This is a genomic window from Rheinheimera sp., from assembly GCF_037442345.1.
GTDB lineage: Bacteria > Pseudomonadota > Gammaproteobacteria > Enterobacterales > Alteromonadaceae > Pararheinheimera.
Window position 1 is genome coordinate 1 of sequence record NZ_JBBIQL010000023.1, and the last position, 57,319, is coordinate 57,319.

Below are 57,319 nucleotides of genomic sequence, written 5' to 3' on the forward strand. Positions count from 1 at the left end.
GTGACCGTATATCGTTATGATAAACAGCCACTTACACAGAAAATTTTATAGTCTCTTTTTGACATCTGTCAGATAACCCCGATTTTTTGAATACTTCCTTTGTAAAAAACTCTAAGTCACCTATTAAGCCTTGTTTATGAACAATGACGTGTCTAAGCCGCTCTGCAAGTAATACAGCAAATAAAAGATGGACATCAAAGGCATTTTTTTTTACGTATTCCAGCATGGTGGGATAGATCTTATGAAAATGCTTCAGCTTTAAATGTAAATGTTGATTTTCTTCTCCCGGAAAAACATCTACATAGACAGCGTTTACAAACAATACTGTGTATTTTTGTGGATGGCGGTTAATTCTATTAGTTTTCTTATGGATGTCTTTCTGAATGCGTACTTTTCAGTGTTTCCCGAGAATGGGTTTTGGAAAAAAAACGCGTCAGTACTCATAATGTCTGATGGACCATTTCTTTTTTCGTGTTCTGAAAGCACTTCAAATTCACGTTTGAAAGAACTATGAATCACCCTCTGCATAAGATTCAAATCCGCAAATGACTCGCAAAAAACTGTGTAATGTTTACTCACCAAGTTATTCATCGCAAATCCTTCAGAAATATTAGTTATCTAAGCTCAGGTTTAAGAATTGGCGTTAAGTTGCGCAGAGCATCATAGACTTCTGGGTTTGATGACATTGGGAATGGGCTGCCTTTTTTGATGGCATTAACAGCAGAATCACACAACCGCTGGTCTCCTGAAAGAGGCGTTACGCTTTCAAGATCGCCTGTTGGAGACAGTTGCATATTCACGCTGCATTCGTGACCACGCATTGCATCATCTACAGTCCAGTTTTTCTGAATTTTCGCAACAATCAGCGCTAAGTAGCGTTGTTTTTCGGTAATGTAAGGGCTGGATGTGTCTAAGGGTTGTTTATCCAGTTTCTGGATATGAGCTTTTAGACGTTGGTTTTCTTCCCATAATTCGCGCTCACGCGGAGTCATTGTTACCAATGGAGTAGGCTTTGTAGATTTTTTTTTCGGGGTTTCCCTCACTGTTCTCTTACCGTCAGGGTCTATTTTTTCAATCCGAAGGTATGGTTCTTGTGCCCAAACTGAGGCGCTGATGAAAAGCAGGAAAGTAGTAAGGCGCATCGTCAAAATTCCTTTTTGAAGTCGGGACCATCCTACACTAAAGTTTCACTTTTGGAAAAGAGCGGTTCGGCAGGATGAAGGCTACGCCTTCGGCGGGGCGGTCGCCCCTTGGTGGGTCGCTGCGCTTCCGTGGCCTTTCTGGGCCACAAGCACTGGTTTGGCAGCATCGGGACCCTTTTCCCCAGAGGGGCCCCTTTTCCCGCTGCCACCAAACCGCTTATTTATCAGGCAACGCTCAGTTTCTGTAGCCTGCTCAGGTCTACATTCTGCCTCGCATGCCACAGGTCATAGGCGTCTTGCATTCCCATCCAGACCCGTTCTGAACTGCCCAACACGGCAGAAAGGCGAATAGCCATTTCCGGCGACATATTCGCCTGACCGTTAATTAATCGGGTCAGGGTAGAGGGGTTCACATCCAGTGCCTGTGCCAGTCGGCGGATGCTGATCCCCAAGGCTTCACGCGATTCTTCAATCAGTTCCCCAGGGTGCGGCGGATTAAACATGGTTGCCATCAGTGATAATCCTCATAGTTCACGATATACACATCGCCATCAATCAGTTCGAACGTCAGGCGCCAGTTACCTGTCACCGTGATGGACCATAGGCCCTTGCGGTCTCCTGTCAGCGGGTGCAGGTAAAAGCCGGGCAGGTCCACGTCGTTAATTTCTTTCGCCAAGTCCAGAACCGCAAGGCGGGTGCTGAGTTTCTTAACCTGCTTCGGGTCAATCCCTGCGGTGGACCCCGTTTCAAAAAACTTCTTCAGTCCTTTGTGCTTAAAGCTCTTTATCATTCCAAATTACGCCAGCTGTTAGAGTTGCAACAGTGTTGCGCTATACGCATCATAGCCAAGTGGTGCGTCATACGCAACATTTCGGGTTAGCCTGCATTGGCTTTTTGTTCGGCTTTCTGAGTGATATCATTCAGTAATGATCGGGTTGTCACTCACAATAAAGCTGGAGTAGCCTCATAGGTCAGCGTGCGGAGATGCAGCGTGAAATTTTTACAAGAACAAACTGAAAATCTGGAGTGACAAAAAAGCGTCGAAAGAAATACCAGCGCTTTCGTCTGGACGATTGTCTGAACTGAAACGTCAGCTGACAGACGAACAAGCATTGCTGATAGCCAAGGCATGTAATTTGAACGCGCAATGGGTTCTCCTAAACCTGAATGAAGAACGAAGCAAGCATCCTGAGATCAAATCAGCTTGGGGTAGCCTGGAAAAAAGCTGAGTAGCACCGCACTGGCTATAGCTCTATGTATAGGGTTTGGATTAGGCAGCCTGAGTTGTGCGTGGTCTGGAACAGGAAAAGTGCTACTTTTTAAGGCGTATATTTAATATCGCTTAATTTCCATTATGTTAAATTCATTATGGGAGTATATCTGTTTGGAAGCCGTCTTCAGTCTCCCACCTTCTGTCTGGTTTTTTGCAGCAGCTGTCTGGCGATATCCACTGCGGTGCAGTTCTGGTTCATTGCTTGTTGCTGCAATAACTTATGTGCTGCGGGTTCGGTCAGCTTCTGTTGTTGCATCAGCCAGATTTTGGCACGTTTAAGCAGGTGCTGTTCGTCAGCTTTTGCTTTAACTTCTGCCAGTTCGGCCTGGATTCGGTTGATGTAAGCCGCCTGATCATTCAGCAGTTGATACAAAGATGAATAGCCCGTTTGTTCCAGCCGGCATTGTATTGCTGACGCATCGCCGTACAAACCAGGCATTGAAGGATCGAATAAAATACTGCGGATCTGCGCTTTGTTATGTTGTTGCCTGGCGGTGACCTTCTGCTGATACAAGTCCAGCTGCTGTCTGGCGTCTGCAAGTTTGTGTTGAGCCTGCTGCTGCAATTGGGTGGTTAATTGCACCTGCAGTTGCTGCATGTGGTCCATGCGGTCTGTGGCTAACTGGTACCAGATGTCAGCTATAGCCGGCACAGTGCAGTCGTGACCGGTAAACTGTTTTAACATTCCGCGTAAATGCGCCAAATCCTGGCTTCCCTGTGTGTTTTCCTGAGCTATCCAGCTTTGGGCTAAGGCTGCTGGGGCTGCACTGACAAACTGTTCTGCGGCCTGAAACTGGGCGAGCTCCAGATCGGTCAGCCGTTGGATCAGGTCAACGCTGAAGCTGCCTTTGGCAAAACCAATACTGCCCCAGGCCCGTTCTTGTCCGGCCAGCTCCTTGCATTGCATCAAATGTTGCAGCGCCACCAACAAACGGCAGATGTCAGCGTCACTGGCGATGTCGGCTGCTTCAGACACCAGGGTTTGCCAGGCATGGATCAGTCGACTGAAGGCTTGGGTCGACGCCAGCGCACTGATCTTCTGCTGGCTGATTTGCTGACGCAGTTCGGCTAAATCATCCATGCCCAGCAAGGCCATAGACACGGCGCTGAGCAGACGGCTGCTGTTGTGTGCTTCGGGTTTATGCAAATAATGCTGCTGCAACGCCTGACGCAGCAACTGCTCTTGTTGTGTTACATGGACCAGCTGAGCCTGGCGTTCAGCCCGGAACAGTTCAGAACCTGACGCCAGGTAGACATTACTCATCCCCCGTTCGCGCTGCAGCTGATGCACCAGTTCGCTGACAAAAGTGACCAGCTGACAGTTGGCGGCCAACTGGTGTAATACTTTAATTTCCGCCCGCTTTGCCGCCAGTAAAAATTGAAAGGTGTCTGAACTTATCATGGTGCCCTGCCCTAATCCGTCACAACCTCAAAGCAATGGCCGTTCCAGTTTGTTCAAAACAGTAGCCAAGCCCAACGGTGGCAAAGCGAAGCACCGATGTATAGTTCTGGCCCGGGGCTGTTATTGGGCAATTCTGGTGCAGGTTATGCCCAGTTATGGCTCAAAACCTGGGTTATATCTGAGTTATCCTTCACTTATTTTTTGGTAATTTAGTTAATTATCAATTACCTGTAATCATTGGCCTTAAATTTGCTGCATCAAACAGCGTAAGCAAAACTGAGAACGACATCACAACAAGCTTCAGGACAAAGGCGTCCGAGACCGGCTGGCCACAGCAGGTCCGGGCGCTTTTTTTATGCCCGTAAAACGGCAACTGGGCAAAGGCAACTGCGAGGAACAAACAATGGCTTATTTAATTCCAACTGAATTCGTCACCAAAATGGTCGATTCTGGTGAAAGTAAAATTTATATGTCAACCCGTGACACCCTGATACGCGCTTATATGGCCGGTGCCATTCTGGCGTTGGCGGCGGTCTTTGCGGTGACAGTCGCAGTACAGACCGGCTCATTTTTATTGGGGTCTGTACTCTTCCCTGTTGGGTTTATTATGTTGTACCTGATGGGATTCGACTTGTTGACCGGTGTCTTTATGTTAACGCCCCTGGCCTTGTTGGATCGTCGCCCTGGTGTGACAGTTCAGACAATATTGCGCAACTGGGGCCTGGTGTTTTGTGGCAATTTTGCCGGCGCCCTGACCGTTGCGGCCATGATGGCCTTTGTGCTGACGATGGGCTTTCATACCGAAGCCGGGCCTGTAGGGGAAAAACTGGCGGGCGTCGGTGAAGCCCGTACTTTGGGTTACGCCGAACATGGCACGGCCGGTTGGCTGACCATTTTCTTGCGAGGCATGTTATGCAACTGGATGGTGTCGATGGGCGTGGTTGGCGCCATGGTGTCCACTCATGTCAGCGGCAAGGTCATTGCGATGTGGATGCCTATTATGTTGTTCTTTTTTATGGGTTTTGAACACTCTGTTGTCAATATGTTTTTGTTTCCTTTTGCCATGATGATGGGCGGTGATTTTTCGGTGATGGATTACCTTATCTGGAATGAAATTCCTACCGCATTAGGCAACCTGGTAGGCGGCCTGGCCTTTACCGGGCTGACGCTGTACAGCACGCACTATAAAACGGCACCCAAACGCCACTTAAGCAACCTGCAGACCAGCTCAGGCATGGTGAGTGCCAAATGAGTTTAAAGGTTCGGCTTGGTCAGTATTCAACAGCTGGCCAGAAAGCGCAGAATCAGGACTGTTATGGCGCCTGCATCCCACAAGGCGCCGCCTTGTCAGCCAAAGGCATAGTGCTTGCTGTTGCTGACGGTATCAGCAGTAGTAGTGTCAGTCAGGTGGCGAGCGAAACTGCGGTGCAGAGCTTTTTGCAGGATTACTACTGCACCAGTGACGCCTGGTCTGTCCCCCACAGTGCGTTGCAGGTCGTTCAGGCTTGTCACCACTGGTTGCGTGGTCAAAACCAGAACAGTGCGTTTGCTCACGAACCAGAGAAAGGCTATGTCAGCACCTTTACGGCACTGATCCTGCGACAGGATCAGGCGTTTTGGCTTCATGTAGGCGACAGCCGTCTGTATTTATTCCGTCAGCAGCAACTGCAACAGCTGACCCGCGATCACCGGATTTGGCAGGGCCAGCTGTCTTACCTGAGCCAGGCGCTTGGTATGAATGCAGTGCTGAAACCGGAGCAAAACAGCCTGATGTTACAGCAAGGCGACTTGCTGCTACTGGCCACTGACGGTTTGTTTGACAGGCTGGAACCTCAGGATTTAACCGCGACTTTAAACACAGCCACCGACGATCTGGACAGGCTGGCGGCACAACTGGCGGCGCAGGCACTCGCTGCCGGGACAGATGACAACATTACGCTGCAACTGGTCCGTATTGACCAGTTGCCTTCGCATACGCTGAAGCCCTATCAGCAGCATGATGAGCTGCCCCTTCCCCCCGTGCTCAGTTGCAACGACAGCCTCGATGCCTTACAGGTGGTGCGGGTGTTGCAGCAAAACAGCCGCAGTTTTGTCTATCTGGTGCAGCAGCAAACCACAGGGGCTTTTTACGTGATGAAAGCACCTTCGACTGAACTGGCCGAACAGCCCCAACTGCTGGATAAACTGCTCAGAGAAGAATGGATAGCGCGCCGGGTACAAAGCCAGCATCTGCAAAAAGCTGCGGCATTGCAGCAACCCCGCTCTGCGCTGTACAGCCTGTTTGATTATGTGCCCGGTCAAAGCCTGCGGCAATGGCAGCTTGACCACCCACAGCCCTCTTTGGAGCAGGTGCGACAACTGATAGAGCAACTGGGACGGGCCTTGCAAACTTTGCACAGAGCGGAAATTTTGCATCAGGATGTGCGGCCGGAAAATGTGCTGATTGACCATCAGGGTAATGCGGTATTGATTGATTTTGGGGCAGCCCGCTTAGCCGGGCTGGAAAGTGCTGAGGAAGTTGCCGGCGATATTCCTGGCACTGCGCTTTACACTGCGCCGGAATTTTTTCTTGGTGAAGCCGGTACAGAAAGCTCTGATCTTTATTCACTGGCCGTGCTGAGCTATCACTTATTGTCTGGCAAGTTTCCTTATGGCCCGGCCATGGCACGCTGCAAAACACGCAAAGCCCAGTGCCAGCTGACTTATCAGTCGGTTCGGATTTACCGGCCTGAAGTGCCACTCTGGCTGGACCATACCCTGCGAAAGGCCCTGCAGCCTGTCCCGCAGGAACGTTATCAGCATCTGTCGGAATTTTTGTACGACATTCGTCATCCCAACCCAGACTTTATCAAGCCGGTCAGTCTGATGCAGCAACATCCTCTGGCCTTCTGGCAGGCGTTGTGTGTATTGCAGCTGCTGGTGATCCTGGGTTTAGTGGCTCACTGACGGAACGAATGCTTCTGTCAGGCCAGCCCCGGCCGGTACAGGCGGGGCTGTGTTCTTTTAAAACCTGGCCAGCCATTGCAACCAAAACTTACGGGTATCGGTAAAGAGTTGCTTGGCCTGATAGTCTGCATATTTCAGCAGCAGCTGATGTTCTTTGCTGAGGCTGTAACTCAGTTGCAGGTTCAGTTCAGTGCCATAATCCTGATCCCCTGCGGCGGCCTTGTACTGATGGTAGTGGCTCTGCAGATCGAACAGATGCCACTGATAGCCCAACTTCAGGTAACGGTCTTGCACCCCCAATGCTGGCGTGCTGAGAAACTTATCAGCAAAGCCCTGAAATTTATGCAAAGTTGCCAGCGGTGTGCTGAACGGCACGCTGTTATCCGTGCCAAGCTGTTCCACGCCAACCGCCAACAACCACTGTGAGTACCACAGTGTCCAGTCCAGCGCGTAATAATCAGCGCTGTAATTGGCCGGATTGTCTGTGCTGTCTTGCTGACGGGCGTAACTGGCACTGAACTGGTGTTTACTGCGGGCCGACAGACTTTGGCTGACGCTGTAGTCCAGCACGGCGGTCTGGCTGGACTGTGCCGCTGCATCGGCGATGTCCAGCTGCAACCACATCAGGCCCAGTTTATGGTTGGGTAAGGGGTGATAATCTGCCCGCAGCAGATGCACCCTGGCCGACCAGTCGCCTTGGGGGTGTTTGTTGCCAAAAACCCGGTTGACCTTACTGATATAGCTGTAATCCAGGCTCAGCTCCGCACTCTGCTGCCATTGATAACGCAGCGCATCAAAAGTCTGTTCATTTTGCCGCCAGGCCGAGCCACCGACAAAACGTTCATTGCCAAGGTTGATGCGCTGACGTCCGACTTTCAGTCTGTGGCCCTGTTGCTGAAACTGCAAAAACAACTGGTTCAGATCAGCGCCGTCCGGATCCGCAATAACAGGGTAACGGCTTTTCCCGTTGACACTGTCGTGATAACCGGAATGATCGAGTGCGGCGACATAGTCCACTTCAGCCTGAGCTGACCATCCCTCTGCTAAAGGCTGAGCCAGGCTCAGCCGGGACAATAGGGTGTTGGCGGCAGCATCTTTTTCCAGCCCTTGTTGTTCCACAGTCTCCAGCCGATAGCGAAACTGGTAATTCACTGTGGGATCAGGCAGTGCAGCCTGCAGTGGCGGCACGGCCAGCAGCAGGCAACAGCTTATAGGGTAAAGCTTCGTCATCTCTTGTCCTTTGTTATGGTTAAATTCGTTCAGTACAGGATCTGGCCTGTGATGGCTACAAAGTTACGGTTTGCTGAGTTGCTGATGCACCAGTGCAGAGCTGACCGCCATAGGTAATTTCACCACGTCGCCAATCAAAATCAGAGTTGGCCCCTGCAGTGGCTGGGCCTGCAGTTTTTGCTGAATATCAGCCAGTGTGCCAATCAGCTGTCGCTGTTCTGGCGTGCTGACTTTATCCAGTAAGGCAATGGCCGTGTGTTGAGGCCAGCCGACGGAGCGCAGACCGTTGCACAACAAGGGCAAACGAGTCAGGCCCATATAAACCACCAGGGTCGGGTTTTGGCCGTCAGGCCTGTAGCGATAACCCGCCCAGTCTGGCTGTTGTTCAGGTTCAGCAAATTGAGCAGTAAGGAACTGTACTGAGCTGGCAACGCCGCGCGATGTCAGCGGAATACCACAATAGGCCGAAGCGGCGCAGGCACTGGTGACACCGGGCACTATGGCAAAACTGAGCCCAGCTTGCTCCAGTGCGACGGCTTCTTCCGAGACCCGGCCAAAAATCGACGGGTCGCCGCCTTTTAAACGCAGCACCACGCCCCCCAAACGGCCGTACTCCACCAGCAGCCTGTTGATTTCCGTTTGTTTCAGTGCATGCTGCCCTGCTCTTTTCCCTACATAAATCTGCCGGCAGCGCCTTGGCAACAAGCCAAGCAGTGGTGTCGGGATCAGCGCGTCGTACAGCACCACATCAGCCTGGCGCAACAAACGTTCTGCTTTGACCGTTAACAGCTCCGGGTCGCCTGGCCCGGTACCGATCAGATAAACCCCCTTCGCGGCCTCAGGAATGTCGCAGCGGCTTTGGTCCTGTGCAGCTGAAAAGTCGAAAAGACCGCTCAGACCAGGCCATGGGCGCTGACGTAAGTAACTCAGTAAGTTCATGCTTGACTCCTCAGGCGGCGCTGGCCTGTTGCTCAGTGCAAAGCGGCTCACTGAACACTGATACCATGCCTTGTTCCAGCCCGACGGCATAACAAGGCAGGCGGTATTCGGGTTGCTGCAGGCACTGGCCCGTCGTCAGGTCAAACTGCTGTTTATACAATGGGGAAGCCACCACCAGTTGCGAGCCGATGGAGCCGGGGATCCCCCTGGACATCACGTTGGCACCGCCAATAGGGTCATAATTGCCGACAGCAAACAGCCGCTGTTCGCCCTCAATCAGCAGCAGGAAAATTGCCACTTGTTGACCGGCGACCAGCGCACAGACACCACTGTTTTCTACCAGATCCTCTTTTGTACATACTGGGGTCCAGGCCATGTTCAGTTCTCCTCTGTCAGTTCTAACACCGGAATGTGTTGTTGCCATTGTTGTTTCTCTGCGGCTGTGGCGGGCCGGATTTGCTCGCGTTCCTGCACAAACACAATATTGCCGTCCGCCTCCGGGCTGTTGACAAACTGACGGAAGCGTTTCAGTGCATTAGGGTCTTCCAGCGTGGTTTTCCATTCACAGGCGTAGCTGGTCACCAGGGCACTCATTTGTTGTTCCAGCTCAGCAGCAATGCCCAGGCTGTCATCAATGATCACTTGCTTCAGGTATGCCAGACCGCCGTCAAGTTTTTCCAGCCAGACCGAAGTACGCTGCAAGCGGTCAGCCGTGCGGATATACAGCATCAGAATGCGGTCGATGTAGCGGATCAGGGTGTCGGTATCGAGGTCGGTGGCAAATAAATCAGCATGACGGGGACGCATGCCGCCGTTGCCGCAGACAAAGAGGTTCCAGCCGTTTTCAGTGGCAATCACACCAATGTCTTTGCTTTGCGCTTCCGCGCATTCTCGGGTACAACCCGATACCGCCATTTTGATTTTGTGAGGAGCACGCAGGCCTTTGTAGCGGTTTTCAATGGCAATGGCCTGGCCAACACTGTCCTGCACGCCATAACGGCACCAGGTACTGCCGACGCAGGATTTCACAGTCCGCAGCGATTTGCCGTAGGCATGGCCGGTTTCGAATCCGGCGTCGACCAGCCGCTGCCAGATCTGAGGCAGTTGCTCCAGCCGGGCGCCAAACAGGTCAATACGCTGGCCGCCGGTAATTTTGCAGTACAGGTTAAAGTCCCTGGCCACCTGACCTATCACCAGCAGTTTGTCCGGCGTAATTTCGCCACCGGCAATACGGGGCACCACAGAGTAGCTGCCATCCTTTTGCATATTGGCTAAAAAGGTGTCGTTGGTGTCCTGCAGACCCACATGGGCAGGTTTGAGCACATAGTCATTCCAGCAGGAGGCGAGAATGGAACCAACGGCCGGTTTGCAGATATCACAGCCTAAGCCTTTGCCATACAGGCGCATCAGCTCAGAAAAAGTTTTAATTTGTCCGACTTGTACCAGGTGCAGCAACTCCTGCCGTGAATAAGCAAAGTGTTCGCACAGATGGTTTTTTACCTCAACGCCACGGGCTTTTAATTCATCCTCCACCACAGATTTCAGTAAGGCAGCGCAGCCACCACAACCTGTGCCCGCTTTGGTGCAGTTTTTGATGCTGGCCAAATCACCACAACCTTGCTCCATCGCGGCCAGCACATTGGCTTTGGCGACATTGTGGCAAGAGCAGATAGTGGCGCTGGCCGGCAGCGTCAATTCAGGCAACGCAGTGCCAGCGCTTTGTGGCAAAATCAGCGCTTCGGGTTGTTTCGGCAGCACCATGTCATTTAACACGTACTGCATTAAGGTGTCGTACTGACTGGTGTCGCCCACCAGCACAGCGCCCAATAACTTGTTGCCGTCTGCACTGACCACCAGCTTTTTGTAGTGTTGCTGGCGCGGATCGGTAAATACGTAACTCAAAGCACCGCTGCTGCGGCCATGAGCATCACCTATTGAGCCCACCTCAACGCCGAGCAGTTTCAGTTTGGTGCTCATATCGGCGCCACTAAACGTCTGAGAGCCGCCTGTCAGCTGACTGACCACCACCCGGGCCATCTGGTAACCAGGGGCCACCAGGCCATAGATTTTTTGTTGCCAGACGGCACATTCACCTATTGCGTAAATGGCCGGGTCTGAGGTCTGACACTGATCGTTGACCACAATACCGCCCCGCTCACCGACGCTGAGCTCAGCCTCCCTGGCCAACTGGTCATAGGGTCTGATCCCGGCAGAAAACAGCACCATATCGGTGTCCAGTACCTCTCCGTCGGCAAACTGCAATTGATAACGATGCGTTACACCGGCGGTAATTTGTTGCGTCACTTTATTGCAGTGAACAGTGACACCCAATTGACGGATTTTATCAGCCAGCATGGTGCCACCGGCCAGGTCGAGCTGGACAGCCATCAACTGAGGCGCAAATTCCACTACATGGGTTTCCAGCCCAAGTTTTTTCAGCGCATTGGCCGCTTCCAGCCCCAGCAGGCCACCGCCAATGACCACCCCAACTTTGCTTTGAGCGGCACTGTCGGCAATGGCTGTTAAATCGTCTAAAGTCCGGTACACCAGGCAATGGGCCTGATCCTTACCTGGCACCGGAGGGACAAAGGCATAAGAGCCTGTGGCCAGCACCAGCTTGTCGTAGCTAAAAGATTCGCCGCTCTGGCTGCAGACCTGTTTCGCCCTCCGGTCAATGCGTTCAACCCAGCAGTTAAGCCGGTAATCAACCCCAAGTTGTTGATAATGCTGCTCAGAGGTCAGAGCCAGCGCAGCGGCGCTGCCGCCGTCAAACACACTGGACAGATGCACCCTGTCATAGGCCAGCTGTGCTTCACCACAAAGCACGGTGATCTGAGTTTGTGGTGCCGCGGCTTGCAGCTGTTCGACAAAATGATGGCCAACCATGCCATTACCTACCACCAGAATTTTTTTATGCTGCTTCATCACCCCATCCTCCGCAGCTCTTTTTGGGCGGGTGCTAAAAAGAGCCACAATAAAAAAAGCCCGGCTCTGTGCTGCATGGCTGCAGTCAGAGTCCGGGCTTCGTTGCCGTATCAGACCTTAGGTCCGACGTCTGTTTGTTATGGTGTTAAACACCCTTGAGAAATGGAAAAGCAGATTTAATGCCAACCAATCAAGTTATTGATATCAAATAACTTATTATGATTGTGTTTGAGTGGGCGCTGAAGATAAGGAGTTATTCTGGTGCAATAATGCACCAGAATAACTCGCTGTTGGGTCAGCCGGCCTGGCTGATTTCCTGATAAATGCTGTGCAACGCAGCCAATGGATCTGCTGCTTTGGTGATCGGGCGACCTATCACCATATAGTCGACGCCCGCCGCTATGGCCTGAGCTGGTGTCATCACCCGTTTCTGGTCGTCCTGGCTGGCGCTGGCTGGTCTTATCCCCGGTGTCACCAGACAAAAATTCTGACCAAACTGGTGTTTCAGTAAACTGGATTCCTGGGCAGAACAGACAACGCCATCCAGCCCGGCTTTATGCGTCAGACCGGCCAGTTTCAACACCTGCTGCTCTGGAGTCAGGGCGATACCCAGTTCAGTTAAGTCACTCTGCTCCATACTGGTCAGTACTGTCACCGCTATCAGCAGCGGCTTTTGGGCCCCGTAGGGCTGCAGAATATCCCGTGCCGCTGCCATCATTCTGGTGCCGCCGCTGGCATGCACATTGACCATCCAGACACCCAGATCAGCGGCCGCTTTTACCGCTTTGGCCACAGTGTTCGGAATGTCATGAAATTTCAGATCCAAAAATACGTCAAAACCGCGGTTATGGAGCTCGGTGACAAAAGCCGGACCAAAATGGGTAAACATTTCTTTGCCAACTTTCAGCCGGCACAGTTTGGGGTCCAACTGACTGACTAAATTCAGTGCGGCTTGTTGCTGTTCAAAGTCCAGCGCCACAACGACGGTATTTTTCTGCTGACTCATAACACTCTCTGAAAATTAACGGCCGTCAATGCCAGGCAAAGGCTCAACGGTTTCCCATTGTTTGCATGACGGACAAAGCCAATACGGCTGTTTGGTTTTAAAACCGCAGTTGCGGCAATGGTACAGTACTTTGGTTTCCAGATACGCCTGGACCATTTGTTCGATTTGACCCAGTTGTATGGCCACTTCTCCGCTACTCTGGCGAAGACGCAGCTGAATAAAGCTTTGGAACAAGCGGATATTGGGTTGCTGCTTCAGTTTATCGGTCAGCAATCGCTCAGCCTGCTCCGGCTGCTGTTGCTTCAGGAATAACTCGGCCAGTAATGAAGTGGCCGAAATATTTTTATTTTTCTGACTGAGCTGCTGCAATAACGCCTGCCAGTCCGCTTCATCCGGTTGTGATTGCGCTACCATAGGTAACAGATCCGCGGCCCACTGTGGACGTTGCTGCAGGATACTGAGCAGTAAAGGACGGGCTGCTTCGCCCTGCCCCTGGTTCAGATAACGCCGGGCTGCTTCGTATCGTGGCCTGAGGGCCTGTGGATAGCGCTCAGCCAGTTGCTGAAACTGTTCTGCTCTGGTTTGAGGTTCCTGTTGCCAGGCTTCGCATTGAAAGTTGGCAAGCCCGATACGCAAGGAACGGGAGTCGGTTTGTTCCACCACGGCCCTGAAATCCAGGCCTTTGTGCCATTCATGAGTGGCCAGATACAACTGAAACAGCTGTTTAATCACCGCTTCACGAATGCTGTCCGCCTGGACTAAATCAGCCAATAAAGGTTCGGCTCTGTCGTATAAACCAGCATGGAAATAATCTTTCGCCAGCTCGAAGCGGATCTTCTGCGCCTGAGGTTTAGGCAGCTTTTGCTGGCAGAGTTTTTCATGAATGCGGATGGCTTTGTCCCAGTCACCACGGCGACGGAACAGGGTTGCCAAGGCCAGGTAGGTGTCGACTGTGGCTACTTCGATGTCCAGCAGCTGCAATAACTGCTCTATGGCTTTATCTTCTTGATCGGTCAGCAGAAAGTTAAGGCCGGAGGCGAGGTTTTTACTGACGGAGGCTTTGCCTTTGAGTGCTTTTTGCCGTTCGCTGTTGCTGCCCATAAACCAGCCATAGGCAGCGGCAACGGGCAATAACAGAAATAACCATTCCAGCATAAGGGTCAGCGCTGCTCAGCGGATTTATTTAACCAACGACGGGTTCTGCGTGTAAGTACAAAAAGGGATGAAAATACCAGACCAAGCAGAAAGCCAAGCAGTAAAAACAAAGCTGCGAGTTCACTGACTCTCAGCTCAATTTGTCCAATCACATAATTAAGAATTGTGCTGTGTTGGTTCAAAGACGCTAACATCAGGCCAGCCAGCAACAATACGAGAATGACAATACTAAACAAAATTCTGGTCAAAACTGCGTCAATCCATGTCTGGCTTGAAGATTAATCAGGTGTTTTCTTTTACCCGATCACGTAATTCTTTACCTGGTTTAAAGTGAGGAACGTACTTGCCGTCCAGTTCAACTTTGTCACCGGTTTTTGGGTTGCGACCTACCCGAGGTGCGCGGTAATGCAAGGAAAAGCTGCCAAAGCCACGAATTTCAATACGTTCGTTATTGGCCAAAGACCCTGCCATTTGCTCAAGGATCTCTTTTACAGATGATTCCACATCTTTGATAGGAATATGAGAAAAGTCAGCTGCCAGTTTTTCGATCAATTCTGATTTGGTCATGAACCCTCCAACTGATAAAACGGCCGCCCGGGGATCCGGGCGGCCTGACAAACATTTAATTACTCAGATTTCTGAGCAGCTTTAAATGCTTCTGCCATGGCGTTACCACCGAAACCAGCATCATCTTGCTTGATCGATTCTAACGCTTCTTTCTCTTCAGCTTCGAACTTGGCTTTGATTGACAGGCTGATCACGCGGTTTTTGCGGTCAACACCCATCAGACGAGCCTCAACTTCTTCGCCTGCTTTCAGCACAGTAGTGGCATCTTCGATACGCTCACGAGCGATGTCCGATACGCGGATGTAACCTTCTACACCGCCTTCCAGCTCAACAGTAGCGCCTTTGGCGTCAACTGCAGTTACTTTGCCTTTAACGATAGCACCTTTTTTGTTATCAGCAAGGTAGCCGTTGAACGGATCTTCGTCTAATTGCTTGATACCTAAAGAGATACGCTCGCGCTCTGGGTCAACTTGCAGAACAACCGCGTGCACTTCGTCGCCTTTCTTGAATTCACGAACTGCGTCTTCGCCAGTGGAATTCCAGCTGATGTCTGACAGGTGAACCAGACCATCGATGCCGCCGTCCAGACCGATGAAGATACCGAAGTCAGTGATTGACTTGATCTTACCGGAAACACGGTCACCTTTGTTGAAGCCTTTAGCAAACTCTTCCCATGGATTCGCTTTGCATTGCTTCAGGCCCAGAGAAATACGACGACGTTCTTCGTCGATTTCCAGAACCATAACTTCTACGGTGTCGCCCAGGTTAACGACTTTAGATGGGTGGATGTTTTTGTTTGTCCAGTCCATCTCTGATACGTGTACCAGACCTTCAACGCCTTCTTCGATTTCAACGAAGCAGCCGTAGTCAGTCAGGTTCGTTACACGACCAGTGATTTTCGCACCTTCTGGGTAACGAGAAGCGATAGCGGCCCATGGATCTTCACCCATTTGCTTCAGACCCAGAGAAACACGTTGCTTCTCACGGTCGAATTTCAGTACTTTTACTGGGATCTCGTCGCCAACATTGACGATTTCGCTTGGGTGCTTAACGCGTTTCCAAGCCATGTCAGTGATGTGCAGTAAGCCGTCTACACCACCCAGGTCGACGAAAGCACCGTAGTCAGTCAGGTTCTTCACGATACCTTTGACTTCCATACCTTCTTCCAGGTTTTGCAGCAGGCTGTCACGCTCAGCTGAGCTCTCAGACTCGATCACGGCACGACGTGATACAACCACGTTGTTACGCTTCTGATCCAGTTTGATTACTTTGAATTCCAGTTCTTTGTGTTCCAGGTGCAGTGTGTCGCGTACCGGGCGAACGTCTACTAATGAACCAGGCAGGAATGCACGGATACCGTCTACTTCAACAGTGAAGCCGCCTTTAACCTTACCAGTGATAACACCGATAACAGTGGCTTTTTCTTCACAGGCTTTTTCCAGGCGAACCCATGACTCATGGCGCTTGGCTTTTTCGCGAGACAGCAGAGTTTCACCGAAACCGTCTTCTACTGCGTCCAGAGCTACGTCGATCAGATCACCAACGTTTACTTCGATTTCGCCAGCAGAGTTTTTGAATTGTTCTACCGGGATTGCAGCTTCAGATTTCAGACCAGCGTCAACCAGAACGACGTCTTTTTGTACTGCAACAACAGTACCTTTAACGATGGCACCTGGACGGGTTTCGATAGACTTGAGGCTTTCCTCAAATAATTGTGCAAAATTTTCAGTCATAATCACTTTTTCAGTTAAGTGCTCCACGCACAGTCCTGTGTCATGGGGTTGCTAAGTTCACCAACAACATCCGTGCCGCTGGTTGTCCAAAGTGTCGACTAGGCCTGGTTCAAGCGCTGTTCACAAACGCTCAGTACCTCATCCAACACTTGTTCAATGGTTTTATGCGTTGAATCCAGCATGTAGGCGTCGTCAGCCGGTTTTAATGGTGCGACGGCGCGGTTCATGTCCCGCTCATCACGAGCCTGGATTTCGCTCAAAAGGTCGCCGATGTTAACATCATGGCCCTTTTGTTTCAACTCCAGATAACGCCTGTTGGCGCGCTCTTGCGCGTCGGCTGTTAAATAAATTTTAACTTCTGCCTGTGGGAACACCACAGTGCCCATATCACGTCCATCAGCAACTAAGCCTGGGGCTTCACGAAAGGCGCGTTGACGACGCAATAAAGCTTCACGTACACGAGGTAAAGATGCAATTTGAGAAGCCACAGAACCCACTTCTTCGGTACGGATGGTATGAGTGACGTTTTCACCTTCCAGCGTAATACGGGTGCCACCTGTTTCATCCGGGCTGAACTGCACATCCAAATGAGCGGCAAGCGGTTGCAGCGCTTCTTCGTCTTTGGCATCAATATGATGATGAATGGCAGCCAGAGCTAACACACGATAAATAGCTCCGCTGTCCAGCAAGTGCCAGCCCAGTTTCTGTGCTACTAAACGGCAAATGGTGCCTTTCCCTGAGCCACCTGGGCCGTCTATGGTAATGACCGGCGCTTGTTGCATTCTGCCTCCATCAATTAGTCGAAACAACAAAAAGCGGCGACATTATACAGAAACAGGCAACAAAAAGCGCGGTCTATTCGATGAAAGCGCGTAACCTTTTTAGTTACGCGTTTCTTTTGACTAAAGAGTTAAACACTTCAAAATATTGGGGAAATGTTTTTCTGGTGCAATCCGGGTCTTCAATGGTCACAGGCGTGTTACTCAAAGCCACCAGGGAAAAGCACATGGCCATCCGGTGATCGTTATAGGTAGCGATGCTGGCGTGTTTCAGCGCTGCTGGCGGCACAATGCGGATATAGTCGTGACCTTCTTCCACTTCAGCACCCACTTTACGCAGTTCGGTCGCCATCGCAGCCAGACGATCCGTTTCTTTCACCCGCCAGTTGTATACGTTGCGGATTACCGTGGGACCTTCGGCAAATAAAGCGGTGGTGGCAATGGTCATCGCTGCGTCAGGTATAGCGTTATAATCGCGGTCTATCCCTTTGAGCTGGTTACGGGTTACTGAGATATAATCAAACCCCCATTCCACAGTCGCACCCATAGCTTCTAAGGCGTCGGCGAAGTGAATATCTCCCTGCACCGCATTTTTACCAATGCCCGTCACCTTGATGGTACCGCCTTTAATGGCGGCGGCCGCCAGAAAATAAGAGGCTGATGAAGCATCACCTTCAACCAGAAAATCCCCCGGGCTTTGATACTGCTGATTGCCTTTGACGACAAAACGTTGATAGCTCTGGTTGTCCACAGTCACACCAAAACGCGCCATCAGGGCCAGCGTAATGTCGATATAAGGTTTGGACACCAGCTCGCCAATAATTTCAATGCTGCTGTCACCTTGCAATAATGGTGCAGTCATCAGCACTGCGGTTAAAAACTGGCTGGATACTGACCCGTCGATACGTACGGCCCCACCTTGCAATGCTTTGCCACGAATACGCAAAGGCGGGAAATCTCTTTCGCCAAGGTAGTCAATATCTGCCTGCCACTGCGCTAAGGCATCGACCAAATGGCCTATAGGCCGCTCGTACATACGAGGCTCACCAGTTAAGGTGACATCCACATTGGAGACTGCCAGCGCGGCTGTTAATGGCCGCATCGCAGTGCCTGCATTGCCCAAAAAAAGCTCCAGTGCCGCCGGATGCTGAAATACGCCACCCCGACCCTGCACCTCACAGCAGGTTTTATCGTCCGACAACTGATACTGCACACCCAGAGCCGTTAAAGCCGTCAGCATATGACGGATATCGTCGCTGTCGAGCAAATTGCTGATGCGGGTGGTACCTGAGGCTAAAGCCGCCAGTAGCAAAGCGCGGTTTGAAATGCTCTTGGAGCCAGGTAAATGCACCACACCTTCAACGTTCGCAATGGGTTCTAAGGTTAAAGTTTTCATCAGCCGTTCACCCGTGCAAATTCTTTCATAAAGCTCACCAGCGTCTGTACGCCTTCTAATGGCATAGCGTTGTAAATACTGGCGCGCATACCGCCGACCATGCGGTGGCCTTTTAATGCCAACAGGCCCTGTTGCTCGGCCTCACTGACAAACTGATCGTTTAAGCGCTCATCGGCCAGGAAAAACGGCACATTCATCCAGGATCTGTAGGCTGTTGCGACATCATTACGATAAAAACCACTGTGGTCGATGTACGAATACAGGGTGTCAGCTTTCAGCTTATTGCGCTCGGCCATCGCTGCGACGCCACCCTTACCTTTAAGCCATTGAAACACAAGGCCCGCCAGGTACCAGGCATAGGTAGGTGGCGTGTTAAACATGCTGTCATTTTCGGCGTACAGGCGATAATCCAGCACACAAGGAATAGCGGCATCTCTGGCTGGCAATAAATCGTCGCGTACTAAGGCAATGGTCAGGCCTGAAGGGCCAATGTTCTTCTGGGCGCCGGCATAAATCACGCCATAACGGCTGACATCAATAGGGCGCGATAAAATGGTGGACGATAAGTCGGCGACTAAAGGAGCTTGAGTGGCTGGTAACTCAGTAAACTCAAGGCCATCGACCGTTTCATTCGGACAAAAATGTACAAAACTGGCGTTAGGGTTCAGCTGCCAGTCGGATGGCGCAATCAGCGAGCGCAAATCGGCCGTTTTGGTGTTGATGGTCTGTACCTGCAATTCAGTGAACTTAGCTGCTTCTTCAGCGGCCGCTTTCGACCAGGCACCGGATACGATGTAATCGGCACTTTGACCCGCTTTGGCCAGATTCAGTGGCACAGCGCTAAACTGGCCGCGTCCGCCGCCGTGCATAAAAAGCACCTTGTAATTGGCCGGTACCTGCAATAAATCCCGCAGGTCCTGCTCGGCCTGGGCCGCCACTTTAATAAAGTCTTTGCCCCTGTGACTCATTTCCATAATGGAGCAGCCACGACCATGCCAGTTGACAAATTCGTCCTGAGCTTGCTGCATGACTTCAACAGGCAACATGGCCGGACCGGCACAAAAGTTATAGGTGGTCATTCTTTGCTCCTTCGCAACAACTGAAAATAGATGGCAAAACGTGGACGGCGGCCGCGTATAAAATCGACGTCTGGACGGCTCTTCGAATTGCGCACTACTTTACCTGAAAATAGCCGCTGGTGAAATGCTGAAACTGCAGGTGGTACAAAGAACCTTGGTTTAGTTTCAATGTGCAGAGGACGGGGCTAAAAAAGCCCGGCAAAAACCGGGCTTGAATGTTTACTGACTAAAGCTTTTAGCTTCGGCTACAGCGCTCTGGCACAGTTCGGTGATCTTCCCCCAATCCTGGGTTTTGATCGCTTCGTCCGGGACAATCCAGCTGCCACCGACACAGCGCACGTTGGGCAGTGCCAGGTAATCCTTAAAGTTTTTCTCATTAATACCACCGGTTGGGCAGAATTTAATGTCAGAAAACGGGCCGTGAATAGACTTCAGCGTTTTTACACCACCAGCGGCTTCTGCCGGGAAAAACTTAAAGTGGGTGTAACCCAGTGTGGTGCCTTCCATCAGTTCTGAAATACTGGCGATACCAGGGATCAGCGGGATCACGCTGCTCTTACCGGCCTCCAGCAATTCACGGGTAGAACCAGGGCTTATCGCAAAACGTGCGCCTGCGGCAATCACGTCGGCCAGTTGCCTGGCATTGGTGACAGTGCCGGCTCCCACTATAGCGTCAGGTACTTCTTGCGACAGTAACTTAATGGCTTCCAGCGCGACTGGTGTGCGAAGCGTCACTTCCAGCACCCGGATACCGCCTGCGACCAGTGCTTTGGCCATAGGAACAGCGTCGGCTAAATCTTTAATCACAATCACCGGCACCACTGGGCCTTGTGCGAACAGAACGTCAGGTTGGAGTTGCCAGTTTTCAAATGCCATGATGTGAACTCGCCAAATGTTGTTTTAAGTAGACGGCACAGCCGGTTAAGCCCGGTTGTTCTGCCGTGACGACGAAGGTGGCGATGCCACTGTTAAAGCCCTTGAAGCGACCTTTGGCTTCAAAACGGCTTCTGAATTCGCTGCTTTCGATCAGGCTGAGCAATTTAGGTGTAATGCCCCCCGCGACAAACACACCCCCAAAGGTGCTCAGTGTTAATGCCAGATCGCCTGCCAGGCCACCTAAGGATGCAAAAAACTGCGCTACGACTGCAGTGCAAAGCTGGCAGCTGTTATCCAGCGCTTTACCGGCAATTTGCGCCGCATTCAATGCCTCGACCTGCTGGCCTTTAAAAGCGGCAATGGCCAGATACAAATCTTCCAGGCCAGGGCCAGACAACAAGCGCTCCGGCGACACATGGCCGTATTTTTTGGCCAGGAAGTTCTGGATAAACCACTCTTGTTCGGTTTGTGCGGTAAAGTCGACATGGCCCCCTTCGCCAGGCAAAGGAATAAAGCCCGCTGGTGTTGGGATCAAATGCGCAACGCCCAAGCCGGTGCCTGCGCCCAGCACAGCCATGGGCTTGCCGCTTTGTGTGTTTCCTGAACCAACTTTAACCAGTTCGTTGGAGGTCAATGCCGGCAAACTCATGGCAACTGCGGTAAAATCGTTCAGCACAATAAATTCGGCTAAATCCAGCTGTTGCTTCATTTCTGAAATAGAAAACTGCCAGCTGAAATTGGTCATCTTGACCAGATCGCCGGTGACAGGACAGGCAATTGCAATGGCCACATGGCGAATGGCAGTTACGCCTTGCTGTTCACGGTAAAACTGTAAGGCCTCTGCCAGAGTCGGAAAATCAGCACATGGATAGACTGCAACCTTATCCAGTTGCAGGCTGGACAAATCCACCCGGCTAAAACGGGCATTGGTCCCACCAATATCCGCGACTATGGCAAAAGGGACTTCCATGTTAGCCATGGTACTGCTCCTCGGTATTAAACAAACTACAGGCGCCCTGCTCTGCACCGGTAATTACGGTGCGCAGGCCGCCGAACATCTCACGACCCATACCCCAATGCGCGTCTGTCATATCGCGGGTAGCCACGTCACGTGCAGCCAGTTCTTCGTCGGATACCATCACTTTCAGTACGCCATTGATGCCGTCGACCAACACCATGTCGCCGTCTTTGATGCGGGCAATAGCACCGCCGTCAACAGCTTCAGGTGTGACATGGATAGCGGCTGGTACCTTCCCTGATGCACCAGACATACGACCATCGGTGACCAAAGCGACATGGTAGCCACGGTCTTGCAACACCCCAAGAGGCGGAGTCAGTTTATGCAGCTCTGGCATACCACAGGCCTTCGGTCCCTGGAAGCGCACAACCACCACACAATCTTTATTCAGTTCGCCAGCTTTGAAGGCACGGTCCAGTTCATGCTGACTGGAAAAAACCACGGCTGGCGCCTGCACCACTTCGGTACCAGACCGCAGTGCAGAGGTTTTGATCACGCCACGGCCAATATTGCCGGACAGCACTGTAACACCACCTGTAGGTTTAAACGGCTGACCAACGGTACTCAGCACAGTGTCGTCACCCGATTCTTTCGGGCCATCGACCCACACCAGTTTGCCGTTTTCCAGCACTGGAGTTTGGGTGTAACGGCGCAGGCCAAAACCGGCCACAGTATGTACATCTTCATGCAGCAGGCCTGCATCCAGTAATTCTCGGATCAGATAAGCCATACCACCCGCCTGTTGGAAGTGGTTAATGTCTGCCTGGCCGTTCGGGTAAATACGGGCAATCAGCGGTGTCACATTGGATAAGTCGTTAAAATCGTCCCAGTTCACAATAAAGCCAGCGGAACGGGCCATCGCAATCAAATGCATGGTGTGGTTGGTGGAACCGCCAGTAGCCAATAGACCAACAATACCGTTCACCACAGCTTTGACATCAACAATTTGTGAGATTGGCGTGTATTCGGTGCCTAAATCAGTCAGACGTGTCACCTGACGGGCTGCGGCTTTGGTCAGTTCATCACGCAACGGTGTATTTGGATTGACGAATGACGAGCCTGGCAAATGCAGGCCCATAATTTCCACCACCAACTGGTTGGAGTTGGCTGTGCCATAGAAAGTACAGGTACCGGCACTGTGATACGAGGCGGATTCTGAATCCAGCAATTCTTCTTTGCCAACCTTCCCTTCCGCATACAACTGACGCACCCGGGCTTTTTCTTTATTTGGAATGCCGGAAGGCATTGGGCCTGCTGGCACAAATACAAAAGGCAGATGACCAAAACTCAGGGCGGCCATCATCAAACCCGGCACAATTTTGTCACAGATACCGAGCATCATGGCGCCATCGAACATATTGTGCGACAAACCAACCGCAGCAGACATGGCAATAATATCGCGGCTGAGCAGACTCAGTTCCATCCCAGGCTGACCTTGAGTCACACCGTCACACATGGCTGGCACACCACCGGCAAACTGAGCCACGCTGCCCACCTCTGCCACTGCCTGCTTAATAATGGCCGGATAAGTTTCATAGGGCTGGTGTGCCGACAACATATCGTTATAGGAGGAAATAATCCCGATGTTTGCTTTGGTCAGGCTGCGTAAATCGGTTTTTTCCTGTGCGTTACAAGCCGCAAAGCCATGCGCCAGGTTACCACAGGCCAAAGCCCCACGATGTGGCCCTTTACTCCGGGCTTTTTCCATCCGTTCGAGATACAGAGCGCGGCTTTTTTCACTGCGGGCCGCGATTCTCTCTGTCACCTGTTGTATCACCGAATGCATTTTCTAACCTCGCCTTTTCAATTAACTCGCCGCAAACATCACTGCGACCGGGACCTGCTGCTGTTGCAGTATGGCGCGCATGGGCATTTCTGACGCATCCTGTCCGGCCTGGGCTTGTTGCAGCACGGTCAGTTTTTTCTCACCAACCAAATGAATATAGATCTGACGGCTGTCAAGCAGCCGCTTTTTACTGAAACTGATCCGCTGATAAGGGGCTGTTGCCGGCTGTACCGCCAGTACATCTGGTGCGTCGTCAGCCAAACCTGCCTGAATTTGCGCACTGCACGGAAACAAAGAGGCTGTGTGACCATCTTCACCCATGCCCAAAATCAGCACATCGAAAGTCGCCAGGCCTTTGACCCGCTGCGCCACTGCCGCGGCGCCTGCAAAGGCGTCATCCGGATGCTTTGCATCGAATAAGCTGATAAAACGCGCTTTGGCCGCTCTGGCCTGCAACAGGTTGGTTTTGACCAGGCCTTCGTTGCTGTCTGCGTGTTGTTCAGGCAGCCAACGGTCATCGGCCAGCGTAATCACCACTTTTGACCAGTCGAGCTCTGTCTGTGCCAACGCTTTAAATAAAGGTAAAGGGGTTTTGCCGCCAGAAACAACCAGTACGGCTTCTCCGCGGAGCGCGATGGCCTGTTGCAGTCGTTTTGTAATGTCAGCGGCAAAGGCATCATTTAATGCCGCACTGCTATCGTATTGATGTAATTCCATGTTATTCGTCCCAGTTGCGGTCATCCCGCGCCAACAGGGAGATGGCAGACACTGGCCCCCAGGTTCCCGCCTGATAAGGTTTTGGTGGCTCATTGGTGGTACGCCAGGCATCCAGAATACCGTCTACCCACTTCCAGGCCTGCTCGACTTCGTCACGGCGCACGAACAAATACTGGTTGCCTAACATGGCTTCGAGCAATAACCGCTCATAAGCATCGGCAATGCGCTGTGCCTTAAATGTTTCGTCAAAACTCAGGTCGAGTTTTGTTTGTTGCAGCTGCATGTTTTCACCCAGACCAGGAATTTTGTTCATGATCTGAATTTCCACACCTTCGTCCGGTTGCAGTCGGATAATCAGCTTGTTTGCTGGCAACTGCTTATAAGTTTCAAAGAAGATATTGTGTGGTTGAGGTTTGAAACAAATCACCACTTCGCTGACTTTGTTAGGCATCCGTTTACCTGTTCTCAGGTAAAAGGGCACACCCGCCCAACGCCAGTTATCAATGTCCACTTTAATAGCAACAAAGGTTTCGGTTTTGCTGTTCGGGCGGGCGTCTTCTTCTTCCAGATAACCCGGAACCGCATGGCCGGCAACAAATCCAGCGGCATACTGACCGCGTACGGTTTTTTCCTGTACGTTGCTCAGGTTAATAGGACGCAGCGCTTTTAAAACTTTGAGCTTTTCATCACGAATACTGTCTGCATCCAAACGAGCCGGTGGTTCCATCGCAATCAATGACAACACCTGTAACAGGTGGTTTTGTACCATGTCGCGCATTTGGCCTGCGTCGTCGTAATAACCCCAGCGGCCTTCCACCCCAACTTCTTCCGCCACGCTGATTTGTACGTGATCAATGGCGTTATGATCCCAGTTGGCAGCAAAAATAGAGTTGGCAAAACGCAGTGCCAATAAGTTCAGTACTGTCTCTTTCCCCAGGTAGTGGTCAATACGGTAAATCTGGCATTCGTTAAAATACTTGGCGACTTCGTTGTTAATAATTTTTGATGAAGCCAAATCATGGCCAATGGGCTTTTCCAGCACCACGCGTGCCGGTTCACCAGAAAGACCTGCCAGAGACAGGCCCTTACAGATATGACCAAATAAAGAAGGCGCAGTGGCAAAGTAACTGACCGGAATACGCTTTTTAGGGTCTGTCACTTGCTTCAGTGCTTTGTAGTCGTCTTCTTTAGACAGGTCGACCTGCACATAGACCAAACGTGCCTGCAGCCGTGTCAGCACATCTGTATCAATGCCTTCTTTGACAAACTTCTGCAAATTGAACTGAACCAGCTCTTTGTACTCATCCAGAGACATGGCGTCACGGGCTACACCTATGATCCGGCTCTCCGGGTTTAATAAGGCCGATTTTTCTAACTGATACAGTGCAGGAATAAGTTTACGGCGCGCCAAATCACCTTTGGTGCCAAACAGAATCAAATCGCAGGCTTTGTTAGTTGGTGCTGTGGTTGTCATGGAAGACCCTTAATTAGATGTAATTTTACAACACTTGACCGCATACTAGCCGAGCGATGCCGAGAAGTAAACCGAATAAGTTGTAATTAAATTACAGGCAAGCTAAAGTTTTGACTATTCTCATATAATAAGGCAGCCTAGGCAACGAATATGCTGTTTTGTTGTAACTTTATCACTACTCTGCAGGGCCCGCTGGTTGCCTTACAAAAAAGGTTACAACAGGCTGTACACCAAGGTTTCATTAAGTCAGGACTATCCGATGAATGTGTTGGAAAAAATTATTAATAGCGTCAACAGCTTCAGTAAGTCAGAACGTAAAGTCGCTGATGTAATCCTGGCCAATCCCCAGACGACTATCCACAGCAGTATTGCAGCACTGGCGAAAATGGCAGACGTGTCTGAACCGACAGTCAACCGCTTCTGTCGCCGCCTGGATACCAAAGGCTTTCCGGATTTCAAGTTGCATTTGGCGCAGAGCCTGGCCAACGGTACACCTTATGTGAACCGCCATGTTGAAGAAGATGATGGTCCCGAAGCCTACACGGCAAAGATCTTCGAATCCACTATGGCTGCACTGGATACTGCCCGTCAGCACGTCGATATACTGACCGTGAATCGTGCGGTTGATGTGCTGACCCAGGCGAAGAAAATTTCTTTCTTTGGTTTAGGCGCTTCGGCCTCTGTGGCTCACGATGCGCAAAATAAGTTTTTCCGCTTTAACGTCCCAGTGGTGTGTTTCGATGACATCGTGATGCAACGCATGAGTGCCATTAACAGCAGTGAAGGTGATGTGGTGGTTTGTATCAGTCATACAGGCCGGACCAAAAACCTATGCGATATTGCGGCCATTGCCCGGGAAAACGACGCCACAGTTATTGGGATCACCGCTTACGACAGCCCGCTCGCCAAAGAATGCACCCTGGTGCTGTCGCTGGATGTGCCGGAAGATACCGATATGTATATGCCAATGGCCTCCCGCGTTGCCCAGCTGGTATTGATTGATATTCTTGCCACAGGTTTTACTTTACGCCGCGGAACCAAATTCCGGGAGAATCTGAAGAAAGTTAAAGACAGCCTGCGTGGCTCCCGCTTTGATAAAAAAGATTTTCACAGCTGATACCCCAGCCCTGCTTATCGGGGCTTTTTTTCGCCCGCTGGCAGGTTCTGAACTAAGGTTGAACACAGGGCGTTTGGCTTAGTTGTTGCCAAATTACCAATTCACAGATCGGATCAGCGGTTTCAATGCCATTAAAAGCACAAGAATTGGCTATATTCTGTAATAAAATTACATTACACTAACGCCGACCAGTTTACTGACCATTCAATCGGAGCCTTAGAATGCCAAGAAGAACTAAAATAGTCGCCACCCTGGGTCCTGCCACCAATTCGCAAGCCGCCATCGAAAAATTAATTCTGGCCGGTGCTTCAGTTTTCCGTTTCAACTTCTCGCACGGCAGTGCAGAAGATCACAAACAACGGGCCGAAATGGTTCGCGCTGCCGCCGCAAAAACCGGCGCTCATGTGGCTATTCTGGGTGATCTGCAAGGCCCGAAAATCCGTGTTTCTACCTTCAAAAACGGTCCGGTGATGCTCGAAGAGGGCCAGCACTTTGTATTGGACGCCGACCTGCCGAAAGGTGAAGGTGATGAAACTCAGGTGGGTATTGATTACAAAGAACTGCCTGCTGATGTGCAGTCTGGCGACGTGCTGCTGCTGGACGACGGCCGTATTCAGCTGGTTGTTGAGCATGTAGTAGGCCAACGTATACACACCAAAGTGTCAGTGCCGGGCAAACTCAGCAACAATAAGGGCATTAACCGCCAAGGCGGTGGTTTGTCTGCTCCTGCCCTGACTGAAAAAGACAAAACTGATATTTCACTCGCAGCCTATATAGATGTGGATTATCTCGCCGTGTCTTTCCCCCGCAGTGGTGACGATCTGCGTCAGGCGCGTGATCTCGCGAAAGCTGCCGGTTCCGATGCATTGATTATGGCTAAAATCGAACGGGCCGAGGCTGTTGCTGACGATGAAACTCTGGACGACATAATCCGTGCATCGGACGCGGTTATGGTTGCCCGTGGCGATTTAGGCGTCGAAATTGGTGATGCCGAGTTGGTTGGCCAGCAAAAGCGTATTATTGCTCGCTCCCGTCAGTTGAACCGCGTGGTGATCACTGCGACTCAGATGATGGAATCCATGATCGAAAGTCCGATGCCAACCCGTGCTGAAGTGATGGACGTTGCGAATGCGGTACTGGACGGCACCGACGCTGTGATGCTTTCTGCGGAAACAGCTGCCGGCAAATACCCGACTGAAACAGTGAAGGCCATGGCGCGGGTTTGTGATGGTGCAGAAAAACACCCACGTGTACAAATCTCCAAACACCGTATGGACGTTGAATTTACTGAAGTCAGCGAAACTATTGCCTTGTCAGCCATGTATGCAGCCAATCACCTGACAGGTATTAAAGCGATAGTGGCGCTCACTGAATCGGGCTATACCGCTAAATTAATGAGCCGCATTACCTCTTCGCAGTCGATTTATGCCTTGTCCCGTCATGAAAAAACACTGAACAAAATGGCGTTATACCGAGGCGTCTATCCGGTGTTTTTTGACAGCACCCAAAATCATGGCCAGAAATTGTCTGCCGCTGCTCTGGAAGCTGTGCAGAAAATTGCTCAGCTGAAATCAGGCGACCTGGTGATCCTGACCTATGGCGATGTGATGGAAACTGTGGGGGCATCCAACACCTGCAAGATTGTGCAAATCCCTTAATTGATACCTCATGCAAAAAGCCAGTCAATGACTGGCTTTTTTATTCTGATCAGAAGCTTATTCTGCCTGGGGTTCAATAAACACGTCGCAATACCCTACTCCTTCCACGGTAATAGCGGCCGAGTCTTTTTCAAAAGCTATGGTCGCACTTAGCAGTGCCCTGCCCAGTCCATCAATAATTTCCTCTGGACCCAGCTCCAGCGCTTCACATTTCTCAATAATGGCATCCATCAGTTGCTGCGATTGTTCATCAGTCAGTGCCACAATTAGGCTCCTCGTTTGCTAGGTTAATTATCTGCGCCGAAGCATTGGGGCCAGCGCGGTCATGGCTGATCCCAATACCACCAGCACTGCGCCTATCCAAGCCAGCGCATTTAAATCTTCCGTGACTATGGCTGGCGTGTACAGTGACAAAAGCTGGGCAAAGGCAATGGTCAGCAAAGGCGTGATGGCCAGTACTGCGCTGACATTGGAGGCCTGCCAGTGCTGTAAGGCTTCCGCAAAGGCACCATAAGCGATCACTGTATTCATGCAGCAAAACGCCAATACAGCCCATTGCCAGGTCGAGAGTTGGCTAAAACCGCGAAGGTCCGTCGCAGGAAAAAAACTGATGGCGCCAAGAATATAAATCAACCACATCACTTGCTGGGATTTTAACTGCATCAGTAACTGCTTTTGTGCCAGTGCATAAGCAGCCCAGCTAAAAGCCGCAACTAAAACCAGCAACAGGCCAAAGCTCTGTTCAGACGCTTCCAGCAGCAGCTCCAGCAGGCGGTCATTAAAAAACAGCAGCAAACCGATCAGCAAGACCACAGCTCCGAATTTCTGCCATAGCAATAAAGGTTCTTTAAATATGAAAACGGCGCCAATCATCATCAAAAAAGGCGCCAATTGGATCAGCACCTGAGCTGTTTCAGCACTTAAGTAACTCAGCCCCGACAGATACAAAATGTAATTCAGCAGTAATCCGGAAGCAGCGACGCCAAGCAGACACCAGCCTTTAATCGTCAGTTTAAAGTGCAGTTGTTTGTTGGCGACCAGCATCAGGCTCACCAGCATGGCGGCTACCAAAAAACGGATCCATGTGACGGACGCGGGCGTAAGATCGCTGAGCAGCCATTTCAGCGCCAAAGGTAAAATGCCCCAAAGGACAGCTGTGACCAAAGCCAGACTAAACCCTAACCAGACACGACCCGATGACTGATGCATAACAGCTCCTGCTTCTAAGGCCGCTATTATCGGTGATCTGCTCTCTCTTGTCTGTGGCTGTTCCGGCCAACTGCTTAAATAACCTGCTCAAAGATAACTGTTCTTTGCGTCAGGTCATGGCATTAGCGGCTGGTTTCACTATGCTGGTGGCAATGGCACAACAAGGGACAACTAATGAAACGTATTGGTGTACTGACATCCGGCGGCGATGCGCCGGGAATGAATGCCGCAATCCGGGCCGTCGTACTCACCGCAAATGCTGCTGAGCTGGAGGTTGTTGGCTTTGAATATGGCTATAACGGCATTCTGGAACGTCAGTACCTGACACTGACCCCTTATCATGTCAATCATCTGATCCAACACGGAGGCACAGTACTGAAAAGTGCGCGCTGTCAGGCCATGTTCTCTGACGACGGCGTAAAACAAGTCGCCGCTGTGTTGCATGAGCTGGCGATAGATGCCTTAGTACTGATTGGTGGTGACGGTACCTTTCGGGGGGCAGTTCAGCTGAGTCAGCACTATCAGGGGGCATTGATGGGGGTTCCGGGCACTATAGACAATGATGTGGATGGCACCGACTTTACCATTGGTTTTCACACAGCTGTGGATACAGCTCTGGATGCCATTGATAAAATCCGCGACACCGCCGATGCTTTTGAACGCATTTTTCTGGTCGAAGTGATGGGCCGTCACACCGGTTATCTGGCCGTAGCCGCTGGTATTGCTGCAGGTGCCGAACAAATTATTTGTCCCGAGCTCGCCTCAGAGCTGGATACTGCAAAAATTTTGCAGCATATACGCAATGCACAGCAACACCGTGGCCGCTGCAGTTATCTTATTGTACTGGCTGAAACTATGTATCCCGGTGGCGCGGCTGCTTTGGCACTGGAGCTTGAACGTCAGGGTGTTGAATGCCGGGCTTCCGTGCTTGGTCATATTCAGCGTGGAGGCCGACCAGTGGGGGCTGATCGTATTCTGGCGACCAAACTTGGTGCTTATGCGGTAGAGCAGCTGTTACAAGGTGCACATCTGATGATGGCCGGTGAGGTAAATGCGCAGGCGACTTTGTACCCACTGATAAAAACCGGCGATAAGCAGAAAAAGGTTGACCAGTATTTACTGAACTGGCAACAGCAAGTCGCTCAATATTAAGAGGGTAGAAAAAAAGGCGCCCTTGGTTGCGCCTTTTTGCGTTGGAAGGTCAGGAGTTAAACACCATCTTCACACGGTCTTTGTAACTGCGGCTGACTTTGACAGCCTGACCGTTGGTCAGCATCAGTTGATGTTCTCCATTGGCCAGCATCTGTAACTTCGCAATGGTATTGACATTCACAATGGCACTGCGGTGCACCCGGACAAAGAGTTTAGGGTCCAGCTCCTGCTCCAGTTCTTTCATGGTACGCCGCAAAATATGGGTCTGTCCGTCTTTGGTGTGAATACACATGTAATCCCCGGCAGCATCCACCCAATCGATCGCCGTGACAGGCACCCGGGTAATTTCACCGCTGTCTTTGATGCTGATCGCTTCCGGGTATTTGTCGCTCATCACGGGTTGGGCTTTGTCCAGACGTTGCAGGATCTGATCACGCTGTTCGCCGGTCAGTTGTGCCACCACAGCGGCCAGCTGATCTTTGTGACGTTGATCGTCGCGGGCATCGAAGTTTTTCAGCAACTTATTGACGGCTACCGACAAACGATCTTTTTCGACTGGCTTCAATACATAGTCCAAAGCCTGCACTTCAAAAGCACTGAGTGCATAGTGATCATAAGCCGTGACAAAAATCACATAAGGCAGAGTCACCTGCATTTGTTGCAGCTGTTTAATCACCGCAAAACCATCCAGTCCTGGCATTTCCACATCTAGGAAAACTGCGTCCGGTGCTAAATCCCGGATTTTCTGTACGGCTTCGTCACCGTTGCCGCATTCAGCGACTATGTCCAGTTCCGGGAAGTCTGCCAGACGGACCAGCATTCCGCGACGGGCCAGCGGCTCGTCATCGACTACTATCACCTTAAGCTTCTGTTTCATCAGTCGTCTCTACTTCAAAAGGTATTCGAATATTCACTTTCAGCCCCCGCGGCTGATTATGGGTTAATACCAAAGAAAAGTTGCGGTCATACAAAGCAGCCAGACGTTCCTTGGTGTTCATTAACCCAACGCCTCCTGCACCGCCTTTGGGAAGGCCGTCAGTCAGCACCATACCAGGGCCATCATCGGCCACTTCAATCAGCAAATCATGGCCAAATTTTTGTGCGGCTATCATGATTTTTCCACCGGCCGTTTGTGTGGCCACTGCGTACTTAATGGCATTCTCGACCAGAGGTTGCAGGATCAGACTCGGCACCAGGGCGTCATCCGCCGCTTCATCAATGTCGTAAATAATGGTCAGGCGCTCGGAAAAGCGCACCTTTTCAATCTCCAGATACAGATTGGCTGCATAGAGTTCCTGCTGCAGCGGAACCTTTTTGATTGGGTCCTTGTACAGCGAATAACGCAGGAAATCACTCAGGCGCACTAACATTTTATTCGCTGTGTCCGATTCGTTTAATAAGACCAAAGTCGATATAGCATTGAGTGTATTAAACAGAAAGTGCGGATTGAGCTGGTACCGCAACATTTTCAGCTGTGCTTCATGCGCTTTGTTGCTGGCTGTCAACGACTTTTGTTTTTCCTGCTGCAGCGTCTGATAATACTTGATACCAAAATACAGACCGCTCCAACTTAGTATCACGTAAAAGCTGACGGTGGTCTGCCGGAAATATTGAGTCCAGCTGTCCGGCCTGAACCCGTGGCGATAGATTTCCCAGTAGTTAAAATTGCGGAACACAGTCCAGACTGCGGCGACAGCCAAAGCCAGCAGCAGCAAGCTCAGCAGCATCTTCCAGGGTTCCCAGTGCCAGATGCGCTGAAACACATAACGCAGTGGAATAGTCAGCAACCAGCCGGCATAAGCGTCCAGCGCAACCACTATCCAATAGGCCGAACGCAACTCCTGAAATAATGAGCCGAGATAACTGATGAAGGCAAAACCTGCCCAGCCAAGCGAATGCAACAGCCAGAACAAACGATGGCGATCTTCAAAAAATTTTTGCAAGGCAGTTCAGGTCCGGATAAACACAGGACTATTGTAACTGAGCCGACTGGCACTGGCGCTGCAGATACCGGGTTTTAAACCCGGCATTAGCTCCGTTAGTCGCAACAGTCCCATCTCAGATTAAACACCCAAGCCAAGCCTGCGCAGAATAAAGCCAAGCAACCAGGCCGGCCCTATCAGTAAAAATTGCAGGTCTTTAAAAAAGGAAGGTTTTTTGCCTTCAATTTTATGGCCAATAAACTGAAACACCCAGGCGATCACAAAAAGTGTGAGCGACAATACCCAGATATCAGGACTGACTTGTGCCTGGTACACACGAATGAGCCAGACCACCAGGGCGGTAAAGATAGTCATGCCCAAGCCAATGGCAAAGGACAAGCTGAAATAGAAAGCCAAAGCTGGCACAGCCAGCAGCAGTGGCCAGGTGATTTGCTGTTCAGCAAAGAGGGTAAATGGCATAGGCAGTTGCCATAACAGACCAAAGACGGTGAAATAAATCACTGGAACTGCCAGCCAGTGGATCAGTTTGTTGGTGGGGTTCTGATGGCTTTCACCGTATTCATCAAACCATTGTTGCACTGTTTTCATTGTTATGGTGCCCTGTTGTTGTGGAACTCTGACCACTTTACTGCCGGGCACCTCAAAGCTCAAGCCCTGTCAGCTGAGCACTGGTGTTGGCTTGCGATCCGGCCCTAACGCCACAAAGGTAAAACTGCCGGAAATCGCTTTGTGCTGATCATCGTGATACATGTCTTCCACAAAAATGTCGACGTTCACTTTAATACTGGTCCGGCCCACATGCTCGATGCGCGCCACCAGCTCGACAATAGTGCCAGCCGGAATAGACTCTTTGAAATCAACCCGGTCGGAGCAGACGGTGACCAGAGGTTTGCGGCAAAAACGGGTGGCAGCAATAAAGGCCACTTCATCCATCCAGGCCAACGCCTCGCCACCAAACAAAGTGTTGTGGTGATTGGTGCGTCCAGGGAATACGGTTTTGGTCACCTTGGTGAGGGCATATTCGATGCGTTTGGCTATTTGCGCTTGGTCTGTCATTCCAGTCTCCGGCTAGGTTTGGGCGCGAATTGTAGTGATTTTTCATGATTTTGCCTAGCGGCTGAGCATAGCGCCCAACGCTTTGCCACCGACCATATGCAGGTGAAGATGATACACCTCCTGACCACCATGTTCGTTGCAATTCATAATAAGCCGGTAACCTTTCTCTGCGATGCCCGCCTCCGCCGCCAGCCTTCTGGCCACACTGAACATACGGCCGAGTGCGGCTTCATGCTGGGGCTCCACATCGTTGACTGTCGGGATCAACACATTTGGCACGATCAGGATATGAGTTGGCGCTCTTGGATCTATGTCTTTAAACGCAGTGACCAACTCATCCTGATATAAAATGGTCGCCGGCACTTCCCGACGAATAATTTTGGAAAAAATAGTTTCAGAGGCCATACAATACTCCTTTGATAAACATCCAAATCAACACCTTGGAGTATAAGGGATGGCCAAAGTCCGTTACCAGATTGAGTTGAAAGACCCTGTTGCCCACCTGGTGCAGGTCTGTCTTGAATTCAGCCCGACCACCGATGATGACATGGTGCTGAGTTTGCCGGCCTGGATCCCTGGCAGTTACATGATCCGTGATTACGCCAAACACCTGCAGGGCTTAAATGCCAGCGACCCGGAAGGGACTTTGCCGTTGATACAGCTTGATAAACAAAGCTGGCGCCTGTCACACAGAGGTTTACCGGTTCAATTGCGTTACCTGGTGTACGCCTTTGATTTATCGGTACGGGGCAACTACCTGGACGATCAGCTGGCGGCGTTGAACCCCTGTGCTTTGTGTCTGGCGGTGCAAGGCCTAACCGACGGTCCGCTGGAACTGACGATTTCGGCGCCATACCAGAGGGACTGGCAGGTCGCCACCGGGTTGCGTCCTAAGCCAGCAACCGCATTTTTAGGCCAGGGTACATACCTTGCCACGGATTATCAGCAACTGATTGACAGCCCGCTGTTACTGGGCAAATTGCAGTGCCAACAATTTATGGTGGCAGGAATTCCACACTATATGGTGTTGGCGGGTGAACCTGAGACAGACATAACCCGCTTGTGCACGGACCTCACATCCATTTGTGAAGCTCAGGCGCAGGTTTTCGGCGGTTTACCGGCCGATTTAACTCAGTACTGGTTTTTAAGCTGGGTCACTGATAAAGGCTACGGCGGGCTTGAACATATGAATTCAACCTTGCTTCTGCTCAGTCATCAGGATTTGCCGCACCCGTTAAGGCCTGACGAAAGTACTGAGGCTTACCGCAGCTTTTTGGGCTTATGCAGCCATGAGTATTTTCATACCTGGTGGGTCAAACGGGCTAAACCTGCCCAGTTTTTGCCGTATCAAACGGAACGGGAGCAATACACAGCACAACTCTGGTTGTACGAAGGTTTTACCTCCTACTTTGATGATCTGGCGCTGGTACGCAGCGGCAAAATGACAGTGGCCCAGTACCTGACCACATTGGAACAAAGCATCAATAAGGTCAGCCTGTTGCCGGCAGAATCTGTACAGTCGGTGGCCGACAGCAGTTTCAACGCCTGGACCAAATACTATAAACAAGATGAAAATGCCCCCAATGCGGTGGTCAGCTATTACCTGAAAGGCAGCCTGATCGCGCTCTGTCTGCAAGCCCGGCTGCAACAGCAGGACTTGTCATTGGAAAACTTAATGCAACAGGCCTGGCTCGCTTTTGGCGCTTCCGGCCAAGGCAGTCTGGAAGATGATTTTATCGGGCTGACCCGCCGCTATGCCGGGCATGAAGTTGCTAATGCGCTGGAAAGCTGGGTCCATCAGGCAGAACCATTGCCGTTAGAACAGTGCCTGACTCAGTTGGGTTTGAAGGTTAGCTACCGCGCCCGCAGTCATCCGAAAGACTGGTCGGGCTCAGCCGGTTCACAGTACCCTGCCCGTGATTTGGGTGCCGTAACGTCTGGTACCGCAGAAGGCGTGCAGGTGTTGCAGGTTTTGCTGGGCTCTGCCGCCCACAAAGCAGGTTTAATGGCGCAGGATCTGATCATCGCCGCCAATCATAAAAAGGTCACTGAAGCTTCTTTATTGCAGGTGTTGGCCGATACCGAACCCGGCCGCACACTGACGCTGCACCTGTTTCGGCGTCAGCGGCTTATCGAGCTGCAGCTGCCGGTCGTGCTGGCCGCTGAGTCATTGAGAATGCTGCAGACCCAGCATGCAGAGACAGTACAGCGTTGGTTGGGAGTGGCGTTATAAAGTGGATTCACTGACCCAAATGGCCCTTGGCAGTGCCGTCAGTATCACACTGCTTCGCAAGCAGATTGGCGTACCTAAAGCGGCGCTGCTCGGAGCCGTGCTTGGCACAGCGCCGGATTTGGATGTGCTGATAGAGCATGGTGATCCGTTGAGTAACATGACTCAACACAGAACTGAAACTCATGCCCTGTTTTATCTGCTGTTACTCTCCCCGCTGCTGGGCTGGCTGCTGGCCAAATACTGGTTGCAACCGGCCTGGTTTGCCCGTCTGACACTGGCTGTTGCCGCCGTATTACTCAGCCATCCACTGCTGGACAGCCTGACCATTTATGGCACTCAACTGGCACTGCCGTTTAACAATACCCCTTATGGCACCGGCAGTGTGTTTGTCATTGACCCACTTTACACCCTGCTGTTGCTGTTTGGCGTTTGTTCCGCTTTTGTCCGGCCCCAGGGGCGGGCCAATCAATGGGGTCTGGCGCTGAGTTCGGCATACCTGCTGATTGGTTTGGCAACTCAGTGGATGGTCAGCAACAAAGTGGTGCAGCAATTACAGGGTGAACATCAACAGGTGCAGAAGCTGCTGGTAACTGCAACCCCTTTTAACACCGCACTCTGGCGTATCCTGGTGTTGCAACAGGATCAATATCTGGAAGGCTACTATTCGGTGTTCGACGGCGACAAGCCAGTGCAATGGCAGGTCTTTCGCCGGGAGCAGGCACTGCTGACAACCTTTGCCGACCTTGACGCTGTCAGGCAACTGAACTGGTTCAGCTCGGGCTTTTATTTGTTAGAGCAGCATCAGCAGCAGTTGGTACTGACCGATTTACGTATGGGGCTGGCCCCCTATTACAATTTCAGCTTTGTGGTTGCCGAGCAGCGCGACGGCCAATGGCAGCCAGTGCCGGTGCGGCAGCGGGAAAGACCAACAGTGCGCCGTCAGACCTTGCTCTGGTTATGGCAACGGATCTGGAGCCAGACCCAACAACCTCTGACACCCTGGCTGGACAGGGCTGATTAGGGCTTGTTCCACAGCCTTGGATCAGGCGAAACCTATAGCGCCCTTGCCGACCCCTTCGTAGGCCACCACTTTAAACTGATGGTCTGGCTGTTGTTGCTTCAGCTCGCTGGCAATAAAGTCAGCCAGGCATTCCACTGTCGTGTCACAAGGCACCACTTCACAGACAGCAGCGGGTAATGAGATTTCAAAGTAACCTTGAGGTGCGTCATAACAAAAGTTCAGCGCACCCGGTTCGGCCTCTAAGTACCGTAACGCACCGGCATCGCACTGATCTTCAGCTGAACCGAGATAAATATCTTCCCAGCGTTCACACCAGTATTTGTTCAGACGAGGCGATAGCATCTGGTCCTGATAAATCTGGATGGTAGAACGATGACCATGGGCAATACGCTGGCAATTGCCATCGTGTTTCTTCAGGCCATGGGTATAGTGATAACTGAAACCACTGACCTGCTCTGTGCGTAAATTCAGCACCAGTTGTGCAACATTGGTTGGCAGCAGAGCCTTGATGTGTTCGGTCAGGTAGGCGCTGATGCTGTCCATACTGATCTGCTCTGCCGGAATGGCTACAAAGGCATCGGCTGGCGAAGCCACCTGAATAAGGCCCTTTGCAGACTGAAACTTCACCACCGAACGCTGTGCCTGAATGAGATCTGTGGCAGCAGATAAGGTTGGTATCGCCAGTTTGTGGTCCACCAGCTCATCAATGGCTTTTTTGATGCTTTTTTTCACCCTGGCAAAATCCAGCACCATCGACATCTGATCCAGGCCGCCGTGCAGTTCAACATCCACGATATAACTTTCACCAAGCAAACCACGTTGCTGGCAAAGGTAAGAAAAATCTATGACTGTTAAATCGCGTACAAACAAAATCATCTGGAGCTCTCAACTGGCGCCGCCTGGCAAAAAGGGCCGCCAGTATACCCGAAGGGCGGGTCTGGAGCCAAAGTTACTTTTTGTGTTCGGTCAGCCAGCCGTTAAGCAGTCCTATCTGGCCCAATTTATGGGCTGCGTACATCAAGCGCACGGCATTGCTGAGCAAAGTACTGTCGTTCCAGTCGGTTTTTTGCTGAATTTCCTGATAACAGGCCAGAGCTTCCGGGGTCAGATAACCGCGCAATTCCTTTTTCCCCGAGCCCTTTTGCCGCTCGCGGTACCGTTGTTGTTTTTCTGCATTCGTAAGTGGTCGTTTTTCGTATTCTGTCATGACAGCGTAACAATTGGCGTTGAGGCTGAAGTTGTACCGGCTCCGACTAATCGGACTTGTTTAGCGTACATCTGTTCGCTAAAGTGACCCGGCCCTGATGATGGATCTAACATACATGACAAAGAATAGCTTTACAAAACAAGATTTAGTGGCCTGCGGCCTGGGTGACTTATTTGGCCCGGGTAACAGCCAGTTACCGGTTGATAACATGCTGATGATTGACCGCGTTCTGCATATCTCTGAAGAAGGCGGTAAATACGGCAAAGGCGAAATTATTGCTGAGTTTGATATTCACCCGGACTTATGGTTTTTTGCCTGTCACTTTAAAGGCGACCCCGTGATGCCAGGCTGTCTGGGCCTGGATGCGATGTGGCAGTTGGTTGGCTTCTTTTTGGGTTGGGCCGGTGGCCCGGGTAAAGGCCGCGCTTTGGGCGTAGGCGAAGTGAAATTTACCGGTCAGATTTTGCCGACTGCCAAAAAAGTCACCTACAAAATTGATATGAAACGGGTGATCAAACGCAAACTCTTTATGGGTATTGCGGATGGTACTGTCAGCGTTGATGGGCGTGAAATTTATACAGCGGATGAGCTGAAAGTCGGCTTGTTCCAGGATACGTCCAGTTTTTGATCCCCTTTTCTGACTCACAGTGCTGACAACGGCGCTGTGAGTGCACAACCCCGTCTTCCGAAATTCTGCTCCGCTCGCATCAGAGTGCCTGGCTAGGCTATAGTCTTTCATACCTATCTGGCAAAAAAGGAAATGATGATGAGTTCAGTGAATCCTGTAGGTTGGTTTGAGATTCCAGTGGTGGATTTGGAGCGCGCCTGCGCTTTTTATCAACAGGTGTTTTTGTTGCAGTTTGAACGCATGCAAATGGGGCCAAGTGATATGGCGATGTTTCCTTATGATCATCAAGCCAACGGGGCCGCAGGTGCTTTGATCAAGGAAGCCGGCTACGAGCCATCCATCAGCGGAACTTTGGTGTATTTTGTCGCAGACGATGTTGCCTCTACTCTGGAGCGGGTGAAAGCTGCAGGTGGCAAAGTGGTCCTGCCTAAAACGGCAATAGGTGAACATGGTTTTATCGGGCACTTCACCGACAGCGAAGGCAACAAAGTCGGCCTGCATTCCATGCAATAAAACACTGCCCCTGTTTGGGGGATCTGTTTGCAGTTCGCGTGTTCTCTCTGGCAGTATAAGCCTATAGCTGCTGCGAGGAACGGAACGGCATGAAGTGGGAGTTGTCTGCAATAAAATCTGAGCCACTGAAGTCTGCTTCTGACGCTTCTTATCCGGCCTTGTTGTCGTCTTTCTGGGCAAAACAAGGCTTGATCCTTACGCTATGGTTGCTGGTTTTCAAACTAGGCTGGCTGGTGGAATACACTCAGCACGCCAGTGTCTGGTTTCCAGCTGCCGGTCTGAGTTTTGCGGCGCTGCTGTTGTTTGGTCTGCAGGCATTGCCAGCCCTGGTGATGGCGGCCAGCCTGGTCACCTTTTATTCCATCTGGTTTTATCAGTTACCTCTGACCTTTTTACAAAGTCTGAATGCGGCGTTTTGGTTCAGTCTGGCTCATCTGGCCCCCTATGCGCTGGGCACCTGGGTGCTGAACAGTCTGCTGCGCCCTATTCAACGTCATTTAGGCCTGAGTGTGGTGTTGTTTCTGCTGATCGCGGCTCTGAGCTCATTTGCTGCCAGTGTCCTGGTGCTGTTAGCGCTGGTGGCCACTCAGATGCTTGATTCCGGTTTGTTGCCACAAACCTGGTTACCGTTCTGGATTGGCGATTTGGCTGGTGTGGTGGTGATGGCTCCTCTTTTTGTCAGTCTGTTTATCCGGTTGACACCGGTGCATTTTATCCGTGTATCTGACCTGAACGGTTTGTTGAGCCAAAAAATAAGTGCACAGTACCCAGCCAAACTTGCGGCAACACTCGTGCTGGCGGCCTGTTGTCTGCTGCTCGCTTACTGGAGTCACTCAGCTTACAGTACCTTTGCCATATTTTTGTTGCTGATCCCCCATATGTGGCTGGCTTGTACTGAATCCGCCCTGGTCAATGTCACGACTCTGGCGCTGAATAGCTTCCTGCTGGCGTTTTTGGTGCATTGGTTTGAGTTGATGGATCACGTGATGGTGTATCAGTTTGCCATCATTATTATTGCCGCCAATACCTTGTTTGGTTTGACCTTACCCGCCCTGGTTGCTGACAACCAGCAGTTACGTAAAGCAGCGTATACCGACCCGCTGACTCAGGTCGCTAGCCGTGAAAGCCTGCGTCAACAGGCTGAGCTGGCTGTTCGACAGGCACAATGGAGCGGTGATGCTTTATCTTTGCTGATCCTGGATATGGACCATTTCAAACAGATTAATGACCAATATGGTCACGCCGTTGGGGACGCGGCACTGCAACAGTTAACCAAAGTGGCACAAAGCCATCTGAGACCCACCGATCTGTTAGGTCGTTTTGGGGGGGATGAATTTGTGATCCTGTTACCGGCCACCACAGCGGCAGGAGCACAGGATGTGATGCAACGGATCCGGAATCAATTGCAGCAACTGCAGGTTGGTCATCTGCCCAAACTTCAGATCAGTGCTGGCCTGGCCCAGTGGCGTCAGGGCGAAGACTATGCCGCCCTGCTTCGCCGCGCCGACCGGGCTTTGTATCAGGCCAAAAGAGCAGGCCGGGATCAGCTGGCTTTGGCTGAAGACTGAGCCAATAACAGCAACAATTGCTGGAGCGGGTGTTTGGGTTTCACGCCTTCCATCCGTTTCACCTGGCTACGACAGGAAAAACCAGTGACCAGCACCTGCTCAGCACCAAACTGCTGGACTGGTTTCTGCCAGCTGAGCTGATACAGGGCCCTGCTGTTCTGTTGGTTTTGCTTTTCATGACCATAAGTGCCCGCCATACCACAGCAACCAACGGCCACAGCGGACAATTCCAGCCCGGCTTTGGTGAAGATCTGCTGCCAGGCTTTTTCAGTGGCCGGTAGCGCTGTTTTTTCGGTGCAGTGCGCCAGCAACTTAAACTGCTGGTTACTTTGCAGTGGCGGTAATGGCTGCTCAACCAGCCACTCATGCAATAACTTCACCTGGTAATCGCCCCGGGCTGGCCCCAGCGCTTTGACATATTCATCACGGTATACCAGCACTAAAGACGCATCCAGGCCCAGCATAGGTGCGCCCAACGCCGAGACCTGCTGTAAAAATTCAGAGGCTGTGGTGGCTGTGGTGGCAAATTCGCGCAAAAAGCCTTTCACATGCTGAGGTTTGCCATTGGGTTTAAAGGGCAACAACACAGGGTTGAATCCCAGGGTGTGCAGCAAACGCAGTGCGTCAGCGACTAAATCGGCTTCATAAAAACTGGTGAAGGGGTCTTGCACTAAAAACACCAGTTGTTGCCTGGCTTCTGCAGACAAGGCCTGCAGGGCCGCCAGATCAAAGCGGTATTGATCGCCAATCCGTTGTTTCAAGGACGGCACAGACAATAAGGGCGAATCGACATAGCCCACTGTGGCTTCCAGCGTTTTGGCAACCAGTTTCCGTTGAAGCAGCCAGTTCACCGGCCGGGCAATTCTGGCCAGCACAGGGGCACTTTGTTCAATACTGGCGACCAGGTAATCCTTCAGCGGGCGTGGGTAGCGGCTGTGGTACAACTGCAGAAAACGCGCGCGGAATGATGGCACATCCACTTTGATAGGGCATTGACCGGCACAGGCTTTGCAGGCCAGACAGCCTTCCATCGCGTCCATCACTTCATGGGAAAAATCGTAATCGCCCTGCTTTTTCGCTCTGTAGTTGTTCAGCTTCTGCAGCATGGCGGTTAAACCAGTGGATTTTTTCAGTAACTCTTCTTCCTGCGCCAGCACGTCGACGCCTTGTTGCTGCATCAGCCGCAGCCACTCCCGCATCAGCCCTGCCCGGCCTTTTGGGCTATGGCGCCTGTCTTTGGTGACTTTGCTCGACGGGCACATGGGCGACTGGGCTTCGTAATTAAAACAAAGACCGTTGCCGTTGCAGTTCAGGCTGCTGTCAAAGCTGTCTTTGACCTGCACCGGAATTTGCCGGTCAAAATGGCCCCTTTTCTGGCCATCCACACTGACCAGAGGGTCATCGCTGTGCAGCGGTGTACAGATTTTTCCCGGGTTCAGCCTGTTCTGGGGGTCAAAGGCTGCTTTGATTTTCCGCAGTTCATTAAACAACACTGGGCCAAAAAACGCCGGACCGTACTCACTGCGGTAGCCTTTGCCATGTTCCCCCCACATCAGGCCGCCGTATTTGGCGGTCAGTGCCACCACTTGATCCGAGATGGTGCGCAGCAGTTTTTCCTGTTCAGGGTCACACATATCCAGCGCTGGCCGCACATGCAACACACCGGCATCCACATGGCCAAACATGCCGTAACTTAAGCCATAACTGTCCAGCAAGGCGCGGAACTCGAGAATAAAGTCGGCCAGGTTTTCAGGGGGAACTGCGGTATCTTCGGCAAATGGCAGAGGTTTTTGCGCCCCTTGGGCGTTGCCGAGCAGGCCCACAGCTTTTTTACGCATCGCATAAATCTGTGAAATAGCGTCATTATCATAGGTGAGCTGGTAGCCAATAATTCCGGCATTGCCCTGCTCCATACTGTGCTGCAGCTGTTGTTCCAAAGCACGGATCTTCTCGGCCATATCTTCCGGCGCTTCGGCATTGTATTCCACCATATTCAGCCCCAGCATCTCTTTGCCGGGTACGTCCTGAATAAAGTCTTTCACCTGATGCCAGATAATATCGGCACGGGCCAGATTCAGCACCTTGCTGTCAACGGTTTCCACTGAAGTCGCATTGGCCGCCACCATCAAAGGTGCATTACGCAGCGCACTTTCAAAACTGTCGTATTTCACATTGACCAGGCATTTGAATTTGGCAATGGGCGTTATAGTCAGCCGCGCTTCAGAGACAAACGCCAAAGAGCCCTCAGAGCCACAAATGATGCGCGATAAATCGAACTGGCTCAGGTCGTCGTTAAACACGTGCTCCAAATCATAACCGGTCAGAAAACGGTTCAGCCGGGGGAAGGTATCCAGAATGAGCTGGCGATGTTCACGACAACTGGCCAGCACCTGATGGTACAGCCTGCCCAGCTGGTTTTGCTGCTGGGCCAGTTGTTCGGCTTCAGCCACGGGCATTGCTTTGCTGTGAAGCACGGTGCCATCCACCAGCACCGAACTCAGCTCCAGTACATGGTCACTGGTTTTGCCATACACCAAGGAGCCCTGACCGGATGCATCGGTATTGATCATGCCGCCAATAGTGGCGCGATTCGAGGTGGACAAATCTGGTGCGAAGAAAAAACCCTTTGGTTTTAAATAGGCGTTCAGCTGATCTTTAATCACCCCCGCCTCTACCCGAACCCAGCGTTCTTCCAGATTGAGTTCAAGAATGCCACGCATATGACGCGATAAATCGACGACGATCGCTGACGTCAGAGCCTGACCATTGGTGCCTGTACCACCGCCCCGTGGCGTGAATTTCAGTGATGCAAAACTGCTGGTCTGAGCCAGACTGGTGAGCAACACCAGGTCAGCCTGATGTTTGGGTAACACCACGGCAGCAGGCAGTTGCTGATAAACACTGTTATCTGTCGACACGGCCAGGCGGCTGGCATAACTGGTTTCAATATCACCGGCAAAACCAGCAGTGGATAAGGCTTCAAGGTAAGCCCGGACTGTCGGGTCCAGACTTTCAACAGTGGAGAGCTTCGGGATCATAAGGCACACCTGACATCAGCATGGGCCGGAGTATATCAGAGCGTAGCAACAGCGTTGAACGCTCTGTTAAAAAAACTAAGGGGATCAATCCTTCCGGTCGATTACCTCGCCTTCAATCACTCTGCCAGCCGAACCAGTTTCTGTGGAGGATTGCCATTGCTGCTGCGAAAATGCCTGTTGCATCCGTTTTTTCAGCTGGCGACGTTTGTATAAAAACAGCGGGATCAATAACCAGCTCAACATCAACACAAAAAGCAAGATCCCCATCGCAAACACCAGCATAAGACCGGCCATCAGCCATAACAGGACTCGACTTAATACACTGCCCTGCTGTTTCTGACGGAATAAGGTCTGCCATTGTTGGGCTTGCTGTTGGAAATTCATGTATTCATTCTCTGCTAAACGCCCGTATCAGGCTTCTTTCAGTAATGGGGGCAATCATTTCGAAATACAACACTGCCCGCTCAGATACAGCGCCTTGATTGACAACTGACTATGGCGTATCAAATTCAGACCTAATGACCTATTGTTATGCCACTATATCTAATATAGGTTAATATTTGTACATTTTACTGTATGTGCAATTCACTAACCTTGGAGGTAAAAATGAAAACAATCACGTTGTTAAGTGCGGTAACCTTGCTGCTGGCATCCTGGAGTGTCTTTGCCGGGGGTCAGGGCGCCGTTTTAACTGAAGCCTGGACTGCAATGGAAACTGACAGTGCAGTCCAGGTCGATGATAAGTGGGACTACATTCGCTTTTTGCCTGTGCAAAGCACGGCGCGTAAATCCGTCTGTTTTGCCTTTTATCCCGGTGGCTTTATCAGTCCCTATGCCTATGCGCCTTATACCAGAGCCTTGGCGGAAGCCGGTTATATCAGCTTTATTCTGAAAGTTCCTCTGGGTTTTGCACTTTTAGAACCAGATGCAGCAGATGATGCCAAAAAAGATAGGTATGCCCAAACGCATTGTTCAGCCTTTGTTGCAGGCGGACATTCTGTAGGTGGGGTTGCGGCTGTTGAATACATTGTGAATCACCCTGACGATGGGTTGGTTTTGCTGGCGTCCTACCCACAAGACACCACCTCTATCGCTGCAAACGCCACAATCGTCAGCAGCATTTATGGTACCAACGATTGTCAAACCTCAGTACAAGACATTAATAACTCAACAGACAACCTGCCGGCTTCGACCACCTATGTTGAAATCAGCGGCGGAAACCATCCACAGTTTGGCTGGTATACGGACAGTACAACCGGCGAGTGTGCTGCAACCATCAGTCACAGAAATCAGGCGGAAATTTTTATCAATGAAACCCTGCGTGTACTTGGTTTATTTGAATAAAGGCCTGATGTTTTACCTTGGAAAAAAGCCCGGAAAACCGGGCTTATCCAGGTTGAATCACAGCTGTTAAGGCTTTGCCGTAACCGGACAAGGCGAAAGCTTCCACACGCGCTCAACATAATCTTCGATAGACCGGTCCGAGGTGAATTTGCCGACAGATGCGGTATTCAAAATAGCTTTCTTGGCCCAGCCAGCTTTATCTCTGTACCAGCCGTCAATTTTCTGATGGGCTTCGACATAAGAGCGGAAATCGGCCAGTACCAGGTAAGGGTCACCACCTTCCAGCAGACTGCGTTTAATGGCGCCTAATTCACCCGGTTTGCCCGGCGTGAAGTAGTCAGTTTCCAGCCAGTCGAGAATGGCTTTAATTTCCGGATCTGCGTAGTAATAGTCCCAACTGTGGTAACCCGCAGCATTCAGCGCTTTCACTTCATCAACTGTCAGGCCAAAAATAGAGATATTATCGGAGCCCACTTCTTCCGCAATTTCAATGTTCGCGCCGTCCAGCGTCCCCACCGTAATGGCGCCATTGAGTGCCAGTTTCATATTGCCTGTGCCTGATGCTTCTTTACCTGCGGTGGAAATTTGCTCTGAAACATCAGCGGCCGGGATCATTTTCTCTGCCAGGGTGACACGGTAATTTGGCATAAACACCACTTTCAGGCGGTTTTTCACCCGTTTGTCACTGTTGATTTTTTCTGCCACTTTATTGATGGCATAAATAATTTCCTTCGCCAGCTTGTAACCCGGCGCCGCTTTGGCACCAAACAGGAAGACGCGTGGCACCATGTCATAGTCGGGGTTTTGCAGAATCCGACGATAGAGCGCCAGAATATGCAACAGATTCAGGTGCTGCCGTTTGTATTCGTGCAAACGTTTGATCTGAATATCAAAAATAGCATGAGGGTCTATGCTGACACCGGTCAGTTCTTTCACTGTATGGGCTAAATCGGCTTTATTCTGATGCTTAATGGCCATAAAGGCGTCCTGAATCTGCGCATCATCGGCAAATGCTGCCAGCTTTTTCAGTTGCTTCAGATCCCGTGGCCATTCTGTCCCTACAGTTTCATCCAGCAATTTGGACAAACGCGGGTTACAGGCCTTTAACCAGCGCCTTGGTGTCACGCCATTGGTGACATTGGTGAATTTGTCCGGCCACAGTGCGACCATTTCAGGGAACAGATCGGACTGAACCAAATCGGAGTGAATTTGCGCCACGCCATTGACACGGAACGACCCCACAACGGACAGGTGCCCCATTCTGACCATAGGCTCATGGCCTTCTTCGATAATAGAGAGCTTACGTTTTTTCTCGTTGTCGCCAGGCCACAGCACATCGACCTGCTCCACCAGGAAACGGCGGTTGATTTCATAAATCACTTCCAGATGGCGCGGCAGCACTTTTTCGAATAAACGTACCGACCATTTTTCCAGCGCTTCCGGCAACAGCGTGTGGTTGGTGTAGGCAAACACATGCTGGCAGATATTCCAGGCTTCATCCCAGCCCATTTCTGCGCGGTCCACCAGAATCCGCATCAGTTCAGGAATGGCGATAGCCGGATGGGTGTCGTTCAGCTGAATGGCCACCTGAGCACTGAACTGGCTCCAGTCGTCTCCATAAGTCCGTTTGTAACGACGGATAATGTCTTTTAACGAACAGGAACAGAAGAAATACTGCTGGATCAGCCGCAACTCTTTGCCGGCATCCGTTTCGTCATTCGGATACAAGACTTTGGCAATAGTTTCCGCTTCGACGTTTTCACGGGCGGCATCAATGTAACCGCCGGAGTTAAAGACGTCCCAATTGAAAAAACCACTGGCACGCGATTCCCATAACCGTAACACGTTCACCGAACTGCCCTGATAGCCGACCACCGGAATGTCCCAAGGGATACCTTTGATAATACGGCCGGGGTGCCAGACTTTCTTCATTTTACCTTGCAGGTCGTAGGTGGTTTCGACATAGCCATACACCGACACTTCCTGCACTGATTCTGGACGGCAAATTTCCCAGGGGTTGCCATATTCCCGCCAGCTGTCCGGACGCTCAATCTGGCGACCATCAGAAAATTCTTGTTTAAACAAGCCGTGTTCGTAATGAATGCCATAGCCAATAGCCGGATAGTTCAGGGTCGCCATTGAGTCGATGAAACAGGCGGCCAGACGGCCCAGACCACCATTACCCAATGCCATATCTTCTTCCTGATCTTCCAGATCAGCGATATTCAACCCTAATTCAGCCAACGCCTGTTTAGCGGCATCGTAAGCTCCGAGGTTGTGCAGGTTGTTGCTGAACAGGCGCCCCATCAGGTATTCCAGGCTGAAATAATGTACGGCTCTGGTGTTTTGTTCATAGTGAGTGCGCTGGGTATTACGCAGACCATCGAATACGTATTCATTCACTGCCGCACAGGTAGCACTCCACCAGGCCTGACGGCTGGCTTTGTTAATATCGGTGCCTAAAGTACCGTGCAAATGACGGACAATGCTGTTCTTTAATTCATCAGATGTGGGTAAATGCGCCACTGCGCCTGTAGCCAACTGGCTTTTCGCTTGATTTTTCATTGCCAAATCCCGGTTTGCGGCCTGAAGCCGTTATTGTCATAAGAATAATTGTAGAAAAATTACAAAAACCCTTGTCTCTCGTCAAGATTCAGCAGATTACCCTCCTGCCACCGTAATTAAATTACGTAATTATGGCAGGATTATTGCATTGGCTTGTTGTTGTTTAAATTTTGCCGAACACATCGTCCACAAAAGCTTTAGCATCGCTTTCCAGTTGCTGCAAATGCGCAGGGTCGACAAAACTCTCCAGATAAATCTTGTAACTGTTTTCGGTGCCGGAAGGCCGCGCGGCAAACCAACCGTTTTTAGTCACCACTTTGACCCCCCCTATACTGGCGTCATTGCCCGGAGCCCTCGTTTGTACTGCCAGAATGGGATCGCCGGCCAACAGGGTTTGAGTCACACTGCTGACATCCAGAGATTTCAGGGCTTTCTTCTGCTCTGCCGTCGCACTGGCGTCGAGACGGCGGTATAAAGGCGAACCAAATTCGCGGGTTAACGCCTGATATTGCTGGTAAGGATCCACCCCGGTTTTCGCCAGCATTTCTGCGGCCAATAAACCCAGAATAAAACCGTCTTTATCCGTCGACCAGACCGAGCCATCGAATCGCAGGAAGCTGGCACCGGCGCTTTCTTCACCACCAAAGGCGATGCTGCCTTTGTGCAACCCGTCAACAAACCATTTAAAGCCCACAGGCACTTCGTACACTGTACGGCCACGCCCCTGAGTCACACGGTCAATTAACGCACTGGAGACCAGGGTTTTGCCAATCGCCAAATCAGCCGACCACTGAGGTCTGTTGCTGAGCAGGTAATTAATGGCGACTGCCAGATAATGATTGGGGTTCATCAGGCCGCCACTGCGGGTCACAATACCATGGCGGTCAAAATCCGGGTCATTTCCTACCGCTATATCAAACTGGTCCTTAAGTTGGATCAGGTTGGCCATTGCATAAGCTGACGAGCAGTCCATGCGAATTTTGCCGTCCTTATCCAGCGGCATAAATGCAAAAGCCGGATCAATACGCTCGTTCACCACTGTGATATCCAGACCATAGGTTTTGGCTATCACAGACCAGAAGGCCAAACCCGATCCGCCCAGCGGGTCCACCCCAATGCGGATACCTGCTTTGGCGATAGCAGCCATGTCAATCACATTCTTTAAATCGTCGACGTAAGGAGTGACATAGTCATAATTCTGGCAGTGCTGGCTTTGCAGCGCTGCTGACAAACTTTGCTGCTTCACACCTTGCAGTTGCGTGGCCAGTAACTGATTAGCCCTGTGTTGGATCCAGTCCGTCGCATCTGTGTCAGCCGGGCCGCCGTGGGGCGGATTGTATTTGATACCGCCGTCTTCCGGCGGATTGTGCGAAGGGGTAATGATCAGGCCATCCGCCAGACCTTCAGTCCGGCCCCGGTTAAAACATAAAATGGCATGGGAGATCACAGGTGTCGGTGTGTAACCCATGCCCTGCTGGATCATGGTATGGACGCCGTTGGCGGTCAGCACCTGTAACGCCGTAGCAAAGGCAGCTTCTGACAAGGCATGCGTGTCTTTGCCTAAAAACAATGGGCCAGTGATGCCTTGCGTCTGCCGGTACTCAGCCACAGCCTGCACTATGGCCAGAATATGTGACTGGTTAAAGGAGGCTGAAAAGGCGCTGCCTCTGTGGCCTGAGGTCCCAAAGCTGACCAGCTCTGCGGGTACTTTCGGGTCTGGTACCAGCTCATAGTAGGCTGATACCAGTTGGGCCACATTGATCAAGCTTGAGGCTGGCGCTACCTGACCGGCCAGTGGGTGCAAAGACATCGTTGTATCTCCTTATAATAAGTCGCGTATTTTTTCCACATCCGCGCTGTTGTAACCCAAGGTTGTGGCCACTTCAGTCAACATCATTTTCTTACGGGTTGTATTGGAATTGGTAATGACCCAAAAGTCAGTGTTTGGGATAGATTTCGGGTTAGTGCTGCTGCCTGCTTCCTGCAATTCGTGTTCGCTGCGCGCAAAATACAGCCGGTTACGGCCTTTAATATCCAGCACCTGGGCAAATTCTTTTTTGTGAGCCCGGGCCAGCGCAGACAAAATAAACAAAAAGCGGCCAACCACACTGTGCTCTGCCGATAAGTCCTGTTGGCTCAAGACGTCAAACACTGAACCTGTATTGGTTTTTTCCGGCTTTTTCGTGTCCATGTCAGCAACAGACACCGACTCAAGCGGGATTTGTGCCGCATGGGTCTGCAACAATAAACGGCGCAGAATATCCGACGCACTTTCGCCTATTTCCTGAGTCTGGCTGGCGATAAATTGATAAAGATCGTCGTCTATCTCAATGGTTTTCATGAACTTATTCCGCGTTTTAGTAAAATTGACAACATTATATAAAGCCGGCAGTCCTGACGCTATAGCCAGGATCTGTTAACCTGTGGCCAATTCAATCAGAAGGATCCCAGATGCTATTACATACCGAGATCTCCGGTCAGGGTCAAGCTGTGTTGCTGTTGCATGGTTTATTTGGCAGTTATGAAAATCTTGGCGTCATTGCCCGACAGCTGGAATCCTGTCAGGTGATCAGCATGGATTTACGTAATCATGGCCGCTCTGGCTGGAGCGATGAAATGAATTACCCTGCCATGGCGGATGACGTCGCCGAAACCCTGGCTCAGCATGGCATTGAGCAGGTGGTCGTTTTGGGCCATTCCATGGGCGGCAAAGTGGCGATGCAACTGGCTTTATCCAGGCCCCATCTGGTCAGCAAGCTAATTCTGGCCGATATTTCGCCAGTGCAGAATAAACCGCGTCATCAGGCTATTTTTGCCGGTTTGTCGGCCGTCGCAACAGCCAATGTGCAAAGCAGGCAGCAGGCCGATCAGCTGCTGACGGCGCATATTGCAGAGGCTGGAGTTCGTGCTTTTTTGCTGAAAAGCCTGCAAAAAGCCGCAACAGGTTTTGCCTGGCGTTTTAATCTGGATGTGCTGCAGTCCTGCTACGATGATATTCTGCAGCCACCTGCCGCGACAGGTCCTTACCCCGGCCCTGCACTCTTTATCAAAGGCGGCGATTCAGATTATTTACTCAGTGAGCACCAAGGCGTGATCAGCACACTTTTCCCTCAGGCCAAAGCCAAAGTGATTATGGGCACAGGTCACTGGTTGCATGCCGAAAAGCCAGCGGCTTTTGCAAGACTGGTCAATGATTTTTTATTGACTTAATGCAACTAATTCCCAACTAATTTGTGCTATAGTGCGCGCAATTTTTTTCGGGCCAGCTGCAGTATGAGTATTGAACAGTTTGAAACCCTGGGTTTAGTGCTGGGTGTAGGTGCTTTGTATCTCTTTATCGTGATGGCGATATGGGATGTGCTTAAGAAGAGTAAAGCACCCCGTTTTGGTAAGTTTTTTGTCTGGCTGGTGCTGTTTTTGTCACCTGCAGTCTTTGTAGCCAAACTGATTATCGAATATTTCTTAGCAGAGTAAGGTGCGTTCATGGCGAAAATTGCCACCGATCGCACAACCATTGATTTGTTTGCGCATGACAAAAGACCTGGCCGGCCACGGACCAACCCGCTGCCACGCGAAGAACAGGTCAAACTGAATAAACGCAATCAAATCAAACGCGATCGGACTAAAGGTTTAAAACGTATAGAGTGCAAAGTGTCGGAGCAACTGTACCAGCAGTTGTGTCAGAGCGCAGAAGCGCAGCAGATGACCCGGAGCGCCTATATAGAGTTGGTTTTAGAACAAGCGTTGCGTCAGGCGCAACTGAAGTAAAAGGCTGAGCTTATGGCTACTGTAGGTATATTTTTTGGCAGCGATACCGGTAACACCGAACATATCGCCAAGATGATTCAAAAAGAGCTGGGTAAACAGTTATTTGATGTGTTCGATATTGCAAAGAGCACCAAAGAACAAATTGCCAGCTACGATTTGTTGTTATTTGGTATTCCGACCTGGTATTACGGCGAAGCCCAGTGCGACTGGGACGATTTTTTCCCTGAGCTGGAAAACATTGATTTCGAGAATAAACTTGTCGCTATTTTTGGTTGTGGTGATCAGGAAGACTACGCCGAATACTTCCTTGATGCGATGGGGACCTTAAGAGACATTATTGAACCTAAAGGTGCCATCATCGTCGGTCACTGGCCAACCAAAGGCTACAATTTTGTTGCCTCCAAAGCCTTGGCGGACAACGATCACTTTGTCGGTTTAGGGATTGATGAAGACCGTCAGCCAGAATTGACCGAACAGCGTGTCAAACAATGGTGTAAACAAATTTATGACGAGCTCAGCTTAAAAGAGCTGGAAGCGTTATAAGCAAAAAAAGCCGGGGATCCCCGGCTTTTTTACTTTTTTGGGGTCAGAGATCCTGCTCTGCTGCACGGTACTTTGGTTTTTTCCGGATATACACTTTGCGGTTCACTTCACAAACCAGTTGCTGCTTCGCATCTTTGACATGCACAACAAATTCAGGAAAGTACTTTTCTCCCGCGGCGGTTTTTTCTTTCACTTCATCCAGTTGGGCATCTGTCAGTACAAACTCAGCACAGAGCTTGCTGCGCCCTGGTGTGATGTAGTTAATGTCGGCCTGTTTATCCCAAACGATGTATTCTTTACCCAAAGCTCCCATCAGCATCAAAGGATAAATAGGGTCGGTCATCGCAAACATGGAGCCACCAAACTGGCTGCTGTTGATATTACGGGTCCAGGGCCGGTTTTTCAGCACCACCTTGCAATAACGGTAATCCTCCGACAGTTCTTCAACCCGAATGCCACAAAAGAAAAACGGTGGCCAGAAGTTCAGTAAGTGCCGCATCACTGCGGGTTTAAATGCCCAACGCATAAAGTCCTCTCTGGTATGACCTGTTGTCGCAATTCTATACCCCGAACTGCCGTTTGTCTGCTGCGTTCTGCCCATTAACAGTTTGCTTCTTAAGGCAATGCCCTTATAATCATTTGAAATTGAAGCAAGAACGGGACATTCAATGTCAGATCACAATACGGAACTGCGTAAAGCCGGTCTTAAAGTTACACTGCCACGGGTTAAGATTTTGGATATTCTGCAGGATCCAAACCATCAACATATCAGCGCGGAAGATGTATACAAGATCCTGCTCGACCTGGGTGAAGACATTGGTCTGGCCACTGTATATCGTGTGTTAAACCAATTCGACGATGCGGGTATAGTCACCAGACACCATTTTGAAGGTGGGAAATCGGTGTTTGAACTGAGCAAAATGGACCACCACGATCACCTGGTGTGTCTGAGCTGCGGTAAAGTCATTGAATTTGAAGACGATGATATTGAACGCAAACAGTTAGAAATTGCCGAAAAAAATGGTATCAAACTGACCCACCACAGCCTGTACCTCTATGGCGAGTGTGTCGATAAAGCGGAATGCGAAAATAACCGCAGCCACAAAGGCTAATGCCTCCAGAAAAACCGGCTACGCCGGTTTTTTTACACCTGCCAGTATCTGCTCAGTCAAATAACCAACTTCGGTGGCCCAACAACACTCAGGCCGTGGCCGACGAACACCAAACTGACCTTTCAGTGGCCGGCAATTGCTGATCGCCTGAACCAGCGGCTCAGGAATTTCATTCACGCCGTAGCAGGCGCCTAACAACGCACCTGCTACGGCGGCATTATCTGCCGTGTCCCCGCCCCGGCGAATGGTATCGTAAATGCCATCCAGCCAGTCAGCCGCATACAACAACTGCCAAAGTGCATTCTGCAAGCTGACCAGTATCGGATGGTCGTCAGTATAAAAATCTTTTGGCGGCATAAACAGAGCCTGATCGATGGCCCGGATTATCAGCTTGTCCACTTTCAGCTGCAGTGCCCAGTCTTTGATTTGTTGGTACAGTTCATCCGCGCTGCAGTCATTTTCCAACAAATGGCCAAGCGCCATCACATACAACCCCGTCACTTGCTGATTCAGCAGATTCGGGTGAGTCAGTGCCGTGTCGGCCATGGCCCAGGCGGCCAGTTGAGGTAATGAATAATGTGGAACAGCCAGCGCAATAGGGGCAATCCGGGCCAGAGGCGTAGGTGCAAATGAGTCTTCGCTCTGCCGCCCCAGCAGTGCCTGTTTCAATTCTTCAGGAACAGCGAAAGGCTCAGTCCGCAGCCAGTATTCGTACGCCTGCCAGGCCCCCTCTTCCTGATAATCTCCATAGTGCGCCAGCAAACGGCATAACAATAAAGCCAGCTCCCCACTGTCTGTAACCTGCCCTGGTTGGGTGTTCCAGCTGTTTTGCAGCAACAGTTCATCCAGACTACCACCGAGGCGCAAGGCCCGTTCTGTATCTGTCAGGTTTTCCAATGCGGCGCCAGTGACTTCACCGGCTAACAAACCGAAGATCAACCCTTGGGCTTTGGATAGCAGTACAGCCTCTGGCATAACCCACTCAACTGATGAATTTTTAAACCTTGTGCTTAGTTATAAGCTATTGCGATGCACAAGCCAAGCTCTTGTTAAAAATCAATGTCATAGCTTAACTTCACTGCCTATACAGGGCTGAATGACAGGCATAAAAAAAGCACCCGAAGGTGCCTTTTTAAAATTCGCTCAATGAATTAAGCAGTTAAAGCTTCTTTCGCTTTAGCAACTAAGGCAGCAAAAGCGCCTTTGTCGTATACAGCGATATCGGCCAGGATCTTACGATCGATCTCAACAGAAGCACGTTTCAGACCGTCGATAAAGCGGCTGTAAGACAGACCGTTTTGACGGGAAGCAGCGTTGATACGCGCGATCCACAGCTGACGGAATTGACGTTTACGTTGACGACGGTCACGGTAAGCGTACTGACCCGCTTTGATCACTGCCTGGAAGGCAACACGATAAACACGGCTACGGGCACCGTAATAACCTTTAGCTTGCGCTAAAACCTTCTTATGACGCGCGCGAGCGGTCACACCACGTTTTACTCTTGGCATTTAAAATCTCCTAATGGCTTATGCGTATGGCAGACAACGTGCAACGCTGTTCACGTCAACTTTGGCAACTAAGGTTTTTGGACCTAAGTGGCGCTTACGCTTAGAAGATTTCTTCGTCAGGATGTGGCGAAGATGTGATTGTTTACGTTTAAAACCGCCTGAGCCGGTTTTCTTAAAGCGCTTTGCAGCACCTTTGTTGTTTTTCATCTTTGGCATAGTTTACTAACTCGCATTGTTTAGTGACAACGAATAATAAGGCGATAAAAAACGCCACTCTTTCAAGCGGCGTCTTTACATACTTGAAAGCCTTATTACTTCTTATTTGGGGCCAGCATCATGATCATCTGACGTCCCTCTACCTTACTCGGGAAAGACTCACAAACAGCAATGTCTGCCATGTCTTCTTTGATCCGGTTCAGAACCTCAATACCGATGTCCAGATGCGCCATTTCACGACCACGGTAACGCAGTGTGACTTTGGCTTTGTCGCCCTCTTCAATGAAGCGACGCAGGTTGCGTAGTTTTACCTGGTAATCGCCTTCATCAGTTCCTGGACGGAACTTAATTTCTTTAATCTGGATCTGCTTTTGTTTCTTCTTCTGTTCTTTCAGGGCTTTGCCCTTTTCGAACAGGAACTTACCATAGTCCATCAACTTACAAACAGGTGGTTCGGCAGTTGGGCTGATTTCAACCAGATCACACCCTGCTTCTTCTGCCAGTCGAATCGCTTCGTTGGTACTGACAACACCTAATTGCTCACCTTCAAACCCGATCAGACGTACTTCTCGTACACTGATTTCTTCGTTAATCCGGTTAGGACGGTTTGTTGGTACGGGTTTCTTTCCTACTTTAATGGTATGTTCCTCCAAGAATTAAACAAATCAGACCCGGTTTTTAATTTCTTCTGTCAGCTTGGCTACAAAGGCCTCAACAGACATTTTTCCAAGGTCTTCGCCCTTACGTGTTCTTAAGGCTAAATCGCCGGATTCGACTTCTTTGTCGCCGACTACCACCAAATAAGGAACACGCTGGAGCGTGTGCTCGCGGATTTTAAAGCCAATCTTCTCATTTCTCAAGTCAGAAGTTGCTCTAATGCCATGAGATTTGAATGTTTTTACCAATTGTTGGGCGTATTCGGCCTGATTATCGGTAATATTCATCACCACAACCTGAGTTGGCGCCAACCAGGCCGGGAAGAAACCGGCGTACTCTTCAATCAGAATACCGATGAAACGCTCCAGTGAACCCAGGATAGCGCGGTGGATCATCACAGGCACCTGACGGTCATTACCTTCAGCGACAAAGCTCGCGCCCAAACGACCTGGTAACGCAAAGTCGAGCTGCACTGTGCCACACTGCCAGGCCCGGCCTAAACAGTCATGCAAGGTAAATTCGATTTTCGGGCCGTAAAACGCGCCTTCGCCAGGCTGCAGATCATACGCAATGCCGTTACTTTCCAGGGCTTCAGCCAGGGCTTGTTCAGCTTTATGCCAGATTTCATCCGAGCCAATGCGTTTTTCCGGACGGGTCGACAGCTTCACTTTGACGTCTTTAAAGCCAAAAGTGCCGTACACGTCAAACACCATCCTGATACAGTTGGCCACTTCGGCCTGCACCTGTTCTTCGGTACAGAAGATATGCGCGTCATCCTGAGTGAAACCACGCACCCGCATCAGACCGTGCAAACCACCGGACGGCTCATTGCGGTGACAGCACCCAAATTCCGCCATCCGCAGCGGTAAATCGCGGTAGGATTTCAGGCCCTGGTTAAAGATTTGCACGTGACCAGGGCAGTTCATTGGCTTGATGGCGTAGTCACGGTTTTCTGAGCTGGTGACAAACATGTTTTCCGCATATTTTTCCCAGTGACCGGATTTCTCCCACAGCACTTTGTCCATCATAAATGGACCTTTCACTTCCTGGTAATCGTACTCCACCAGCTTTTCACGGACAAAACTTTCCAGCTCCCGGAAGATAGTCCAGCCGTCGTTGTGCCAGAACACCATACCTGGTGCTTCTTCCTGCCAGTGGAACAGACCTAACTGTTTACCGATTTTGCGGTGGTCGCGTTTTTCCGCTTCTTCCAGCTGCAGTAAATAGGCTGCCAGCTGTTTTTTGTCCGCCCAGGCGGTGCCATAAACACGTTGCAGCATTTTGTTTTTGGCATCGCCACGCCAGTAAGCACCAGCCACTTTCATAATTTTGAAGTGTTGGCAAAAACGCATATTTGGCACGTGAGGGCCACGGCACATATCGATGTATTCTTCGTGATGGTATAAACCTGGCTTGTCGTCTTTGGCGACATTTTCCGTCAGAATTTCCATCTTGTAGCTTTCGCCACGGGCGGCGAAGGTATCGTAAGCTTCTTGCCAGCTGACTTTTTTCTTCACCACATCGTATTCAGTCTTGGCCAGCTGCAGCATCCGCTCTTCCAACGCCGCTAAATCTTCGGCACTGATTGGACGGTCTAAATCCACGTCGTAATAAAAGCCATTGTCAATCACAGGACCAATCGCCATTTTGACGTGTGGCCACAGCTGTTTAATGGCATGACCCAACAAGTGCGCGCAGGAGTGGCGGATAATTTCCAGGCCTTCCTGATCTTTGCTGGTAATAATATTCAGTTTAACGTCGCGGTCGATGGTTTCACAGGCATCCACCAGCACACCGTCCAGCTTGCCGGCAATAGT

At 50.9% G+C, this 57,319-nt stretch carries 56 protein-coding genes (1 of these 56 cut by a window edge); 16 read left to right on the forward strand and 40 right to left on the reverse strand.

The features are described from left to right. Positions 1-614: 614 nt before the first annotated feature. The 4 genes from tolA to WKJ04_RS14260 all read right to left on the reverse strand — a co-directional run bounded on the left by tolA (position 615) and on the right by WKJ04_RS14260 (position 3,817). On the reverse strand, positions 615-1,142 hold the full coding sequence (gene tolA / locus WKJ04_RS14245; RefSeq protein ID WP_337881026.1) for a cell envelope integrity protein TolA: 528 nt from the start codon (positions 1,140-1,142) through the stop codon (positions 615-617). A 224-nt stretch (positions 1,143-1,366) separates the two neighbouring features. Then, positions 1,367-1,654 carry a HigA family addiction module antitoxin gene (locus WKJ04_RS14250; protein ID WP_337881027.1) on the reverse strand — a complete coding sequence of 96 codons (288 nt, stop codon included), beginning with the start codon at positions 1,652-1,654 and terminating at the stop codon, positions 1,367-1,369. Further along, entirely contained in the window at positions 1,654-1,932 is a 279-nt protein-coding gene (locus WKJ04_RS14255; protein WP_337881028.1) for a type II toxin-antitoxin system RelE/ParE family toxin, read from the reverse strand. The genes WKJ04_RS14250 and WKJ04_RS14255 overlap by 1 nt, the downstream gene beginning before the upstream one ends. Before the next feature lie 607 nt (positions 1,933-2,539). Continuing rightward, a complete protein-coding gene (locus tag WKJ04_RS14260; protein ID WP_337881029.1) occupies positions 2,540-3,817 on the reverse strand; it encodes a nitrate- and nitrite sensing domain-containing protein in 1,278 nt (425 codons plus the stop codon). A 403-nt stretch (positions 3,818-4,220) separates the two neighbouring features. Between WKJ04_RS14260 and WKJ04_RS14265 the strand changes: the two genes are divergently transcribed. Then, positions 4,221-5,069, forward strand: coding sequence for a formate/nitrite transporter family protein (locus tag WKJ04_RS14265; protein ID WP_337881030.1), 849 nt, complete (start codon positions 4,221-4,223; stop codon positions 5,067-5,069). Further along, positions 5,066-6,763 carry a protein phosphatase 2C domain-containing protein gene (locus tag WKJ04_RS14270; protein WP_337881031.1) on the forward strand — a complete coding sequence of 566 codons (1,698 nt, stop codon included), beginning with the start codon at positions 5,066-5,068 and terminating at the stop codon, positions 6,761-6,763. Before WKJ04_RS14265 ends, WKJ04_RS14270 begins: the two co-directional genes overlap by 4 nt. Before the next feature lie 57 nt (positions 6,764-6,820). Here the strand turns inward: WKJ04_RS14270 and WKJ04_RS14275 are convergent, their stop codons facing one another. From WKJ04_RS14275 to zwf, 16 genes are all read right to left on the reverse strand, one after another. Next, positions 6,821-7,993, reverse strand: coding sequence for an alginate export family protein (locus WKJ04_RS14275; RefSeq protein ID WP_337881032.1), 1,173 nt, complete (start codon positions 7,991-7,993; stop codon positions 6,821-6,823). 63 nt (positions 7,994-8,056) lie between these two features. Next, a complete protein-coding gene (gene cobA / locus WKJ04_RS14280; protein WP_337881033.1) occupies positions 8,057-8,932 on the reverse strand; it encodes a uroporphyrinogen-III C-methyltransferase in 876 nt (291 codons plus the stop codon). A 10-nt stretch (positions 8,933-8,942) separates the two neighbouring features. Continuing rightward, a complete protein-coding gene (nirD, locus tag WKJ04_RS14285) occupies positions 8,943-9,308 on the reverse strand; it encodes a nitrite reductase small subunit NirD (protein ID WP_337881034.1) in 366 nt (121 codons plus the stop codon). A gap of 2 nt (positions 9,309-9,310) precedes the next feature. Continuing rightward, positions 9,311-11,857: a nitrite reductase large subunit NirB gene (gene nirB, locus WKJ04_RS14290; protein ID WP_337881035.1), complete on the reverse strand. Its 2,547-nt coding sequence runs from the start codon at positions 11,855-11,857 to the stop codon at positions 9,311-9,313. Between the two features lie 295 nt (positions 11,858-12,152). Beyond that, entirely contained in the window at positions 12,153-12,863 is a 711-nt protein-coding gene (pyrF, locus tag WKJ04_RS14295; protein ID WP_337881036.1) for an orotidine-5'-phosphate decarboxylase, read from the reverse strand. A gap of 15 nt (positions 12,864-12,878) precedes the next feature. Next, positions 12,879-14,018, reverse strand: a complete 1,140-nt coding sequence (locus WKJ04_RS14300) for a tetratricopeptide repeat protein (RefSeq protein WP_337881037.1) — start codon at positions 14,016-14,018, stop codon at positions 12,879-12,881. Positions 14,019-14,300: 282 nt separating this feature from the next. Further along, positions 14,301-14,636 carry an integration host factor subunit beta gene (gene ihfB, locus WKJ04_RS14305; protein ID WP_337881038.1) on the reverse strand — a complete coding sequence of 112 codons (336 nt, stop codon included), beginning with the start codon at positions 14,634-14,636 and terminating at the stop codon, positions 14,301-14,303. 8 nt (positions 14,637-14,644) lie between these two features. Then, the gene (gene rpsA, locus WKJ04_RS14310) at positions 14,645-16,318 is read right to left on the reverse strand and encodes a 30S ribosomal protein S1 (protein WP_337843534.1); all 1,674 of its coding nucleotides are present in this window, start codon (positions 16,316-16,318) and stop codon (positions 14,645-14,647) included. 98 nt (positions 16,319-16,416) lie between these two features. After that, positions 16,417-17,100, reverse strand: a complete 684-nt coding sequence (gene cmk / locus WKJ04_RS14315; protein WP_337843494.1) for a (d)CMP kinase — start codon at positions 17,098-17,100, stop codon at positions 16,417-16,419. A 103-nt stretch (positions 17,101-17,203) separates the two neighbouring features. Beyond that, complete coding sequence (aroA, locus tag WKJ04_RS14320; RefSeq protein ID WP_337881039.1) at positions 17,204-18,493, reverse strand: 3-phosphoshikimate 1-carboxyvinyltransferase; 1,290 nt, start codon at positions 18,491-18,493, stop codon at positions 17,204-17,206. Then, entirely contained in the window at positions 18,493-19,572 is a 1,080-nt protein-coding gene (serC, locus tag WKJ04_RS14325; RefSeq protein ID WP_337881040.1) for a 3-phosphoserine/phosphohydroxythreonine transaminase, read from the reverse strand. Before serC ends, aroA begins: the two co-directional genes overlap by 1 nt. 219 nt (positions 19,573-19,791) lie before the next feature. Then, entirely contained in the window at positions 19,792-20,448 is a 657-nt protein-coding gene (locus WKJ04_RS14330) for a bifunctional 4-hydroxy-2-oxoglutarate aldolase/2-dehydro-3-deoxy-phosphogluconate aldolase (protein WP_337881041.1), read from the reverse strand. Further along, positions 20,438-21,427, reverse strand: coding sequence for a glucokinase (locus WKJ04_RS14335; RefSeq protein WP_337881042.1), 990 nt, complete (start codon positions 21,425-21,427; stop codon positions 20,438-20,440). Before WKJ04_RS14335 ends, WKJ04_RS14330 begins: the two co-directional genes overlap by 11 nt. After that, a complete protein-coding gene (gene edd / locus WKJ04_RS14340) occupies positions 21,420-23,252 on the reverse strand; it encodes a phosphogluconate dehydratase (RefSeq protein WP_337881043.1) in 1,833 nt (610 codons plus the stop codon). Before edd ends, WKJ04_RS14335 begins: the two co-directional genes overlap by 8 nt. 21 nt (positions 23,253-23,273) lie before the next feature. After that, entirely contained in the window at positions 23,274-23,969 is a 696-nt protein-coding gene (gene pgl, locus WKJ04_RS14345; RefSeq protein WP_337881044.1) for a 6-phosphogluconolactonase, read from the reverse strand. A 1-nt stretch (position 23,970) separates the two neighbouring features. Continuing rightward, positions 23,971-25,443 carry a glucose-6-phosphate dehydrogenase gene (gene zwf / locus WKJ04_RS14350; protein WP_337881045.1) on the reverse strand — a complete coding sequence of 491 codons (1,473 nt, stop codon included), beginning with the start codon at positions 25,441-25,443 and terminating at the stop codon, positions 23,971-23,973. A gap of 259 nt (positions 25,444-25,702) precedes the next feature. Between zwf and WKJ04_RS14355 the strand changes: the two genes are divergently transcribed. Continuing rightward, on the forward strand, positions 25,703-26,560 hold the full coding sequence (locus WKJ04_RS14355) for a MurR/RpiR family transcriptional regulator (protein ID WP_337843502.1): 858 nt from the start codon (positions 25,703-25,705) through the stop codon (positions 26,558-26,560). 221 nt (positions 26,561-26,781) lie between these two features. After that, complete coding sequence (gene pyk / locus WKJ04_RS14360; RefSeq protein ID WP_337881046.1) at positions 26,782-28,218, forward strand: pyruvate kinase; 1,437 nt, start codon at positions 26,782-26,784, stop codon at positions 28,216-28,218. A 57-nt stretch (positions 28,219-28,275) separates the two neighbouring features. On the opposite strand, the gene WKJ04_RS14365 is transcribed toward pyk, so the two are convergent. Together WKJ04_RS14365 and WKJ04_RS14370 are read right to left on the reverse strand one after the other, a co-directional pair. Then, positions 28,276-28,482: a hypothetical protein gene (locus WKJ04_RS14365; RefSeq protein WP_337881047.1), complete on the reverse strand. Its 207-nt coding sequence runs from the start codon at positions 28,480-28,482 to the stop codon at positions 28,276-28,278. 27 nt (positions 28,483-28,509) lie between these two features. Continuing rightward, complete coding sequence (locus WKJ04_RS14370) at positions 28,510-29,427, reverse strand: DMT family transporter (RefSeq protein WP_337881048.1); 918 nt, start codon at positions 29,425-29,427, stop codon at positions 28,510-28,512. 174 nt (positions 29,428-29,601) lie between these two features. On the opposite strand from WKJ04_RS14370, the gene WKJ04_RS14375 reads away from it, so the two are divergent. Further along, positions 29,602-30,579, forward strand: coding sequence for an ATP-dependent 6-phosphofructokinase (locus tag WKJ04_RS14375; RefSeq protein WP_337881049.1), 978 nt, complete (start codon positions 29,602-29,604; stop codon positions 30,577-30,579). A 49-nt stretch (positions 30,580-30,628) separates the two neighbouring features. Here the strand turns inward: WKJ04_RS14375 and WKJ04_RS14380 are convergent, their stop codons facing one another. The 5 genes from WKJ04_RS14380 to hinT all read right to left on the reverse strand — a co-directional run bounded on the left by WKJ04_RS14380 (position 30,629) and on the right by hinT (position 33,983). Further along, the gene (locus tag WKJ04_RS14380; protein WP_337881050.1) at positions 30,629-31,456 is read right to left on the reverse strand and encodes a LytTR family DNA-binding domain-containing protein; all 828 of its coding nucleotides are present in this window, start codon (positions 31,454-31,456) and stop codon (positions 30,629-30,631) included. Beyond that, positions 31,440-32,522 (reverse strand): histidine kinase, encoded by a 1,083-nt coding sequence (locus tag WKJ04_RS14385; RefSeq protein WP_337881051.1) that lies wholly within the window; start codon positions 32,520-32,522, stop codon positions 31,440-31,442. The genes WKJ04_RS14380 and WKJ04_RS14385 overlap by 17 nt, the downstream gene beginning before the upstream one ends. 120 nt (positions 32,523-32,642) lie before the next feature. Further along, complete coding sequence (locus WKJ04_RS14390; RefSeq protein ID WP_337881052.1) at positions 32,643-33,110, reverse strand: Mpo1-like protein; 468 nt, start codon at positions 33,108-33,110, stop codon at positions 32,643-32,645. Positions 33,111-33,179: 69 nt separating this feature from the next. After that, positions 33,180-33,578, reverse strand: coding sequence for an acyl-CoA thioesterase (locus WKJ04_RS14395; RefSeq protein WP_337881053.1), 399 nt, complete (start codon positions 33,576-33,578; stop codon positions 33,180-33,182). 54 nt (positions 33,579-33,632) lie between these two features. Beyond that, a complete protein-coding gene (hinT, locus tag WKJ04_RS14400; RefSeq protein ID WP_337881054.1) occupies positions 33,633-33,983 on the reverse strand; it encodes a purine nucleoside phosphoramidase in 351 nt (116 codons plus the stop codon). Between the two features lie 49 nt (positions 33,984-34,032). On the opposite strand from hinT, the gene WKJ04_RS14405 reads away from it, so the two are divergent. Together WKJ04_RS14405 and WKJ04_RS14410 are read left to right on the forward strand one after the other, a co-directional pair. Then, complete coding sequence (locus WKJ04_RS14405; RefSeq protein WP_337881055.1) at positions 34,033-35,811, forward strand: PDZ domain-containing protein; 1,779 nt, start codon at positions 34,033-34,035, stop codon at positions 35,809-35,811. Next, positions 35,771-36,832 carry a metal-dependent hydrolase gene (locus tag WKJ04_RS14410; protein WP_337881056.1) on the forward strand — a complete coding sequence of 354 codons (1,062 nt, stop codon included), beginning with the start codon at positions 35,771-35,773 and terminating at the stop codon, positions 36,830-36,832. Before WKJ04_RS14405 ends, WKJ04_RS14410 begins: the two co-directional genes overlap by 41 nt. Positions 36,833-36,853: 21 nt before the next feature. On the opposite strand, the gene WKJ04_RS14415 is transcribed toward WKJ04_RS14410, so the two are convergent. Together WKJ04_RS14415 and WKJ04_RS14420 are read right to left on the reverse strand one after the other, a co-directional pair. Further along, the gene (locus tag WKJ04_RS14415) at positions 36,854-37,708 is read right to left on the reverse strand and encodes a 6-carboxytetrahydropterin synthase (protein WP_337881057.1); all 855 of its coding nucleotides are present in this window, start codon (positions 37,706-37,708) and stop codon (positions 36,854-36,856) included. A 73-nt stretch (positions 37,709-37,781) separates the two neighbouring features. Beyond that, positions 37,782-38,039, reverse strand: a complete 258-nt coding sequence (locus WKJ04_RS14420; protein ID WP_337843515.1) for a hypothetical protein — start codon at positions 38,037-38,039, stop codon at positions 37,782-37,784. Between the two features lie 115 nt (positions 38,040-38,154). Here WKJ04_RS14420 and fabA point away from each other — a divergent pair, with 115 nt between their 5' ends. The 3 genes from fabA to WKJ04_RS14435 all read left to right on the forward strand — a co-directional run bounded on the left by fabA (position 38,155) and on the right by WKJ04_RS14435 (position 40,748). After that, a complete protein-coding gene (fabA, locus tag WKJ04_RS14425; RefSeq protein WP_337843516.1) occupies positions 38,155-38,667 on the forward strand; it encodes a 3-hydroxyacyl-[acyl-carrier-protein] dehydratase FabA in 513 nt (170 codons plus the stop codon). Between the two features lie 138 nt (positions 38,668-38,805). Further along, on the forward strand, positions 38,806-39,180 hold the full coding sequence (locus tag WKJ04_RS14430; protein ID WP_337881058.1) for a VOC family protein: 375 nt from the start codon (positions 38,806-38,808) through the stop codon (positions 39,178-39,180). Between the two features lie 89 nt (positions 39,181-39,269). Next, the gene (locus tag WKJ04_RS14435; protein WP_337881059.1) at positions 39,270-40,748 is read left to right on the forward strand and encodes a diguanylate cyclase; all 1,479 of its coding nucleotides are present in this window, start codon (positions 39,270-39,272) and stop codon (positions 40,746-40,748) included. On the opposite strand, the gene WKJ04_RS14440 is transcribed toward WKJ04_RS14435, so the two are convergent. After that, positions 40,724-43,786: an FAD-binding and (Fe-S)-binding domain-containing protein gene (locus WKJ04_RS14440; protein ID WP_337881060.1), complete on the reverse strand. Its 3,063-nt coding sequence runs from the start codon at positions 43,784-43,786 to the stop codon at positions 40,724-40,726. The genes WKJ04_RS14435 and WKJ04_RS14440 overlap by 25 nt on opposite strands. 84 nt (positions 43,787-43,870) lie before the next feature. Then, positions 43,871-44,170, reverse strand: a complete 300-nt coding sequence (locus tag WKJ04_RS14445; protein ID WP_337881061.1) for a hypothetical protein — start codon at positions 44,168-44,170, stop codon at positions 43,871-43,873. A gap of 222 nt (positions 44,171-44,392) precedes the next feature. Here WKJ04_RS14445 and WKJ04_RS14450 point away from each other — a divergent pair, with 222 nt between their 5' ends. Further along, complete coding sequence (locus tag WKJ04_RS14450; RefSeq protein WP_337881062.1) at positions 44,393-45,130, forward strand: alpha/beta hydrolase; 738 nt, start codon at positions 44,393-44,395, stop codon at positions 45,128-45,130. Positions 45,131-45,196: 66 nt separating this feature from the next. Here the strand turns inward: WKJ04_RS14450 and WKJ04_RS14455 are convergent, their stop codons facing one another. The 3 genes from WKJ04_RS14455 to seqA all read right to left on the reverse strand — a co-directional run bounded on the left by WKJ04_RS14455 (position 45,197) and on the right by seqA (position 50,036). Then, on the reverse strand, positions 45,197-47,695 hold the full coding sequence (locus WKJ04_RS14455; protein WP_337881063.1) for a glycogen/starch/alpha-glucan phosphorylase: 2,499 nt from the start codon (positions 47,693-47,695) through the stop codon (positions 45,197-45,199). Between the two features lie 163 nt (positions 47,696-47,858). Next, positions 47,859-49,505 (reverse strand): phosphoglucomutase (alpha-D-glucose-1,6-bisphosphate-dependent), encoded by a 1,647-nt coding sequence (pgm, locus tag WKJ04_RS14460; RefSeq protein ID WP_337881064.1) that lies wholly within the window; start codon positions 49,503-49,505, stop codon positions 47,859-47,861. Positions 49,506-49,517: 12 nt separating this feature from the next. Beyond that, complete coding sequence (gene seqA / locus WKJ04_RS14465; RefSeq protein ID WP_337881065.1) at positions 49,518-50,036, reverse strand: replication initiation negative regulator SeqA; 519 nt, start codon at positions 50,034-50,036, stop codon at positions 49,518-49,520. A 110-nt stretch (positions 50,037-50,146) separates the two neighbouring features. On the opposite strand from seqA, the gene WKJ04_RS14470 reads away from it, so the two are divergent. The 4 genes from WKJ04_RS14470 (at position 50,147) to fldA (ending at position 52,006) form a co-directional block, all read left to right on the forward strand. Further along, complete coding sequence (locus WKJ04_RS14470; RefSeq protein ID WP_337881066.1) at positions 50,147-50,905, forward strand: alpha/beta fold hydrolase; 759 nt, start codon at positions 50,147-50,149, stop codon at positions 50,903-50,905. 63 nt (positions 50,906-50,968) lie between these two features. After that, positions 50,969-51,169: a DUF2788 domain-containing protein gene (locus WKJ04_RS14475; RefSeq protein ID WP_337843525.1), complete on the forward strand. Its 201-nt coding sequence runs from the start codon at positions 50,969-50,971 to the stop codon at positions 51,167-51,169. A gap of 9 nt (positions 51,170-51,178) precedes the next feature. Further along, complete coding sequence (gene ybfE / locus WKJ04_RS14480; protein ID WP_337843526.1) at positions 51,179-51,463, forward strand: LexA regulated protein; 285 nt, start codon at positions 51,179-51,181, stop codon at positions 51,461-51,463. Between the two features lie 12 nt (positions 51,464-51,475). Next, the gene (fldA, locus tag WKJ04_RS14485; protein ID WP_337843527.1) at positions 51,476-52,006 is read left to right on the forward strand and encodes a flavodoxin FldA; all 531 of its coding nucleotides are present in this window, start codon (positions 51,476-51,478) and stop codon (positions 52,004-52,006) included. Positions 52,007-52,049: 43 nt separating this feature from the next. Here fldA and WKJ04_RS14490 read toward each other — a convergent pair whose 3' ends face one another. After that, positions 52,050-52,532, reverse strand: a complete 483-nt coding sequence (locus WKJ04_RS14490) for a DUF4442 domain-containing protein (protein ID WP_337843528.1) — start codon at positions 52,530-52,532, stop codon at positions 52,050-52,052. A gap of 142 nt (positions 52,533-52,674) precedes the next feature. Between WKJ04_RS14490 and fur the strand changes: the two genes are divergently transcribed. Continuing rightward, the gene (fur, locus tag WKJ04_RS14495) at positions 52,675-53,118 is read left to right on the forward strand and encodes a ferric iron uptake transcriptional regulator (protein WP_337843529.1); all 444 of its coding nucleotides are present in this window, start codon (positions 52,675-52,677) and stop codon (positions 53,116-53,118) included. Positions 53,119-53,136: 18 nt separating this feature from the next. On the opposite strand, the gene WKJ04_RS14500 is transcribed toward fur, so the two are convergent. The 5 genes from WKJ04_RS14500 to thrS all read right to left on the reverse strand — a co-directional run. Then, the gene (locus WKJ04_RS14500) at positions 53,137-54,093 is read right to left on the reverse strand and encodes an ADP-ribosylglycohydrolase family protein (protein WP_337843530.1); all 957 of its coding nucleotides are present in this window, start codon (positions 54,091-54,093) and stop codon (positions 53,137-53,139) included. A 176-nt stretch (positions 54,094-54,269) separates the two neighbouring features. Beyond that, complete coding sequence (gene rplT / locus WKJ04_RS14505) at positions 54,270-54,629, reverse strand: 50S ribosomal protein L20 (protein WP_337843531.1); 360 nt, start codon at positions 54,627-54,629, stop codon at positions 54,270-54,272. An 18-nt stretch (positions 54,630-54,647) separates the two neighbouring features. Continuing rightward, complete coding sequence (rpmI, locus tag WKJ04_RS14510; protein WP_337843532.1) at positions 54,648-54,845, reverse strand: 50S ribosomal protein L35; 198 nt, start codon at positions 54,843-54,845, stop codon at positions 54,648-54,650. 95 nt (positions 54,846-54,940) lie between these two features. Beyond that, a complete protein-coding gene (gene infC, locus WKJ04_RS14515) occupies positions 54,941-55,483 on the reverse strand; it encodes a translation initiation factor IF-3 (protein ID WP_337881088.1) in 543 nt (180 codons plus the stop codon). Positions 55,484-55,510: 27 nt separating this feature from the next. Then, positions 55,511-57,319: the 3' portion of a threonine--tRNA ligase gene (thrS, locus tag WKJ04_RS14520; protein ID WP_337881067.1), read on the reverse strand. 102 nt of this gene lie beyond the right edge of the window; the window shows 1,809 of its 1,911 coding nt (coding positions 103-1,911); the start codon falls outside the window, past its right edge; it ends in the stop codon at positions 55,511-55,513.

Coding starts and splice junctions, on each gene's coding strand:
- edd (WP_337881043.1), bottom strand. CDS start 23,252: ATGCATTCGGTGATACAACAGGTGACAGAGAGAATCGCGGCCCGCAGT.
- WKJ04_RS14440 (WP_337881060.1), bottom strand. CDS start 43,786: ATGATCCCGAAGCTCTCCACTGTTGAAAGTCTGGACCCGACAGTCCGG.
- WKJ04_RS14300 (WP_337881037.1), bottom strand. CDS start 14,018: ATGCTGGAATGGTTATTTCTGTTATTGCCCGTTGCCGCTGCCTATGGC.
- WKJ04_RS14500 (WP_337843530.1), bottom strand. CDS start 54,093: ATGCCAGAGGCTGTACTGCTATCCAAAGCCCAAGGGTTGATCTTCGGT.
- WKJ04_RS14330 (WP_337881041.1), bottom strand. CDS start 20,448: ATGGCATTTGAAAACTGGCAACTCCAACCTGACGTTCTGTTCGCACAA.
- pgm (WP_337881064.1), bottom strand. CDS start 49,505: ATGTCTTTGCACCCACTGGCCGGTCAGGTAGCGCCAGCCTCAAGCTTG.
- WKJ04_RS14380 (WP_337881050.1), bottom strand. CDS start 31,456: ATGAAACAGAAGCTTAAGGTGATAGTAGTCGATGACGAGCCGCTGGCC.
- WKJ04_RS14450 (WP_337881062.1), top strand. CDS start 44,393: ATGAAAACAATCACGTTGTTAAGTGCGGTAACCTTGCTGCTGGCATCC.
- WKJ04_RS14375 (WP_337881049.1), top strand. CDS start 29,602: ATGAAACGTATTGGTGTACTGACATCCGGCGGCGATGCGCCGGGAATG.
- WKJ04_RS14270 (WP_337881031.1), top strand. CDS start 5,066: ATGAGTTTAAAGGTTCGGCTTGGTCAGTATTCAACAGCTGGCCAGAAA.
- aroA (WP_337881039.1), bottom strand. CDS start 18,493: ATGAAAACTTTAACCTTAGAACCCATTGCGAACGTTGAAGGTGTGGTG.
- WKJ04_RS14335 (WP_337881042.1), bottom strand. CDS start 21,427: ATGGCTAACATGGAAGTCCCTTTTGCCATAGTCGCGGATATTGGTGGG.
- WKJ04_RS14395 (WP_337881053.1), bottom strand. CDS start 33,578: ATGACAGACCAAGCGCAAATAGCCAAACGCATCGAATATGCCCTCACC.
- WKJ04_RS14470 (WP_337881066.1), top strand. CDS start 50,147: ATGCTATTACATACCGAGATCTCCGGTCAGGGTCAAGCTGTGTTGCTG.
- WKJ04_RS14435 (WP_337881059.1), top strand. CDS start 39,270: ATGAAGTGGGAGTTGTCTGCAATAAAATCTGAGCCACTGAAGTCTGCT.
- WKJ04_RS14370 (WP_337881048.1), bottom strand. CDS start 29,427: ATGCATCAGTCATCGGGTCGTGTCTGGTTAGGGTTTAGTCTGGCTTTG.
- zwf (WP_337881045.1), bottom strand. CDS start 25,443: ATGACAACCACAGCACCAACTAACAAAGCCTGCGATTTGATTCTGTTT.
- WKJ04_RS14255 (WP_337881028.1), bottom strand. CDS start 1,932: ATGATAAAGAGCTTTAAGCACAAAGGACTGAAGAAGTTTTTTGAAACG.
- rpmI (WP_337843532.1), bottom strand. CDS start 54,845: ATGCCAAAGATGAAAAACAACAAAGGTGCTGCAAAGCGCTTTAAGAAA.
- WKJ04_RS14415 (WP_337881057.1), bottom strand. CDS start 37,708: ATGATTTTGTTTGTACGCGATTTAACAGTCATAGATTTTTCTTACCTT.
- pyrF (WP_337881036.1), bottom strand. CDS start 12,863: ATGAGTCAGCAGAAAAATACCGTCGTTGTGGCGCTGGACTTTGAACAG.
- rplT (WP_337843531.1), bottom strand. CDS start 54,629: ATGCCAAGAGTAAAACGTGGTGTGACCGCTCGCGCGCGTCATAAGAAG.
- ybfE (WP_337843526.1), top strand. CDS start 51,179: ATGGCGAAAATTGCCACCGATCGCACAACCATTGATTTGTTTGCGCAT.
- WKJ04_RS14275 (WP_337881032.1), bottom strand. CDS start 7,993: ATGACGAAGCTTTACCCTATAAGCTGTTGCCTGCTGCTGGCCGTGCCG.
- cmk (WP_337843494.1), bottom strand. CDS start 17,100: ATGCAACAAGCGCCGGTCATTACCATAGACGGCCCAGGTGGCTCAGGG.
- fldA (WP_337843527.1), top strand. CDS start 51,476: ATGGCTACTGTAGGTATATTTTTTGGCAGCGATACCGGTAACACCGAA.
- fabA (WP_337843516.1), top strand. CDS start 38,155: ATGACAAAGAATAGCTTTACAAAACAAGATTTAGTGGCCTGCGGCCTG.
- pyk (WP_337881046.1), top strand. CDS start 26,782: ATGCCAAGAAGAACTAAAATAGTCGCCACCCTGGGTCCTGCCACCAAT.
- fur (WP_337843529.1), top strand. CDS start 52,675: ATGTCAGATCACAATACGGAACTGCGTAAAGCCGGTCTTAAAGTTACA.
- WKJ04_RS14420 (WP_337843515.1), bottom strand. CDS start 38,039: ATGACAGAATACGAAAAACGACCACTTACGAATGCAGAAAAACAACAA.
- serC (WP_337881040.1), bottom strand. CDS start 19,572: ATGACCACCTATAACTTTTGTGCCGGTCCGGCCATGTTGCCTGTTGAA.
- nirB (WP_337881035.1), bottom strand. CDS start 11,857: ATGAAGCAGCATAAAAAAATTCTGGTGGTAGGTAATGGCATGGTTGGC.
- WKJ04_RS14250 (WP_337881027.1), bottom strand. CDS start 1,654: ATGGCAACCATGTTTAATCCGCCGCACCCTGGGGAACTGATTGAAGAA.
- cobA (WP_337881033.1), bottom strand. CDS start 8,932: ATGAACTTACTGAGTTACTTACGTCAGCGCCCATGGCCTGGTCTGAGC.
- WKJ04_RS14265 (WP_337881030.1), top strand. CDS start 4,221: ATGGCTTATTTAATTCCAACTGAATTCGTCACCAAAATGGTCGATTCT.
- WKJ04_RS14475 (WP_337843525.1), top strand. CDS start 50,969: ATGAGTATTGAACAGTTTGAAACCCTGGGTTTAGTGCTGGGTGTAGGT.
- nirD (WP_337881034.1), bottom strand. CDS start 9,308: ATGGCCTGGACCCCAGTATGTACAAAAGAGGATCTGGTAGAAAACAGT.
- WKJ04_RS14390 (WP_337881052.1), bottom strand. CDS start 33,110: ATGAAAACAGTGCAACAATGGTTTGATGAATACGGTGAAAGCCATCAG.
- WKJ04_RS14455 (WP_337881063.1), bottom strand. CDS start 47,695: ATGAAAAATCAAGCGAAAAGCCAGTTGGCTACAGGCGCAGTGGCGCAT.
- pgl (WP_337881044.1), bottom strand. CDS start 23,969: ATGGAATTACATCAATACGATAGCAGTGCGGCATTAAATGATGCCTTT.
- WKJ04_RS14410 (WP_337881056.1), top strand. CDS start 35,771: ATGCAGAGACAGTACAGCGTTGGTTGGGAGTGGCGTTATAAAGTGGAT.
- WKJ04_RS14260 (WP_337881029.1), bottom strand. CDS start 3,817: ATGATAAGTTCAGACACCTTTCAATTTTTACTGGCGGCAAAGCGGGCG.
- seqA (WP_337881065.1), bottom strand. CDS start 50,036: ATGAAAACCATTGAGATAGACGACGATCTTTATCAATTTATCGCCAGC.
- tolA (WP_337881026.1), bottom strand. CDS start 1,142: ATGCGCCTTACTACTTTCCTGCTTTTCATCAGCGCCTCAGTTTGGGCA.
- rpsA (WP_337843534.1), bottom strand. CDS start 16,318: ATGACTGAAAATTTTGCACAATTATTTGAGGAAAGCCTCAAGTCTATC.
- WKJ04_RS14355 (WP_337843502.1), top strand. CDS start 25,703: ATGAATGTGTTGGAAAAAATTATTAATAGCGTCAACAGCTTCAGTAAG.
- hinT (WP_337881054.1), bottom strand. CDS start 33,983: ATGGCCTCTGAAACTATTTTTTCCAAAATTATTCGTCGGGAAGTGCCG.
- WKJ04_RS14490 (WP_337843528.1), bottom strand. CDS start 52,532: ATGCGTTGGGCATTTAAACCCGCAGTGATGCGGCACTTACTGAACTTC.
- WKJ04_RS14445 (WP_337881061.1), bottom strand. CDS start 44,170: ATGAATTTCCAACAGCAAGCCCAACAATGGCAGACCTTATTCCGTCAG.
- WKJ04_RS14430 (WP_337881058.1), top strand. CDS start 38,806: ATGAGTTCAGTGAATCCTGTAGGTTGGTTTGAGATTCCAGTGGTGGAT.
- WKJ04_RS14405 (WP_337881055.1), top strand. CDS start 34,033: ATGGCCAAAGTCCGTTACCAGATTGAGTTGAAAGACCCTGTTGCCCAC.